The following is a 56559-nucleotide window of genomic DNA, read 5'->3' as shown; positions in this document are numbered from 1 at the left end:
CCAGGATGGCCTGGCGCAACACCTTGGGCGACACGGGCTTGTGGAGCACCGCGATGCCCGTGCGCGCCACTTCGCGCAGTTGGTCGGGCTTGGTCTCGCCGGTCACCATCAGCCGCGCGGTGTGCGGGCCGATGCCGCGCGGATGGCGCTCCAGCGCGGCCAGCACTTCCAGGCCGTTCTCGTCGCCGCGAAGCAGCAGGTCGCTCACCACCACATCCGGCGCCTGCCCCCAGCCGTCCGCCAGCGCCAGGGCCTCGGCCTGGCTCTGCGCGGCCATCACCTTGGCACCCGCGCTCGACAGCGCGCTTTGCAGGCCGAGCAGGATGCTGCGTTCGTCGTCGATGACCAGCACGCGCACGCCGTCGAGCCGGGCTTCGGCGTCCGCTTCGGCCGCCCTGCCGTGCGGCACGGTGGCGGCATCGGCGGCCGGTGCCGCGCCACGCACCAGCAGGTGCACGCCGGTGCCGCGGCCCAGGCGCGAGTTCAGCTCGACCCGCGTGCTCAACAGGCTGGCCAGCCGCTGCACCGTGGCCAGCCCCAGGCCCATGCCGCGCGCGCCGTGGCTGTGCTGCCGGCCGCGCGTCTCGACCTGGAAGAACTCCTCGAAGACGCGGGTCTGGTGCTGGGGCGCAATGCCGATGCCGGTGTCCAGCACGTCGATGCGCACCCCCCGGCCGCGGCGCCGCGCACCGATCAGCACCCCGCCCACGGTGGTGTGACGCAGGGAGTTCGACACCAGGTTGTTGAGGATACGCGCCAGCATCACGTAGTCGCAGCGCACCCACAGCGCCGTCTTGCGCACCACCAGCCGCAGGTCCTGCGCCTCGGCCACGGGGCGGAAGTTGCGGCTGATCTCGTCGAACAGCGTGTCCAGCGGAAAGTCGCTCCATTGCGGCCGCAGCACGCCGGCATCGAGTTGCGACAGGTTGAGCAGCTCGGAGAACAGACGGTCCAGCGCGTCGACGCATTCGCGGATGTGGCCGATGCGCAGCAGCCGCACGGGGTCGGTCTCGCCGTTGGCCAGGCCGTCGGAGAACAAGGTGAGCGCATGCAGCGGCTGGCGCAGGTCGTGGCTGGCGGCGGCCAGCAGCCGGGTCTTGGCCTGGCTCGCGACTTCCAGCTGCCGGTTCTTGCGGGCGAGTTCGACGGTGGCGTCGGCGATCCGGCTTTCCAGCAGGCGCCGGCTTTCGGCCAGCGCCCCGGCCGCCTGGTTGAAGCCGCTCTGCAGGCGTCGCACCTCGGCGGTGCCTTCGACCGCCACGCTGGCTTCCTCGCCGGCGCCCAGCCGGTCGACGGCCTCGCCCAGCGCGCCGATGGGCGCACTGATGCGCCGCGCCGCCCACCAGCCCGTCAGACCCACGCCGACCAGGCTGGCGAGCAGCACCAGCGCCACGTTGAAGCGGGCCGCGCGGCGCGCGCGCTCGACCGCGTCGAGGCTGATCTCGACCATCACCTGGCCGGTGCGCTGGCCGTCCTCTCCCACGATCGGGGTGAGCACCTGCAGGCCCTCGCTGCGGCGGCGGTCGGCGGTTTCCGCATTGGCCAGGATCTCGCCTTCCTCCGAGCGGATCTGCACCTGCTGCACATGCGGCTGGTAGGTGCCCGACTGGGCGGTGCGCATCAGGCCGCGCCGGTCCATGCGTTGCAGTTGCGTCTGTGCCACGGTGGCCACCTGCAAGGCCACGGTCTGCGCATTGGCGCGGATCAGTTCGGTCACGTCGTCCAGATGCTGGCGCGTGAGCACCGCGATGGCCCCCAGCGTGGCCACGCTGGCCGGCAGCAGGGCCAGCAGCACCAGTTGCTGGGCCAGGGACAGGTGCAGCAGCCGTGCGGACAGCCGCTCGCGCACCGTCCCCCCGGCCGTCGCAGGCAAAGGGGGACGTGAGGCGTTCAAAGGTGGCACGGCAGCCATGAGAATGTGAAATACGTCACAAATCAAGGCAAGCTTGATTTCTAATTGTGTACTTGGCACCGTCCGTTTGGCCAGTCGGCCTTCGGCCGGACCTGTCGATGGAGATATGTCCACCTGCTCGATGACTGATGCCGGCATCCTGTCCCCTTGGGCCCAGCGCCTGCGCGACGGCGTGCGCCGTCGGTTGGGGCAGGCGCTGATCGGTCTCGGGATGGCGGTGGGGCTGCCAGGCGCGGCCTGGGCCCAGGCCGGCCTGGCGCAGCCGATGCGATTCGGCATTCTGCCGCTGGGAGGTGCCTTCGAATCGCGCAACGACTGGGAGCCGGTGCTGGCCGACCTCAGCCGGATGCTGGGCCGGCCGGTGAGCGTGCTGTCGGTGACTTCGTACGAGGCGCTCGAGCAGGCGATCCAGCGCAACGAGGTCGACATGGCCTTCCTGTCGGGCCGCATGGCGCTCGACGCCGTCACCCAGCGCCGCATGCGGGTGGTGGCCCAGGTCACGCGGCACGACGGCCTGCCGGGCTACCGCGCGCTGCTGCTGACGCGCAAGACCGGGCCGCTGCGCACGCTCGACGCCCTGCTGGCCGAACCCGGGCGCTGGCGGTTGGCGCGGGGCGAGAGCCGTTCGGTGTCGGGGTTCATCGTGCCGCAGCTGCAACTGTTCCTGCCGCACCACATCGCGATGGAAACCCGCTTTGCCAGCGAACTGGTGGGCACGCACCAGGCCACCGCGCTGGCGGTGGCCAATGGCGAGGCCGACGTGGCCACCAACAACACTGCGGATTTCGAGCGTTTCAGGCTGCAATTTCCGGTCGAGGCCGCGCAATTGCAGGTGATCTGGCAATCGGACCTGATCCCGCATGCCCAGATCGTGGTGCGGCGCGATTACCCGGAGGCGCTTCAGCGCCAGGTCCAGAGCTTCCTGGTCGGCTATGCGCGCGCAAAGGGTCCGCGTGGTGACGTCGAACGAGGCAAATTGCGCGCGCTGCACGACCTGGCCGGCTTCCTCGCGGCCGACAACGATTCGCTGTTGCCCGCGGCGCGCCTGGCCTATCAATTGGCGCGGCAGAACGCGATGGCCGCCCAGTGGGTCAACGAGGCGGCCCGGCAGGCCCGGCTGCAACGCATCGAGAGCAGCTATGCGGAGCAGCTGGCGGTGCTGCGCGAACTGGGCCCCTGACGCAGCGGCCGGCATGGCAGGCGTGCAGCAAATGAATTGAAAAGAATTCATTGTTCTGAATATCAAGAATTAGATCAACATTGTTTCTCAATTTTTTTGATCCTCGCGGGAAAAAATTCGCGACATTTGATTATTGATTGACAATCAATTGGCGCAATAGAAAAGACAATTCGCCCGTCGCAGCCTGGCAGTGCTGCGTTTCAGGGTGTCCATGTCGTTTTTCCAATTTCGCTGTTTGCTGCATCCACGGCCTTCGCTCGCCGTCGCCGCCCCCCTGACCGCGGGTGCGTTGGCCTGGGCCGTGGGCGCCTGCGCGTTGGCGCAGAGCCAGCCCTCGGCGCCCCAGCCCTTCATCGAGGAACTGCGCCAGCAGGAGCGCGAACGCGCGCTGCGGGCCCAGCAGGAGCGCGCGGTCGATGCCCGCCTGCCGACCGAGGCGCCACCCGCGCCCGGGCGCCTGCCAGATGCCGAGACACCGTGCTTCCGGATCGAACGCCTGGTGCTGGGCGGCGAGCGCGCCGCCGACTTCCAGTGGCTGCTGGCGGCCGCCGCGGGCGCGCAGGGCGACGATGCACCGATCGGCCGGTGCCTCGGCACCCGGGGCGTCGACACGGTGCTGGCCCGCCTTCAGCAGGCCCTGGTCGAGCGCGGCTGGGTCACCACCCGCGTGCTGGCGCCGCCGCAGGACCTGGCGGGCGGCACGCTGGCCGTCACGCTGGTGCCCGGGCGCATCGCCGCCATCCGCTTCGCCGAGGGCTCGGGCGATCGCACCGCGCTGCGCAACGCCATCCCCGCGCGGCCGGGCGACCTGCTGAACCTGCGCGACATCGAGCAGAGCCTGGAGAACCTCAAGCGCCTGCCCACCGCCGACACCGACATCCAGATCGAGCCTTCGCAGGGCGCCGGCGCGCAGCCGGGCGACAGCGACCTGGTGGGGAAGTACGCCCGCAGCTTTCCGCTGCGCGGCACCCTGAGCCTGGACGACAGCGGCACCCGCGCCACGGGCCGCACGCAGGCCGGCGCCACCGTGGCCTGGGACGGCCCGCTGGGCCTCAACGACCTGGCCTACGTCAGCCTGAGCCACGACCTGTTCAACCCCGGCGCGCGCGGCACCAGCGGCCAGACCCTGCACTACGCGATCCCCTATGGCGACTGGCTGCTGGGCGCCACGGCGAGCCGCAGCACCTATCGCCAGGGCGTGGCCGGCCTCAACCAGGACTACGTCTACGCCGGCGAGTCGCGCAACGCCGAACTGCGCCTGTCGCGGCTGCTGTATCGCGACCAGCGCCGCAAGACCACGCTGGCGCTGCGCGCCTTCCGCCGGGCCTCGTTCAACTTCATCGACGACACCGAGATCGAGGTGCAGCGCCGCGTGGTCGGCGGCTGGGAGCTGGGGCTCAACCACCGCGAGTTCCTCGGCGCGGCCACGCTCGACGCCAACCTGCAGTACCGCCGCGGCACCGGTGCATTCGGTGCCCGCCCCGCGCCCGAGGAATTCTTCGGTGAAGGCACTTCACGCTTCGGCCTGGTCGCGGCCGACGCGAGCCTGAACCTGCCGTTCCAGCTGGCCGACCAGAAGCTGCGCTATTCGGCGCTGTGGCGCGCGCAATGGAACCGCACCCCGCTCACGCCGCAGGACCGCTTCGCCGTCGGCGGGCGCTACACGGTGCGCGGCTTCGACGGCGAGACCAGCCTGATGGCCGAGCGCGGCTGGCTGATCCGCAACGACCTCGGCTGGGCACTGGGCCAGAGCGGCGCCGAGCTCTACGCCGGCATCGACCACGGCGAGGTCGGCGGAGGGTCGTCGCAGTTCCTGCTGGGCACGCGGCTCACGGGCGCGGTGCTCGGTTTGCGTGGCACGACGAACGCGCTGCAGGGCCTGAGCTACGACCTCTTCGTCGGCACGCCCTTGCGCAAGCCCGAGGGCTACCGCACCGCCCACGTGACGGCTGGCTTCAACCTCAACTACAGCTTCTGAAAGGACCGCCGCCCGACGAATCCATCACGCACCACCACCACCAAGCTGTCACACATCCGGTCTGCCTTCGAGGCTGCACCCATTCGATTCAAACGTTCAGGGATAAAAAACATGACTTCCAAGCTCCTCATTCCGTCGATCCTTTCCATAGCGCTGCTGCAGGCCTGCGGCGGCGGGGGAGGGGGTGACGGTGGCGCCGCGCCCGCGGCATCGACCTCCGGCTCGGCCGGCGGTTCCACGGGCACTCCGGCCAGCGCCGACAGCGGTTCGGTAAGCGCGAAGTTCGCGGCCGGCGCCAGTTCGCGCTACCAGCTGGTGGGCGTGGGCTCGCAGACCTTCGGCCGGCTCGACACCAGTGTCCAGGCCTCGAGCGGCGCGATGACCAAGCTCAGCGACGCCGTGCTCAGCGGCAACAGCGTGACCAAGGACATCAGCGGCGATGCCTCCTACGCGACGGGCCGGTGGGCGGCTGGCACCGTGACGCGCAGCAGCGGCAGCGAGACGCTCTCCGGCACCGACAACCGCGCCTACCACTACATCGCACTCAATTCGCCGGCCCAGTTCCCGACGACGGGCTCGCTGAGTTGCGATGCCGGTGCGTTCACCACGCCCACCTACAAGAGCGGTGGCAGCGGCACGTCGCCCAACACCGGCTCGGCCTCGGGTTCGGCCACCCTGAGCTTCGGCACAGGCGGTGCGACCGTGGGCGGCGCGGTGAACGTGGCGGCGTCCGGCAGCGCAGGCTCGGCCACCCTTGGCACCACGGTCTCGTCGACCTCGAGCGCATCGGTCACGGGCGCCTACCTGAGCGGCGGCTCCGGCGCCGCGGTCCAGATCGGCGACGCCGGAGGCGGCGCTTTCCTGGTGGCCGCCAGCTACGCGGCCACGCTGGCCAACGGTGCGCGTTACATCGGGGTCGCCAGGTTCCGTTGCGCCGCCTGATGGCGTGAGGCGGGAAGGGGCGCCTCGCCTTGCCGCCCGCCATGTCTCCGCGCGTACAGCGCGCGCTCAGGGAAAGAAAAAAGAATGAACAAGCATCTCCACCGTATCGTCTTCAACGCCGCGCGCGGCCTGCGCATGGTGGTGCAGGAAAGCGCGCGCAGCACGGGCAAGGGCGCCAGCGGCGCGACCTCCGCGGCGGTGAGCGTGGGGGCGCTGGCCGCGGCCCTGATGAGCGCGCCGCTGCATGCCCAGATCGTGGCCGACCCCGGCGCGCCCGGGCGCCAGCGCCCGACCTTGCTCGCGGCCCCCAACGGCGTGCCCCTGGTCAACATCCAGACGCCCAGCGCCGCGGGCGTCTCGCGCAACACCTATTCCCAGTTCGACGTCGACGCCAAGGGCGTGATCCTCAACAACAGCCGCACCAACGCCCAGACCCAATTGGGCGGCTGGGTGCAGGGCAACCCCTGGCTCGCGGGCGGGGGCGCGCGCGTGATCCTCAACGAGGTGAACAGCGCCAACCCGAGCCAGCTGCGCGGGTATGTGGAAGTCGCGGGCCAGCGCGCCGAAGTCATCATCGCCAACCCGGCGGGCATCCAGGTCAACGGCGGCGGCTTCATCAACGCGAGCCGCGCCACGCTGACCACCGGCACGCCGCAGTTCAACGCCAACGGCGGGCTCGACAGCTTCCTGGTGCGCGGCGGCACGGTGAACATCGAAGGCGCGGGCCTCGATGCCAGCAAGACCGACTACGCGGCCATCCTGGCGCGGGCGGTGCAGCTCAATGCGGGGGTCTGGGCCAACGAGCTGAAGGTCGTGGCCGGCGCGAACCAGGTCGCGGTGGACGGCAGTGCGCAGACAGCGACCCCCCCCACGGGCACCCCACCCGCCTTTGCGCTCGACGTGGCGGCGCTGGGCGGCATGTATGCGGGCAAGATCACATTGATCGGCACCGAGGCCGGGCTGGGCGTGCGCAATGCGGGCCACATCGGCGCGGGTGTCGGGGGGCTGGTGGTCACCGCGGCGGGGCGGCTGGAGAACATCGGCACGCTCGAAGGCGCGAAGGTCGAGCTCAAAAGCGCAGGCGACATCGACAACCGCGGCGGCACGATCCGCCAGGCGGGCACGCGCGAGCTTGCGATCACGGCGCCGGTGCTGAGCAACACGGCGGGCGGGTTCATTGGGGCGGAGCCGGTGGCGGTGCAGCCCGGAACAGGTGCGGATGGTGCGGGCGGCGCAAGCACACCGAGTGGCGCTGGTTCGGTCACACCCAGCACCGGCACCGCCACGACCCCGGGCACCGGCACCACGGCGGTCGCGGAGGCCGCGCCCGCGCAGCCCGCGGCCGCCACGGGCCCGGGCGCCATCAACGCCGCCGGGCGCCTGCTCAACGACGGCGGCCGCATCTATGCAGGCGGTGAGATCGGCCTGGACACGCCACGCATCGACAACAGCGGCGGCAGCCTGAGCGTGGGCACGCTGGCCGTGCGCGGCGAGCGCTTCAGCAACGCGGGCGGGACCTTGAACGTGGCGCGTGGCTTCAGCGCCGACGTGGGCAGCTTCGACAACAGCGGCGGCAAGCTGCAGGCTGGCAGCCTGCGCATCGCGAGCACGGGCGACCTGCGCAACACCGACGGCACGTTGACCAGCGAGGGCGATGCGAGCCTGGCCAGCTCGGCAACAGCGGCGACATGCAGCTGCGCACGGCACAGCAATTGGCCGCGCACGGCGACGTCGTGGCTGCGGGCCAAGCCAGCCTGCAAGGCGTGGGCGTCGATCTCGCCGACAGCCGCAGCCATGCGGGCGACATGCAGATCACGGCCACGCTCGGCGCGATCACCGTCAATACGCCCGGCAAGCTCACGCTCGAGGCAGACCAGCTCGTGCTGGCCACGCAGACCACAAAGGAAGACCAGAGCCACACCAGCGCAGGCCGCGACCTGGCGTGGCAGAAGACCCAGGGCAAGGGCAGCAGCGACGAGCAGACCCACTACGCGAAGCTCCACGCGGGTGAACTCGCCACGCCGGTGAACAGCGTGCAGGCCGGCCTGGGCGCCCGGGACAGCGTCGAGGCCCTGGCCCAACAGCCCGGCATGGGCTGGGTGAAACAGCTCAACGAAGACCCGAAGCTGCAGGGCAAGGTCGACTGGGTCAAGGTCGAAGAGGCGCACAAGCAGTGGGATTACAAGCAGCAGGGCCTCACGCCTGAAGGGGCGGCGATCGTGACGCTGGTGGCGGCGTACTTCGCGGTGGGGCCGGCAGGGGCTGCAGGCAATACGGCAGGCAACGCGGCAGCGATCGGCCTGGGTGAGGGTGTGCCGTTGGCCGGCGGCGGTGCGTTCCTCACGGGAACGGGTGCGACCGTCTCCACAGTCGTCAGCAGTGCGGTGACCGCAGGTCTGTCGGCACTGGCCGGTCAGGTCGCCGTTGCCACGATCAACAACCGCGGCGACCTGGCCGCCACGCTGCATGAGTTGGGCAGCAGCGCCAACGTGAAGAACCTGCTGACGGCCATCGCCACCGGCGGCGTGCTCGGGGGCTTGAACCTGAACCCGACTGGAGGTCCGACAGTTGGTAGCGGCACTCAAGGCTTCTTGAACCAACTCGGGCAGAACGTACAGGCGGGTGTTGCGAAGGCGCTGATCGGCACAGCTATCAACGGCGGCAGTTTGGAAGACAACCTCAAGGACGGCCTGAAGGCGGCGCTCATCGACACCTTCGCGGCGCAAGGGGCTAATGCAATTGGTGATTGGAAAAATGCGGGAGTGCTCGACGGGTTCACAAACAAGATTGCACATGCCATTGCGGGTTGCTTGGTTGGTGCGGCCAAGGCCGACAGCACAGGTGGCTGCAGCGCGGGTGCACTGGGTGCGGCGATGGGCGAAGTTGCGGCAGAGGCGTATGGCTGGCACGAAGATACCGTTCAACTCGCCGCCTTCTTGGGGGGCTTGGCAGTTGCCACCATTGGGGGCGACGCGGCACAGATAGATCTGGCCGGTCAAGCCGCTGGCAATGCTGCCGCGAACAACCATGGAGCGCATGCTGGCTGGGGCTATGAGTATCCTGATATAGATCATCCATTCGCGCCAACGGAAGAATTTAAGACTCGTTTTTTTGGAACCGACGAAGAGCGAAAAGTCTGGTTTCGAACGCAAGAGATAGCCGCAAGCACTGCTCAAAGTCGCGAATGGTTGAAATTTGACGACCCGAAAGTTCAACTGCCTCGCAGTGGGGGGGCGATGTATCAGATATTTGACCTGGGTGAAGGAAGCGCGGGCTCAGTAAGAATAGCGTACTCACCAAAATTCCCAAATATTTTTTATGTGTCCCTGGATCATTACAAGGCAACCACTGCGCAGCGCTTAAGATGGACACGCTTCGAGGCATCAATGAAAAAGTAAAGGGGTTCTACCGTGAGAGGTTACTACGAAATTTCCAGGTCAACAACGGCGTGCGTTCATTTTGTTTTTGAAGAGGGTCTGGATGATTTATTTATGACGGAGATCACCGGCCAGCTGCGCCAGATGAGAGTTTCGACCATATATCTCGACGGCAGAGGGCTCGAAAAAGGAATCTCGCAAATGTGCCGCGCGGTTGGGTCGGCAATTGGGGCCGAGCATGCTGATGGCTGTATGGAGGATAGCTATGTTTCGTTGTTTGATGACATGATTACGCTCTCTAATGAGTTGGCTGGGCTGGTTATCGTCATCGACTGGGCATCCGATCTATTTGATGCCGATCGATCTACGGTTCTTGGCTTCATTGAGGCTTTTTTGGCGCAAATAAATCATTGGATCGAGAAGGGGAAACCTTGCCATCTCTGTTTTCAATTATCTCCAAACGAGGATGTTAGAAAATACTTTCTAGATAATTTCAGTTAGATGGAAAAAATTCGACCAAAGGAATGCTGCACTTTTTTATGCCCCGAGAAGATCGGGTTGCAGTTTTTCTGTATATTGGGGGGTGGGGTTTCGCTATCGTGGGTGGACAAGCGAAATATCTCAACCTTCTTCCCGCCGTCTTGGTCTGAGGCGCGTATCACCTATGAGGTGACGGAGGCGTTCAAGGCCGGCCAGAAAAAGGGGCTGACTGGGGCGAGATTCCAAGAAACGAGCCCGTCAGGAATCAGAATCCAGTTCAGTTGGGACGTGAAGAATCAATGTACGATCTTTTGTCCGGTGGGGCAATGAAAAATGAGCTTTTCAAAATATGTTTTACGATGCATTCGAGGAATAGAAATTAATGGGGGGGAGAATTGATTTCAATCTACATGTCTTGACATTAAAGGCTCAACCTGTCGAGCGATATGAACTGATGTGCGAAGCGATATTCCAAGACATTCAAGGCCCCGCAGGCGTCGCCTGCGTGATGGACTGGGTCCGTAAAGTCGAGTCTGGCGAACTCGATCTGGCCGATGTCGACGGCAATGCCTGGGTCATCAACATCACGCGCGACAAGGTTTGGTTCGAGGGCCTCTACAGCCAAGGCAAAGGCGGCGAAGTCACCCTGTCGCAGTTCAAGTTGGCCGTGCAGACCTACCTTCGGTTCTTGAGCGATCCGGAGCGCAAGCCCATCGAGGTCGAGTTCCCGGAGCACTGAGAGCGTTCTCGGCCGCTGCAGGTAGGTTGCTTATGGGCGAACAGTCTTCCGCGCTGCGTGGCGTGCAGGTCGATGCCAAGAAAGACGCCACCGTCAAAGGCGTCAAGGTCAGCTTCCTGCCGCCTTGAGCGTTGCGGTGCAGAAGGCAACTTCACGCGGGGCACGCGTACCGCGACGCCAGCGGGGCGCCCGCCATGGAGCCGCTCGACAGTGCCGCGCTCACCGCCTTGTCGATGCCAGACCGTTCGCATCGGTTGTTCGCGCGAGTCAAGCCCTGATGATGGCTGGGTACTCGCCGAGCAGGTGCGCAGATCCTCCGCACCAGAACCTCCGTCTCAACCCGTCGCAGCCTCTTCTTCAATCACCACCGTCTCCCCACCCGTCTTCCCCGACACCACGATCGCCTCGAACAGCTTGATGTTCTCCAGCAGCTCGCTGTGCGTGAACGGGTAGGCGCTGCCCCGCGTGACCGCGTCCGACCAGGCTTCGAAGTTCAGCAGCACCGCGTCGTTGGCCGGATGGCTGTGGTGGATGCGCGGCATGCCGGTGCCGATGCAGTGGGTGAAAAGCGTGGGCAGGCCCTGGTCGACGTTGCCTTCCGACACCAGCTCGACCCAGCCCTTGTCGCCGAACACCGCGATGCGCCCGTGGAAGGGCGTGACCGACAGGAAGCTCACGGTGCCGCGCACGCCCGAGCGGAAGGCGATGGTGGCGGTGATGTAGTCCTGCGCGGGGGCCGGGAAGACCATCGAGTCGGTGGTGCAGCGCACGCTTTGCGCGGGGCCGGCCAGCGCGATGAAGATGTCGGTGATGTGGATGCCGACGGCCGTCATCATGCCGGCGGGCGCGTGCTTCTGGTCGAGCCGCCAGTTCGATGCGTCGAGCTTGCGGAACAGGTCGTGGCTCACGTTGGCTTCCACGTGCAGCAGCCTGCCCAGTTCGCCCGCGCGCACCATGCGCATCAGCTCGGCCACGGCGGGCTCGAAGCGGCGTTCGTGGCCCATGCCCAGCACGCGGCCCTTGCGCCGGGCGGCGTCGAGCATGCGGCGTGCGCCGTCGCTGCTCATGGCCAGAGGCTTCTCGCAGAAGACCTGCTTGTCGGCCTCGAGCACGGCCAGCACCTGCTCTTCGTGCAGCGAATGCGGCGTGGCGAGGATCACGCCCTCGATGTCGGCGCGGGCCAGCACCGCGGCGAGGTCGGGCGCGAGTTCGACCTTGGCTTCCTTCAGGAACGCATCGGCGTCGGCCGGACGGAAGGGGTCCACCGCGGCGACCACGGTGAACTTCGGGCTGGCGGACAGCGAACGGATGATCTGTTTGCCCCACCAGCCCAGACCTGCAACGGCTACTTTCATGATGACGATGTCTCCTTGTGTGTGATGTGATGACGGATTGGCTCGGGCGGCGAAGCGCTCAGGGCCGCGTGCTGCTCGGCCGCCGCCCTTCCCAGGCGTCGTGCAGCAGGGCCATGAGCGCGTCGCGCGCCAGCGGGCGCGGGTTCCAGTAGGGGTTGGCCACGGCCAGGTCGGCGACGCGCGCCAGGCCTTCCTTCGGCATGCCGATCTCGCGCAGCGAGGTGGGCGCGCCCAGGGCCCCGGCCAGGTCGAACAGGCCGCCGGCCGCGTCGCCGTCACTGCGGCCGATGGCGCGGGCGATGCGCTGCATGGCCTCGGGCGCGGCGGCCGCGTTGTAGGCCAGCGCGTGCGGCAGCACCACCGTGTGGGTTTCGGCATGCGGCAGGTTGAAGCTGCCGCCCAGGGTGTGACACAGCTTGTGGTGCAGCGCCATGCCGACATGGCCCAGCACCGTGCCGCAGAGCCAGGCGCCGTAGAGGCAGTCGCTGCGCGCGTCGATGGCGGAGGGGGCTGCGACGATGCCGCGCAGGCCCTGGGCGATGGCGCGGATGCCTTCCTCGGCCATCAGCGACATCACGGGGTTGCCGTCGCGTGCGTACAGGCCTTCGGCCGCGTGCGCGATGGCGTTCATGCCGCTGACCACCGACAGGCCGACGGGCAGGCCGGTCGACAGTTCCGGGTCGTAGAGCACGGTGCGCGGCAGCACGCGCGGGTCGCGACCGGTCTTCTTCAGGCCGGCTTCGGTGATGCCGTAGATCGGCGTCATCTCCGAGCCCGCATAGGTGGTCGGGATCGCGATGATGGGCATCGGCGACTCGAGCGCGATGGCCTTGCCCAGGCCCACGGTGGAGCCGCCGCCGATCGCCACCGCGCAGTCGGCGCCGACCGCGCCGGCGTGCGCGCGGGCCTCGCGCGCGGCCTCGATGGGCACGTGCATCACGGCGCCGCTGAACACGCCCGCGCTCAGCGGCCCGAGCAGGGCCGACACGCGTTCGGCCGTCTCGACCTGTTGCGGCGTGCACAGCACCAGCGCGCGCCGGGCGCCCAGCGCCTCGACCTCCTGCGGCAGGTGCGCGAGCGCGCCCGGCGCGAAGCGCACGCGCGCGGACTGGGCGGTGAAGACGAAATCGTGGCGGGGCGGGTGCAGGGTGCTCATGGTGCGGTCCATTCGGGGTCTCTTGTCTTGCCCCCTCTCCCGCGCGCGGGAGAGGGCTGGGGTGAGGGTTCTTCCGGCCCTCAACCCTGCATGCGCCGCACGCCCGCGATCCAGTGCGCGAAGGCCGCCATCTGGTCGCCCACGAACTGGCGCGTGGTCGCGTCGGTGCACACGCCCTCGGGCGAGAACTTGGCGCCGGCGCCGCCGATGAAGACCTCGGGCTTGGCCAGCACCTGGGCGTTCATGAACAGCATCACGCGGCGCAGGTCGTACTGCACGCGCGCACCGCCCAGCGGGCCGGGCGAGGCCGAGAGGATCGCCACCGGCTTGAAGGCGAAGGGCTGGTCCTCGCCGCGGCTGAGCCAGTCGAGCGTGTTCTTGAGCACGCCGGGCGTGGAGAAGTTGTACTCGGGCGTGGCGATGACCACGGCGTCGGCTTTGCGGATGCGCTCGCGCAGCGCGGCCACGGCCGCGGGCCAGCCCTGGGCCATCACATCGCCGTCGAAGAAGGGGATGTCGCGGATCTCGGCGATCTCCAGCGTCATGCCGGCAGGCATGACCTCGCCGGCCAGCCGGAGCGCGGCACGGTTGATGGACGCATGGCGCAGGCTGCCGCACAGGCCGACGATGTCTAGGGGGGTGGTCATGGGTTCTTCGGGCTCGATGGAAAGAAAGACCGCGCGGCACGCCGGCCGTACGGTCGGGAAATGGAAAGGCGGCGCTCAGTGCGCCGCGTAGTCGACCTGGTGGCGCGCGATCCGCAGGTCGCCGATCTCCTCGCGCACCCGCAGGTGCGCCGGGTGCGTGGCATAGGAGGCCAGCGATTCCTGGCTGTCGAACTCGCTGTACAGCACGACGTCGCAGGCGTAGTCGGCATGGCTCAGGTCGACGCCGACCTCCAGGTGCAGCAGCCCCGGGATCTGGCCGCGCAGGGCCTCGAACTTGCCGCGCACCAGGTGGATGGCGCGGGCCTTCTCCTCGGCGGAGTCGCCGCGCAGGTCCCACATGACGATGTGCTTGAAGGTCATGGGTCAGGCTCAGGCCGCGGGCGGGAAGCCGGCCGTCTGCGGCCACAGGTTGACGAAGGGCAGCACCGAAGCGCTCTGGTAGACGCCGGCCCGGGTGAAGGGCTCGTCGGCCTGCCAGCGCTCGGCCGCGGCGCGGTCGGGGAAGTCGATGGCCAGCAGGCTGCCGATCATGGTCTGGCCGTTGTCGCTGGTCAGCGGGCCGGCGAAGGCGATGCGGTCGGCCACCGCGGCGAGGTAGGCCTTGTGCTCGGGCCGCACGCGCAGGCGCAGTTCGCCGGCGTCGGCACGGTCCAGCAGATGGAAAACGAAAATCACGGGAGTGCTCCGTTGGAATGGATGGGTGGAGGAGGGCGCACGGCCCCGCCGCGGCGGGCCGTGCGCCGGGAGATCACTTCCTGGCGATGGCCTCTTCCCACTTGGGGCAGCTGCGCGACTCGACCGGCGATTCGGAGGCCGACAGGTTGTCCTTGGCGATCACGGTGGCGGGGAAGACCACGTCCTTCTCGACCGGCAGCTTGCGCAGTTCGCGCACCGCGGTCATGGTCGACACGCAGCCCTGCAGGAAGCCGTTGTAGTCGCCCGAGGCCAGCATCTTGCCGGCCTTGATCGCGTCGACGGCCTCCTTGGTGCCGTTGATGCCCACCACCAGCGCCTTGCGGCCGGCGCCGTCGAGCGCCTCGATGGCGCCCGAGGCCATGGCGTCGTTGGCGGCGAACACGCCGTCGATCTTGGGGTGCGACTGCATCAGGTTCTCCATCACCTGCAGGGCCTGCAGGCGCTGGTAGTTGCCCGGCTGCGACGCCACCACCTTCACGCCCGGCGCGGCCTTGACCGCGTCGTTGAAGCCGCGCACCCGGTCGATGCTGGTGAGCGAACCCTTGACGCCCTCGAGCACCACGATGTTGCCCGTGCCGCCCATGGCCTTGATCAGGTACTTCGTGGTCTCCAGGCCCAGCTGGTAGTCGCTGGCGCCGACGAAGGCGACGAAGTTGCCGACCTCGCTGCGGTCGGTCACGTTGACCACCGGGATCTTGGCCGCATTGATCTTGCCGACGGCCGGGCCCATGGCCTTGTAGTCGACCGGCGTGAACACGATCGCGTCGGGCTTCTTCACGATCACGTCCTCGATCTGGCTCATCTGCTCGGGGATGCTGTCGGGCTTGGTCGGCACGTAGTGGGTGACCTTCACGTTGAGCTGCTTGGCGGCCGAGTCGGCACCCAGGCGCACCGCCTGGAAGAAGGGGTTGGTCTGGTTCTTGGTGAACACCGCGATGCGTTCGCCGCTCTGGGCCTGCGCCAGCGAGGCGCCGCCGAGAACCAGGGCCAGCAGGGCGAGCCGGTGGCTTGTCTTCATCTTCATTTTCTGTCTCCTTTGCGAGTGAGGTTGTCGAGAAATACCGCCAGTACGACGATCACGCCCGTGACCACGGGTTGCCAGTTCGAGCTGATGGCCAACAGGTTCATGCCGTTGAGCACCAGGGTCAGGATCAGCGCGCCGACCAGCGTGCCGAAGACCGAGCCCACGCCGCCGAACAGCGAGGTGCCGCCGATCAGCACCGCCGCGATGGCCGGCAGCGTGAGCGCTTCGCCGATGTCGCCTTCGGCCGAGTTGAGCCGCGCGAGGAAGATCAGGCTGGCCAGCCCGGCCATCGCGCCGCTCACCGCATAGACCAGCACCAGGCGGCTCTTCACCGGCACGCCCGACAGGCGCGCGGCCTCGGGGTTGGCGCCCACGGCGTAGATCTCCTGGCCCCAGCGGGTGCGCTGCGCGAACACCACGCCGATGAACAGGAAGGCCACCATCAGGTAGACCGGGATCGGGATGCCCAGCCAGTGGCCGCTGCCGATGGCGCGGAAGGCCGGCGGGAAGCCGTGGATGGTCTCGCCCTTCATGAACCAGTAGGTCACGCCGTGCAGGATCCAGAGCATCCCGTAGGTCGCGATGAAGGGCGGCAGCCGCAGCAGCGTGATCAGCAGGCCGTTGGCGATGCCGATCAGCAGGCCGCAGCCCAGGCCGGCGAACACCGCCAGCGTGATCGAGCCCGTGGCCTTCATCAGCGTGGCCGCGAGGCAGGCGCTCATCGCCACGTTCGCGCCCACCGAGAGGTCCAGGCCCGCGGTGAGGATCACCAGCGTCACGCCCGAGGCCAGCAGGAAAAGCAGCGCCGCCTGCCGCAGCACGTTGACCAGGTTGGTGGTGGTGAGGAAGGCGTCGCTGGCGAAGCTCAGCATCAGGCACAGCAGGCCCAGTGCGAGCAGCCGGAAGGCCACGCTGCGCACCGGGTCGGGCAGCGCCTGCCACAGGCCCTGCAGGCCCGATGCGTTCTGCTGCGCCGACGCCGCGGCGGGGGAGGAGAGGGTGGGGGTCTTCATCACAGTGCTCACGATTGCTTCCCGCGGAACGCGTCGATCATCAACGCGAGGATGACGAGCAGGCCGATGGCCGACACCTGCACCGCCGAGGTCACGCCCATCAGGTTGAGCCCGTTGCGCAGCACGCCGACCGCCAGCACGCCGATCAAGGTGCCGAGCAGCCAGCCCTTGCCCTTCTCGAAGGAGGTGCCGCCGACCGCGACCGCGGCGATGGCGTCGAACTCCATGCCCAGCGCCGCCGTCGGGTGGCCCGAGCTGATGCGTGCGGTGAGCAGCAGCGCCGCCAGGCCGGCCATCAGGCCGCCGATCACGTACACCGCCACCAGGTAGAGGCGGGTGCGCACACCGGCCAGGGTCAGCGCCTCGCGGTTGCCGCCCAGCGCGAAGACGTTGGTGCCGAAGCGCGTGTGGTACAGCACGACATGGAACAGCGCATAGGCGATGCCGGCGATCCAGATCGGCGCGGGCACGCCGAGGAAGGCGCCGCTGTAGAACATCTGCACCGAGGCCGGAATGCCGACCACGCTCTGGCCGTCGGTCACCACCAGCGCCAGGCCCTGGGCCGCGCCCAGCGTGCCCAGCGTCGCGACGAAGGGCGGGATGCCCAGGCGCGACACCAGCGTGCCGTTGACCAGGCCGAAGGCCAGGCCCACGCCCAGCGCGGCCAGCAGCGCGAGGCTCACGCCGCCGGTGTTCACCGCCACCGTGGCCAGCACCACGTTGGCCAGCGTGAGCACCGCGCCCATCGAGAGGTCCAGGCCCTCGGTCATGATGATCAGCGTCATCGGCAGCGCGAGCAGCAGCAGGATGGTGGACTGCACCGCCACGTTGACCAGGTTGGCGCCGTCGAGGAAGTTCTCGGTCGAGAACGCGAACACCGCGCATAGCACGATCAGCATCATCAGCGCGCCACTGGCGCTGCCGGCGTGCTTGAGCCGCGCGATCAGCTTGCCGACGCCCTCCACGGGCTCGGCGCGTACGGTCATTTCATGCATGGTGCATCCCCAGGGTCAGAATGGCTTCTTCGCTCATGGCGTCGCGGGCGAGTTCGCCGGCCACGCGCCCTTCGCGCATCACGTAGGTGCGGTCGCAGACGTTGACGATCTCGGACAGCTCCGAGGAAATCATCAGCACCGCCGCACCCTTCTTCACCAGGCCGTCGATCAGGCTGAAGATCTCGGCCTTGGCCCCCACGTCGATGCCGCGGGTGGGCTCGTCGAAGATGAACAGCTTCGCCTCGGCACTGAGCCACTTGCCGATCACCACCTTCTGCTGGTTGCCGCCCGAGAGCACGCCCACGCGCCGGTCCGGGCCGGGCGTGGCGATGCGCAGCCGCGCGATCAGTTCGCGCGCCTGCGCCGCCGCCTTCGAGGGCGAGAACAGGCCGCGCGGGAACAGCCGCGGCAGGCTGGCGAGCACCAGGTTTTCGCCCACCGAGCGGATCAGCGCCAGGCCCTGCGCCTTGCGGCTCTCGGGGATCAGCGCGGCGCCGAGCCGACGTGCCTGCGTGGGGCCGCCGGTCTGGGGCCGGCCGAAGATCTCGATGCGGCCGGCCGCGATCGGGTCGGCGCCGAAGATGGCGCGCGCGACCTCGGTGCGGCCTGAGCCGACCAGCCCGGCCAGGCCGACGATCTCGCCGGCGCGCACCTCGAGGCTCACGTCCTGGATGCCCGAGCGCGCGCTCACGCCCTGCAGCCGCAGCGCCATCTCGCCGGGCGCGGTGCAGTAGGTGCGGCTGTACGACATGTCGACCTTGCGGCCGACCATCAGGCTCACCAGTTCGTCGGGCGCGGTCTGGCCGGGCATGCGGAAGCCGACCTTCCTGCCGTCGCGCAGCACGGTGATGCGGTCGCCCATCGAGAACACCTCGGCCATGCGGTGGCTGATGTAGACCATCGCCACGCCCTGGCGCTTGAGCGTCTCGATCATCGCGAACAGCTTTTCGGTCTCGTTGTCGGAGAGCGCGGCCGTGGGCTCGTCGAGCACCACGATGCGCGCCTGCTGCGACAGCGCCTTGGCGATCTCGACCATCTGCTGCTGCGCCACGCCCAGCGTCGCGACCACGGTGTCGGGTGCCAGCGTCATGCCGAGCTGGTCCATGATGGCCTGCGCCTCGCGCCGCATGCGCGCATGGTCGACCAGGCCGGGCAGCCGGCCCCGGGGCTCGCGGCCGAGGAAGATGTTCTGCGCCACGCTGAGGTAGGGCACCAGCGTGAACTCCTGGAAGATCACCGCGATGCCCAGGCGCTGCGCGTCGGCCGGGCCGCCGATCACCACCGGCTTTCCATGGTGGAAGAATTCGCCTGCGTCGGCGGTGTGGGCGCCGCACAGCACCTTCATCAGCGTCGATTTGCCGGCGCCGTTCTCGCCCAGCAGCATGTGGACTTCGCCCTCGTGCAGTTCGAAGGACACGTCGTCCAGCGCCTGCACGCCGGTGAAGCGCTTGCTGATGCCGCGCAGTTCCAGGATGGGGACGCGCGGCGTGGCGGGCGCCGCGGGGTCGTGGGGTGGGTTCATGCAGTCTCCGTTCTTGTGTGAGGTGTGGCGTGCGCCGGCTGCCAGCCCACGCCGGCTGCCAGGCGCTGTCCCGAGGCGCGCAGCGCGGGCAGCCAGCTGTCGGGGTCCAGCGGCCGGCCCGCGTCGTCGACCAGCACGCCGTGCCGCTTGCGCCAGCGGCCCGCGACCATCACCGAGTCGATGTTCGCGAGGCTGGTCTGCATCAGCACGGTGCTGACCGGGTCGTGCACCGGCTGCATGTTGGGCAGCCGCGCATCGATGAGGAGCAGGTCGGCCTGCTTGCCGGGCGCGAGCGAACCGATGCGGTCCTGCTGGCCCAGCATGCGCGCGCCTTCGACCGTGATCCAGCGCAGGGCCTCGTGGGTCTGCAGCGTGGTGGTGGGCGGGATCACCGGGCCGTCGCCGACCGCAGCGGCGCGGAAGGCCGCGTTGTCGAGCGCGCGCTGGTGCACCAGCGCGATGCGCGCGGCCGTGAACATCTCGCCCGACAGGCCCGATTCGAGGTCGACGCCGATCGAGGGTGACACGCCGCGTGCGCGCAGCCGGCCGACGATCGGGTGGCCGTGGCCCTGCGTCATCTCGTTCTCGGGCGTGAGCGAGAAGCTCATGCCCAGCGCGACGAAGCGGTCGAGCTGCGCGTCGCTCAGGCCGTTGCCGTGCACGATGTTGATGTGCGGGCCCAGCAGGCCTGCGCGCTCGAGCACGCTCCAGCCCTCGGGTGCGCGCGCCGCGCCGCCGCCCTGGTGCATGGAGGCCGTCAGGCCCAGTTCGCGGGCCAGCGCGAAGTCGGCCCGCGCGACCTCGAGCGTCGAATAGTGCGGGCCCAGCACCGCCATGCCCAGGCTCAGCAGGCCGCCGGGCGCGAAGCGCGCATCGGCCTGCAGCCGCGTGATCTCGGCGCGCGGATGCGCGACCTCCCAGAAGGGCGGCTCGCCGGGGCGCGGGTCGGGCTTGGGGCTGCCGTGGAAGAAGGCGGCGCGGATGCCGCTCTGCGCCAGCGCATCGACGGCCGCATCGGTGTGGGCGGGCGTCGGGTTGTTGTGGCACCAGTCGACCAGCGTGGTGGTGCCGGCATTCAGCTGGTTGAGCGCGCCGGCATAGGTGCCGATGCGGATGTCCTCGGGCGTGAACAGCGTGCCCAGGCCCGCGTGCATCCAGCGGAAATACTCCATCAGCGTCCAGTTGCTGGCCATGCCGCGCAGCGCGGTCTGCCAGGTGTGCATGTGGGCATTGACCAGGCCGGGAAAGACGATGAAGCCGCGGGCGTCGATCACGGTGTCGGCCGGCGCGGCCGGCGCTGCGTTGTGCAGCGCCGTGACCGAGGCGATGCGGCCGTCGGCGATCTCGATGCAGGCGTCGTCGATCACGCCCAGCGTGTCGTCCATCGACACGAGCGTGGCGCCTTCGATGCGCGTGCGCGCTGGCGTCGGCGTGGACATCAGGCCGACACCTTGCGGGGGGTGGCCGTGGCGCGCGCGGCCGTGGGCGCCGCCACCGGGTTCAGCACGAAGCGGAAGTCCAGCGTGTAGAAGGGCACGGCGCTCGTGCCGCCGTCGGGCGTGGCGCCGGGCGGGTGCTCGATCCAGTCGGCGATCAGCGACGAGCGCACGCCGAACACCGCGTCGGAGTCGAGGTAGCGGTCGCCGTTGCGAAACACGTGCGTGATGAGCCGCTCGAAGCCCGGCGCGCTGATCATGAAGTGCAGGTGCGCGGGCCGCCACGGGTGGCGGCCCAGCGCCTCCAGCATCTTGCCGACCGGGCCGTCGTGCGGGATCGGGTAGGCCTCGGCGCGGATGGTCTTGAAGTGGAAGTCGCCGTGCGCGTCGGCGTTGAGCGTGGCGCGCGCGCGGTGCTCGTGCTCGCCGTTCTCGCGCGCGTACTGCACGTCGTAGTTGCCGGCCGCGTCGGCCTGCCACACCTGCAGTTCGGCATGGGGCACGGGCTGGCCGTCGGTGCCGACGATGCTGCCGCGCACGTAACAGGGCTCGCCCTCGGCGCCGTTGGCGACGTCGCCGCCCAGCGGCACCTGCGGCGAGCCTTCGACGTGGAAGGGGCCGAACACGGTCGCCTCGGTGCAGCCCTGCGGCTTCTTGTTGTTGAGCGCGGTCACCAGCATCGACAGGCCCAGCGTGTCCGACAGCAGGATGAATTCCTGCCGCACCTCGGTCGTGATGTGGCCCACGTCGGTGAGGAACTGGATGCCCTTGAACCACTCCTCCTCGGTCAGCTCGACCTCGCGGGCGAAGGCGTGCAGGTGCTGCACCAGGCTGGTCATGAGGGCCTGGACGCGGGCGTCCTTGGCCTGCGCGTGCATCGCGATCACGGCACGCGTGATGTTGTCTTCGTTGAGATTTCGCACCGGGGGTCTCCTGGGTCTGGGGCTGCGGGAACTATAGAAATCGAAGAGGGGCGGACCAAGGGGCTTTGGCGAAAACCTCATTTCCATTGGCTGGAAAAGGAAGGGTTTTCCCTGGCTCGCAGGCGGCGCGTCGCGCGGGGCGCACAGCCCTTTGCCGCCATGGGCAATGGCGTCCTCGCACGATCGCGATGGCGGCGCTAACATGCGGCCTCTTCGAGAGGCGTGGCCGCGAGAACGCGACCGCCACGCGATGAAATGACTGTTGCAGCCAGCGGAAGCGAAGCCGCCGAGCTGCCCAAAAATCTGGAGACGAAGTGGACCGTTGGACGGCGATGGAACTACTGGTGCAGACCGCCGAACTGGGCAGCATGTCGCGTGCCGCCGAGGCGCTGGGCCTGTCGAATGCGGCGGCGAGCCGGCACCTGGCGGCGCTGGAGGAGCGCCTGGGCGCGCGGCTGATCCAGCGCAGCACGCGGCGGCTCACGCTGACCGAGGTAGGGGAGAACTTCTACCGCAGTTGCAAGAGCGTGCTGGCCGACCTGAACGACGCGGAGTCGGCCGCCAGCGCCACCACGCTGAACCCCACCGGCACCCTGCGCATCACGGCCTCGCTGTCCTTCTCGGTGCACCACATCTCGCCGCTGCTGCGCGAGTACACCCACCGCTACCCCAACGTCACGGTGCACGTGGAGGCGGCCAACCGCTACTACGACCTGATCGACAACAACATCGACGTGGCGATCCGCACCCGCGAGTACGAGAACGACTCGAACATCACCATCCGCCGGCTGGCGGCCACGCGCCGCATCCTGGCCGCGTCGCCGGGCTACCTCAACGCCCACGGCATGCCGCAGAGCGTGGAGGAACTCGCACAGCGGCCGGTGCTGCTCTACACCTACAGCAACAACCCCAACGACTTCACCTTCCGCCGCGGCGAGGAGACGCGCAGCGTGAAGATCAAGGGCCTGCTGGAGTCGAACGACGGCCAGGTGCTGCGCACCGCCGCGCTCGACGGCATGGGGATCGTGGTGCAGCCCAAGTACATCCTCTACGACGACCTGGTGGCGGGCCGGCTGGTGTCGGTGCTCGACGACTGGGACCTGCCGCAGCTGAGCATCAACTTCGCCTTCCAGAGCCGGCGCCACATGTCGGCCAAGGTGCGCACCTTCATCGACTTCCTGGTCGAGCACTTCGAGCGCATGGACTACGACCGCAAGTGGACCAGCTTCGACCAGCCGATGGAAGTGCGCTTGCCGGAGGCTAGACGGTAGGCACGCCCGCGCCGCGCGCCGCGGCGCGGATCACGGCCGCGTAGTCGAGTTCGGCATCGCCCTGCGCGGCCGCCGCGTGCAGCATCTGGCCCACGCCGGCGGTGAGCGCCAGCGGCACATGGAACTGGGCGCCGGCCTCGAGGATCAGGCCCACGTCCTTCTGCATCTGGTCGACGGTGAAGGTGGGCGTGTAGTCGCGCTCGCGCAGCTGCACCGCCTTGGCCTTGACGATGGGCGAGCCCACCGCGCTGGCACCGATCACGTCCCACATCTGGCGCCAGTCGAGCCCGCCTTTCTGGCCCAGGGCCAGGGCCTCGGCCAGCATGCCGCTGGTGGCCGCGATCATCAGGTTGACGATCAGCTTCATGAGCCGCGCCTGGTCCTCGCCGCCGACATAGAACTGCGTGGGGCCGAAGGCCTGCAGCAGCGGCTGGACGCGCGCATAGGCCTCGGCCGGCCCCGAAGCCATCACCGTGAGCTGCGCCAGCTCGGCCATCTTGTTGTTGCCCGAGACCGTGGCCCGCACATGCGCGATGCCCCGGGCGGCGCAGGCCGCGGCGGCGGTGGCGCTGGCCTGCAGCGAGACGGTGCTGGTGTCGACGTAGACCGTGCCCGGCGCCGCATGCTGCGCGACCTCGGCCGCGACCGCGAGCAGGGCGGCGTCGTGCGGCAGCGAGGAGATCACGACCTCCGCGCCGGCCACCGCGGCCGGCAGCGAATCCGCGAGCGTCAGGCCCGCGGCTCGTGCGCCGGCCTGGGCCGCATCGCTGCGGTCGTAGACCGCCACGGCATGGCCCGCGGCCGCGAGGTGGCGGGCCATGGGCAGGCCCATCTTGCCGGCGCCGATCAGGGCGATGTTCATCTTGACTCCTTTTGTTCTGCGTGGATCTGGCGTGCGTCCGCGCACGGGACGACGGGCAAATGGTACGCAGCAAGGGGTGTCAGGCGCTCATGGCCAGGGCATCAAAAATGGAGAAGTGTTTTCCGTTTTTTGCGGGGTGAGGCCAAGGGCCTGCTTCCGCCAGGCAGGCAACCCGAGGCGGACGCCCGCTCGGTGCAATGCGCCTTCCGTCGATGGAGACGGGAATACCATCGCGGCATGAGCGCCTTCTCTCCCCTTGTCCGCTATTTCGAGGAAGTCGCCGACCAGAAGTCGATCCGCCGGGCGGCGGAGCGGCTGCACATCGCGCCCAGCGCCGTCACGCGGCAAATCGCCAAGTTCGAGGCCCTGCTCGGCATGCCGCTGTTCGAGCGGCTGCCGCGCGGCGTGCGGCTGACGGCCGCCGGCGAAGTGATGCTGGCCAACGTTCGACGCATGCAACGCGACTTCGACGGTGCACTCACCCAGGTGGACTCGTTGAAGGTCATGCGGCGCGGCAAGGTTCGCATGGGCATCCTGCAGTACATGAGCAACCGGCTGGTTCCCGACCTGATCGCCGACGTCGCACGCGAGCACCCCGGCCTCAGCTTCACGGTGCGGCTGGCCAATTCGCCTGACATGGTGGACAGCATCGCCAACGGCGAACTCGACATCGGGATGTGCTGGGCGCCACCGGCGACGGCCCCCGTGCGGCGCGTGCGCAGCGTGCCCGTGACGCTGGGCATCGTCGTGCCGGCGGGGCACGACTGGGCAAGGCGGCGCAGCATCACGTTGCCCGAGTGCATGAGCCAGCCGCTGATCGTGCCTACGCCGGAAATGGAACAGCGCCGCATGCTCGAGAGCCTGCTGCGCGGCGCCGTGATGCGGCTGCAGCCGCTGGTCGAGACCAACTCCATGGCCACCATGATCCGGCTCGTGCAATCCGGTGCCGGCGTCGCGGTGATGACGCGTGCGACCGTGCTCGACGAGATCGGTGCGGGCACGCTGGTGCACATCCCGTTCAGCGACCGGAGCCTGAGCCGGATGAATCTCGAACTGCTGGTGCGCGCGGACCGCAGCCTGTCGCCGTCGGTCGCGCTGCTCCTGCAGTTGCTGGAATCGCGCTTCGATGCCTACACCGGCCAGACCTGATGGCGCCGGCCGCCGCGCTGCGTTGACTTCAAGGCAACGGTCGGATCGAAACACGGTTCTTGTGAAGACCTGCGCAAGCGCTTAGATTCGCGGCTGGCAGGGCTCTCCTGCGTCGACCCCACCGGAACGCCCATGCGCCACTGCCCGACCGTCAGGATCCACCGTCGCGCATTTGCGGTCGGTGGCCTCGCCTCGGTGCTGGCGCTGCCCGCGTTCGCGCAGGCGGTGCCCCTCAGGGTGCGCTACCAGTGCGACTGGCGCTTCGAAGCCGGCACCATCCCCTACGTGGTCGCGCTGAAGAAGGGCTACTTCGCGCAGGAGGGACTGGATGTGGTCCTCAACGTCGGTGCCGCCGCCACCGTCACGCGCCTGGCCACCGGCAATGTCGACATGGGCACGGGCGACATGAGCTCGCTGGCCGAATTCGCGGCCAACAACGCCCAGGTGCCTGCCAAGGCCGTGATGCTGATGTACGAAAGCACGCCGGCCGCGGTGTTCTCGCTTCGCAAGACAGGCATCCGTTCGCCGGCCGACCTGCGTGGCCGCCAGCTGGCGGCGCCCGTCAACGACGGCGCACGCCGGATCTTCCCGCTGTTCGCCGCCGCCAATGGACTGGATCCGGCAACGGATGTGCGCTGGACGTCGGTCGAGCCGGCCATCCGCGAGACCATGCTCGCGCGTGGCCAGGTCGAGGTCATCACCGGCTACATGGCTTCGGGGTGGGTGTCGCTGCAGAAGCTGGGGGTGGCACCCGACCAGATCGACGTGATGAAGTATGCGGACCACGGCGTCTCGCTGCCCGGCAACGCCGTGCTCGCCGGCAGCGCCTTCCTCCGCGAGCAGCCGCAGGCGGTGGCGGCATTCCTGCGGGCGGTGGCCCGAGCCGTGAAGGACGCCGCCGCCGACCGGCCGGGCGCCGTGGCCCTGCTCAAGGCCTTCGAGCCCTTGACCGACGTGAAGACCGAGACGATGCGGCTCGACGTGGCCCTGGATGGCGAGATCGCCACGCCGACCGTGCGCCGCGACGGCCTGGGTGGCATCGACGTGGCGCGCTATCAGGCCGGCATCGATGCGCTGGCGCTGGCGCTCGCCTTCAAGCGTGTGCCCGAGGCCGCGAGCCTGGTGGACACCCGCTTCCTGCCGACCCGGGCCCAGCGCATGGTGTTCGCATGAACGCCCCCGGTGTCGGGCACGCCGCGCGCGGGATGTCCGCGCATCGCCTGCCCCTGGTGGACATGCACGGGCTGCGCTTCGGGGACCGCGCGCAGCGCCTGCGGGTGGCCGAGGCCATCGCCGCCGCCAGCGGGACCTACGGCTTCTTCTACCTGTCGAACCATGGCATCGCCCGCGAGGCGATGGCGTCCGGCTTTGCCGCCGCGCGGGAATTCTTCGCGCTGCCGCTGGCGCAGCGCATGGCCTGCCGGCCGCGCGAGCCGAGGCAGAACCGCGGCTATCAGCCGATGTTCGACACCGTGCGCCCCGGCGGCAAGCCCGACCGGAAGGAATCCTTCGACATGGGCTTCCCGCTGCCGGCGGACGACGTCGACCAGCTGGCGAAGCTGCCTTTTCATTCGCCCAACAGCTGGCCGGAACTCGCGGGCTTTCGCGACCGTGTCGAAGCGCTGTACTTCGCCATGCTGAACTGCGGGCACCAGGTGCTGCGGGGCATGGCCCTGTCGCTCGGGGCCGACGAGAACTTCTTCGTCGGGCGCTGCGTGAAGCCGACGACCAACCTGCGCCTGGTCCACTATCCGCCGCAGGCCGCCGACCTCGAAGAAGGCATCGGCGCCAGCGCACACACCGACCGCGGCCTGATCACCCTGCTGCTCAACGACGACAGGGGCGGGCTGCACGTGGCCTTCGATGGCGGCGAGTGGATCGACGCGCCACCGCGCGACGACGCCATCATCGTCAACGTCGGCGACCTGCTCACGCGCTGGACGAACGGGCGCTTTCGTTCCGCCATGCACCGCGTGGTGAACGCCGGCGGCCAGGCGCGCTACGCCATCCCGCAGTTCCACCATCCGGCGTTCCACACGGTGGTGGACCCGGCCGAACTGCCGCGCGCCGACCCGGAGGCGCCGCTGGCATTCGAAGCGGTGCAGGCCGGGACGTTCGTGGCCAGCGGTTTCAGTCGCGATCGAACGTCCTGGAACACCTCCCGGATGCCCGACGCCCGATGAGTCCACCCGAAAAAAAGGAACGCACAGTGAACAGATTTTTTTCCCGCCTGCTGGTCATCGCCAGCTTCACGGCCCTGTCGGCAGGCCAGGCCTTCCAGGCGCAGGCACAGGTCCATCCGTACCCGTCCTCGTTCCGCGTCCAGCGCATCGCCAGCGAAGGGGCCGTGCTGCACGTGCGCGTCGGCGGCGCGGGGCCGGCCGTGGTGCTGATCCACGGCTTCGGCGACACCGGCGACATGTGGTCGCCGCTGGCCCGCGCTCTGGTCGCCACGCACACCGTGGTCGTGCCCGACCTGCGCGGCATGGGGCTGTCGTCGAAACCGGAGGGCGGCTACGACAAGCGCACGCAGGCGGCCGACATCCGGGCGGTGCTGGACACGCTCGGCATCGATCGCGCAGACATCGTGGGGCATGACATCGGCACCATGGTCGCCTACGCATACGCCGCGCGCTACCCGGCGCAGACCACCTGCCTGGTGGTGATGGATGCGCCGGTGCCGGGCGTGCCGCCGTGGGAGCAGATCGTGCGTTCACCGCAGCTGTGGCATTTCTCGTTCGGCGGCCCCGATGCGCTGCGGCTGGTCAAGGGCCGGGAGCGCATCTACCTGGACCGCTTCTGGAACGAGTTCGCCGGCACGCCGTCGAAGATCGACGAGGGCACGCGCAGGCACTACGCCAAGCTGTATGCGCAACCCGGCGCCATGCGTGCGGCCTTCGCCCAGTTCCTGGCGATCCCGCAGGACGCGGAAGACAACCTGAAGTCGATCGCGACCAAGCTCACGATGCCGGTTCTCGCCATCGGCGGCGCCAAGTCCTTCGGTGCCAACGAGGCCGTGGTCATGCGCAACGCCGCGCAGAACGTGACCGAACTGGTGGTGCCCGATGCCGGGCACTGGCTGATGGAGGAGCAGCCCGTGGCAACCGTGCAGGCCATCCAGGACTTCCTCGCGAAATGACCGCCATCGATGGCCGCGGAGCCCTTCTGAAGATCCATCGCCTGTGCCTTTGCGCGGCCCTCCTGCTGTCCACCGCCGGCGCTTTCGCCGCCGAGCCGGTGTGGGACGGCAACAAGGTCGCCATGGTCAGCGAGAAGCTGGCGCCGGGTGTCGTCGCGTACTACCCGCACGACGCCCGGGCCCTCAACGCCCGGGGTGGCGCGGCCGCGACCAGCAGCGGGCTGATCGTCGGCACGCGCGGTGCGCTGCTGGTCGACACCATGCTCAACAAGCGCCTGAACGCCCAGGTGCTGGCCCTCGCGCGCAAGAGCACCCCGCTGCCGCTGCTGTATGCGGTCAACACCAGCGCGCATGGCGACCACTCCTACGGGAACATGTACCTTCCCGCCGCCACGCGCGTCATCCAGAGCGCGAACACCCGCGACTACGTCGACGCGCACCTCGCCGACGACAAGGCGTTCATGATCAAGAACTTCGGCGCGGGACGTGGCATCGAGCAGATCAGCGCCCGCACCGGCGACCTGCTGGTGCCGCCGGGCGGGAGGTTGGGCATCGACCTGGGGGGCAAGAGGGTCGAGATCATCGACTTCGGATTCGCGCAGACGGGTGGCGACCTGTTCGTGTGGGAGCCGCAGTCCAAGACGATGTGGACCGGCAATCCCGTCATCGCGAGCAAGCCGGCGCTGCCGTGGCTGCTGGACGGCCACCTGGTCGAAACACTGGCCACCCTGCGCAAGGTCTACGAATTCCTGCCGGCCGACGCGAAGGTCGTGCCCGGCCACGGCATTCCGATCGGTCGTGAAGCGCTTCTGTGGCACATCGACTACCTGGCCGAAGTGCAGAAGCAGGTGCAATCGGCCATCGACCGGAAGCTCACGCTGGAACAGACGGTCGCGCAGGTGCAGATGCCCGAGTACCGCGGCTATGTGCTGTTCGACTGGGTTCACCCGTCGCTGAACGTGCCGGCCGCCTACCGGGATCTGTCGAAGAACTGACAGGGCCTCCGACCGATCCGCGCTTGCCACCACCCTCCACTGAAAGGCACCCATGAGCTTCATCACCACCGGCGACGGCACCCAGATCTTCTACAAGGACTGGGGCACGGGCCAGCCCATCGTGTTCTCGCACGGCTGGCCGCTGAGCGCGGACGACTGGGACGGCCAGATGCTGTACTTCCTGGCCCGGGGCTACCGCGTCGTCGCGCACGACCGCCGCGGCCACGGCCGCTCTAGCCAGGGTGCGACCGGCCACGACATGGACCACTATGCCGACGACCTCGCGGCCCTCACGGCGCACCTGGACCTGGAGCAGGCGATTCACGTTGGGCACTCCACCGGCGGCGGCGAAGTGGCGCGCTACATCGCCCGCCACGGCAGCCGGCGCGTGGCCAAGGCGGTGCTGATCAGCGCGGTGCCGCCGCACATGGCGCGCACGGCCGCCAACCCGAACGGCGTGCCCATGGAGGTGCTGGATGGCATCCGCGCCGCCGTGGCGGCCAACCGCCCGCAGTTCTTCCGCGACTTCACGCTGCCCTTCTATGGCTTCAACCGCCCGGGCGCGGTGGTCTCCGAAGGCATCCGCGCGCACTGGTGGCAGCAGGGCATCATGGGTTCGATCCAGGCGCAGCACGAAGGCATCAAGGCCTTCTCGGAAACCGACTTCACCGAGGACCTGAAGAAGATCGACGTGCCCACGCTGGTGATGCACGGGGACGACGACCAGGTCGTGCCGATCGCCCTCTCGAGCGAATTGACGGCCGGGCTCGTCAAGGACGCCACGCTCAAGGTCTATCCCGGCTACCCGCACGGCATGTGCGCCACGAACGCGGACGTGATCAATGCCGACCTGCTGGCCTTCTTCCAGCGCTGACGAGGGCCGCAGGACGTTCGCGGACGGCAAGCTCACGCCGTCTCGCACGCCGGCACCGCGTAGCCCAGCGGCGCCAGCGCGGCCTGGATGCGTGCCATCTGTGCGTCGCTGACCAGCCGGCCCAGCACCTTCTGGAAGCGTGGCTCCAGGGTGCCGGAAACGATGTACTGCCAGCGGTAGGCTTTCAGCAGCGTGGCGTGGACCTGCGCTGCGCGTGCGCCGTCCCGGGCCATGCCGCTCGCGGCCAGGAAGTACGCCGCATCGGCCTGGGCCTGGGCCTGCAGGATGCCGTCGACGCCGCCGACCAGGGCGATGAGGTCGTCCACGGCCGCGTCCCGCTGCGCGTCGGACGCCAGCCTGGCGTCCTCGCGCTCCCATTCCAGCTCGTCGATGATCGCGTGCTGGGACTCCTCCCGCCAATGGAAGAGAAACACATCCTTGAACAGGGGCGACAGGTCGCGGGCCGCGTCGATGCTCGCGCGGTAGTGCGCCTGCGAGAACAGCTCGATGTGGCAGGTCAGCGCGAGCACGGCCCAGGTGCACTTGCCCAGCACGAACGCCGCCACGTCGTTGGGCGACACGTCGAAGCGGTAGCCCGCCGGCATGTCGGCGCCCGCGAGCACCTCGATGCGGCGAAAGAGTTCCTGGTGCTTGAGCTCCTCGTCGGTGAAGCGCACGATGGCTTCGAGCGCGGTCTGGTCGCCGAACCAGTGGTCGCGGCTCACTTCCAGCATCTTCGCGCCGATGAAGCGCTCGACCAGGCCGAACATGTTGGCGTAGGTGCGGCCCTGCACCTGGCTGAGGAAGCGGTGCTCGGCCGGGCTCAGGAAGCTCAGTTCGTCGGCCAGCGACAGGCCGTCGGGCAGGAAAGTGTGCGCCAGGTCGAAGCCGCGGCCACGGATCACGTCGCGGTCGATGTCCCAGCGGATGCGTTTGGAGGCCTCGATGGTCTTGGCGTAGCGGGAGACTTCGAGGGGGGCAGGGTGGTTGTGCATGGCAATTCCTTTCGGTTGGGCACGTTCGGATCGACGGAGTCCAAGGATTCACCGGTGCCGGCGGCGGCGCATGGGGCGCCCGTCCCACGCCGTCGGCCAGACGCGATCGGCCGTGCCCCGGGCCTGGGACCGATGGCCCAGAAGCGAGACAATCGGGCATGCCCGGTGTACAGAGTCCACCCCCGCTGCCGCGCCAGAGCCTGCGCTTCTGCACCGCGGCCGACGGCACCCGCATCGCGATCGCTTCGATCGGCGCCGGCGCGCCATTGGTGCGTTGCGCGCACTGGCTGAGCCATGTCGAGCACGACCTGCACAGTCCCGTCTGGCGACCGTGGCTGGCCGAACTCTCGCGCGACCACCAGTACATCCGCTACGACCAGCGCGGCTGCGGCCTGTCCGACAGCAGCGTGAGCGACTTCTCGCTCGATGCCTGGGTCGGCGACCTGGAGGCCGTGGTCGACGGCCTGGGCCTGCGTCGCTTCCCGCTGATCGGCATGTCGCAGGGCGGCGCGGTGGCGATCGCCTTCACGGTGCGCCATCCCGACAGGGTGTCGCAGCTGGTGCTGCCCGGCGCCTACGCGCGCGGCGCGCTGCAACGCGCCACCGACCACGCCGAGCGCCTGGAAGCCGAGACCCTGGTCAACCTGATCCGGCTGGGATGGGGCCGCGACAACGCGGCCTTCCGCCAGGTGTTCACCAACCAGTTCATCCCGGGCGGCACCCCGACGCAGCACCAGTGGTGGAACGAACTGGAGCGCCTGACCGCGAGCCCCGAGAACGCCGCGCGCACGCTCGAGGCCTTCCACCGCATCGACGTGACCGCGCTGGCGCGCCAGCTGCGGGTGCCCACGCTGGTGCTGCACGCGCGCGGCGATGCGCGCGTGCCCTTCGACGAGGGGCTGCGGCTGGCCGCGCTCATCCCGGGGGCGCGCTTCGTGCCCCTGGACAGCGACAACCACGTGCTGCTCGACACGGAACCGGCCTGGCCCGTCTTCCTGGCCGAACTGCGTGCCTTCCTGGGCAGCGACGCGCCCGGTACCGGCCACGGCATCGGCGATGCCGCGCTGACACCGGCCGAGCGCGAGGTGTTGCGCCTCGTGGCCATGGGCCAGGACAACCAGGCCATTGCCCGGCAGCTGCACAAGAGCGAGAAGACCGTGCGCAACCAGCTGTCGAGCATCCTCGACAAGCTGGGCCTGCACACGCGTGCCGAAGCGATCGTCCATGTTCGCGACCGCGCGCCGTGAGCCAACGCAGGCACCCGGCATGAGGTCCTCACTTTCACCACCCGGAGCCCGCCATGCCCTATCTTCAGATCGACACCCCCGCGCAGTACCCGACGGCGCTCAAGCAGCGCCTGGCCGAGAAGATGTGCCGCACCTACGCCGAGATGATGTCCGTGGACATCCGGCGCATCAGCGTCGCGATCCGCGAGCTCGGCGAAGGAGGGCTCTGGCGCATCCCCGACGCGGCCGGCGCACCGGTGCCGGTGTCGTTGATGATGCTGGACATCCGCCAGGGCCGGCCGCCCGAGTTGCGCATGGCGCTGGCCAAGGCGCTCTGCGCCCACTGCATCGAGTTGCTCGGCATTCCGGAGGATCGACTCAACGTCGAGTTCACCCAGCACACGGGCGATGAGATGTACCACCCGACGCTGGGCGGCTACAGCCCCGACTGGACGCCCGGCGAAGCCGGATAGGGCCGAGATCGGCTTGCGGCGGGGCCGAGGGCCGGCAACACTGTCGGGCTATTTTTTCCAGGCAATCACAGGGGGACCATGTCATGCGCTTTTCAGCCCACGCCGCAGCACGCCTGGGCCTGCTCGTCGCGCTTTGCGCGGCCCGGCAGGCCCTGGCCGCGGCACCGAGTTTCGACTGCAGCCGGGCCGAGGGGGCGGTGCAGCAAGCCGTCTGCCAGGACGACATGCTGGCCGCGCTCGACCGCGAGAACGCGCGGCTCTACACACTGGCGCGCAAGGCCTCCGGCCAGAACACGCAGCAGAGGAAGACCCTGGCGGCGACGCAGCGCGGCTGGATCAAGGGCCGCGACGACTGCTGGAAGTCGACGGACGCCAAGGCCTGCACGCGCGACGCCTATGTGGTGCGCATCGCGGAACTGCGCGCGGCGCTGCCGCCGGCGACGCGGCGCAACGACCGCGGCAGCCTCTCCATCGGCCCGCTGGCGGTGCGCTGCCCGGGCGATGCGCCGGCGCTGAACGCCACCTTCGTGAACGTCGAGCCCGCGCTGGTCGACCTCGCGGGGCCGGACCGCCACCACGTGCTGGGCATCGCGATGTCGGGATCGGGCGCGAGGTACACCGGCCGCTTTGACCAGGGCGAGGCGCTTTTCTGGCAGAAGGGGCCGGAGGCCATCGTGCAGCTGCCCGGCGGCCCGGAGCAGAACTGCCGCGTCGGGCCGCTGCCGTGAAACGGCGGGGCCTTTCCGGGAGCGGGCCCGCCACGGGGAGCGCTCGGTTCCGCGGCCCGCGCCACGACCGACGCCGCGCGTGGACGGTCGAGTTCCAGCGCTTCGTTCATGGCCGGCCCGCGGCGCGCGCGTGGGCCGCTTCCGGCGTGGGGTCCGATGCCGCCGGCCGCCCGTACGGGTAGTCGGTGTAGCCCGCCGCCGCCCCGCCGAAGAACCGGCTCGCGTCCGGCACGTTCAGCGGCATGCCGAGGCGCAGGCGTTCGGGCAGGTCCGGGTTGGCGATGAAGGGGCGGCCGAAACCGATCAGGTCGGCCCAGCCCTTGCGCAGGGCGGCCTCGGCGCGCTCGGCGGTGTACTGGCCGGCATAGATCAAGGTCCCGCCGTAGATCAGGCGCAGGGCTTCCTTGAACGCCGCCGACATCTCGGGCGCGTCCTCCCAATCGGCTTCGGCGATGTGGAGGTAGGCCACGCCGATCTCGTCGAGCACCTTGGCCGCCGCCAGGTAGGTGGATTCGGGCGTGTCGTCCACCGCGCCCTGCAGGGTGGTCAGTGGCGCCAGCCGCACGCCCAGGCGCTCGCGCCCCACCACCGACGCAACGGCCGCAGTGACTTCGCGCAGGAAGCGCAGCCGCCCGGCCAGTGAGCCGCCGTAGCCGTCGGTGCGGGTGTTGGCCCGGGAGTCGATGAACTGGTTGATGAGGTAGCCGTTGGCCGCGTGCAGTTCGACGCCGTCGAAGCCGGCTTCCAGCGCGTTGCGCGCGGCCGCGGCGAAGTCCTGCACCACCTGCGCGATCCCGGCTTCGGACAGGGCGCGCGGCGCCGAGTGCTGCACCATGCCGCCGACACCGGCCTGCGGGCCTTTCCCCTCGGGGTCGATGAAGACCTTGACACCTTCGGCACTCAGCGGCGACGAAGACACCGGCGCCGCGCCGCCGGGTTGCAGCGAGACATGCGAGATCCGGCCCACATGCCACAGCTGCGCGAAGATGCGGCCGCCCGCCGCATGCACGGCGTCGGTGACGGCGCGCCAGCCGGCCACCTGTTCGGCGCTGTGGATGCCGGGCGTCCAGGCATAGCCCTGACCTTGCGGGCTGATCTGCGTGCCCTCGCTGACGATCAGTCCGGCCGAGGCGCGCTGGGCGTAGTACGCCGCCATCAGCGCCGTGGGCACGTTGCCGGCACCGGCGCGCGAGCGGGTCATGGGCGGCATGACGATGCGATGGGGCAATTCGAGCTTGCCGATGCGGTGAGGCGTGAACAGCATGTCTCAGTGCTCCCCTGCGTTCGTCGGCAGCAAGGCCTCGAGGTCGACGGCTTCGGCCATCGCGCGATGGCCTTCGTCGCCGGGATGCAGCCGGTCGCCCGAATCGAAGCGCGAAGCCAGGCGCGCGGGGTGGGCGGGATCGCGCAGCACCGCATCGAAGTCGATCACGGCATCGAACACGCCGCTGGTGCGGATCCAGTCGTTGACCTGCCGGCGCAGGCGGTCCTTGTCGGGCTGGTAGTAGTTGTCCAGTGGCGTGCCGGGCAGGGCGCCTTCGAAGGGCGTGAGCGTTGCCCCGATCACGCGCACCCCGCGGCCGTGGGCCTGCGCGACCAATTGGCGATAGCCGGCCGTGAGCGCCTCGAGCGTGGGCCGGGGGCTGGCCGGTGCGAAGGCCGTGCCCGGCCAGCCGATGTCGTTGATGCCCAGCATCACGACGACGCTCTGCACGCCGGGCTGTGCCAGCACGTCGCGCTCCAGCCGCGCCAAGGCATTGACGCCCATGCCGTCGGACAGCAGGCGGGCGCCGGAGATGCCGGCATTGACGACCGCCACGCCGTGCGGCGCCAGGCGCGCGGCCAGGAAGTCCGGCCACCGGTGGTCCTGGTCGAGGCCGGCGGCGGCGCCATCGGTGATCGAGTCGCCGATCACCGCGACCGCGCGTGCCGCCTGCGCGGCTTCGACCTGGATGCCCGCCAGCAGCGTGCGTGCCGTCGTGCTCCGTGCATCGGGTTCGTCGGTCCGCAGCGAGGGGAGGGTGGTCTGGTCACCGGCGACGATCCAGCCGGTCTGGCGGCCGTCCCAATGGAAGGTGCTGAGCGGCACGTCCTCCGGCAGGTACAGGCTCACGGCGAGCTGTTCCAGGTCGGCGACGGGCAGCGCGACGGGGTCGCTGAGCAAGGCGGCGCCCGGCGCGATGGTCGCCGCCTCCTGCCCGCCGAAGCTCACGGTGCGCAGGCTGTCCGCGGCGATCGCGCTGCCCGTCGACGGCCTGGCGAGCGTGGCCCTGCCCACGCGCAGGGGCTGGCGCCCGTAGGCGTTGGACAGCACGATGCGCACCTGCGGCCCGCCCAGGCTCACACGCGCCACCTGGCGCACGGTCTGGTCGCGCAAGGCGGCCGGCAGGTTGAGCGGGAACAGGAAATCCGGTCCCCAGACCGGCTGCGGCGGGGCGCTCCAGGTGGCGACCCAGGCCGTAGGGGGGAGCCCCGCGGGGCTGGCCATCGAGGCGCCGGCAGACAGGGCGAGGGCCAGCACCGCGGCGGCCGAGGGTTTGGAAAGCGTCTTCATATGGATGACTTCAGTAGCAGTTCGTCCATCAATGATGAATTCAAAGACATAATCGAACCAGCCTGTTTTGCGGAAACACATCTGTGAGCTGAACTCATCGAGGAACTGTCATGGCGCGACTGGAAGTCAACCGATCCGGTGAGCTGGAAGTGTTCGTGCGGGTCATCGAACTCGGTGGTTTCTCCGCCGCGGCCCGTGCCTGCGGGATGACGCCTTCGGCCATCAGCAAGCTGATCTCGCGCATGGAGCAGCGGCTCGGCACCCGGCTGGTGAACCGCTCCACGCGGCAGCTTCAGCTCACGCCCGAGGGCTGCGTCTTCTACGAACGCGGCGTGCGCCTGCTGGCCGATCTGGACGAAGCGGAGCGCTGCGCCAGCGCCCACGCGGCGCCGCGCGGGCGGCTGCGGGTGAACGCGAACGTCCCCTTCGGCCATCGTTTCCTGCTGCCGCTGGCGCCGGAATTCCTGCAACGCCATCCGGAGGTGACGCTGGACATCGTGCTGACCGACGAGGTGATCGACATCCTCGAGCAGCGCACCGACGTGGCGGTGCGCGCGGGCCCGCTCAAGAGCTCGAACCTGATGGCACGCAAGCTGGGCGAGACGCGCATGGTGATCGTCGCCACGCCCGGCTATCTGGCGCGCCACGGCACTCCGGCCACGCCGGAGGCGCTGCTCTCGCACAACCGCCTGGGGACCAGCTACGCGCGTGCGCAATCCGGCTGGCCGCTGCGACACGGCGGCGAAGACATCGTGGTGCCCGTCACCGGCAACGCCCAGGCCAGCGATGGCGAGGCGCTGCACCGGCTGGTCCTGGCCGGCCTGGGCCTGGCGCGGCTGGCGGCCTTTCAGGTCCGTGAGGACATCGCGGCGGGCCGGCTGCTGCCGGTGCTCGAGGACGCCAACCCGGGCGACATCGAGGAAGTCCACGCCGTGTTCGTCGGACAGGGCGGCTACCTGCCGCTGCGCGTGCGTGCCTTCCTGGATTTCCTGGCCGAGCGCGTCGATATCGGGGTGCGCTGACGCGGTGTCGGCCTGCGCTTCAGTTCCGGGTCCTGAAGCTGAACGTCCGGTCGAAGGCCTGCCCGTTCGCGGAGCCCTTGAAGTTGACGGTGTAGACCGAGGCCGATTGGAGCGGGTCGCGCGGCACCATGAAGAATTCGTGGCCCTGGATCGCACCCACGTCGGTGCGCACCGGCACCGTCGTGCCGCTCGAGGTCTTCATGCCGAAGCTGTCGACCTTGAGCAGCGCGCCGGCATCGGCACGCAGGTAGATCGGCGGGCCGACCAGGGCGGCGGTGTCGGTGATGGCGGGAAAGGGGTTCGGGGCTTCGGTGGCGGGCGCAAAGGCGTATTCGGCGTCCTGCGTGGCCGCGCAGGGATAGTGGGCGACGTTGCCGGCGCCCAGCAGCTGCGTGCCTTCCTGCGCGCCGAGCAGCGCGCCGAAGCGGTACTGCAGGGTCGTGAGCGCGAAGCCGTTCTGCGTCGAATCGAAGCGCCGCGTGCCATCGGCCAGGCCGACGCTGCGCGCGCCGCTCATCGCGGCCGACAGGTGCGCGACCGTGTTCAGCAGACCCTGCATCGCCATCAGCCCGAAGGCGGCATCGCCGGGCGCTTGGCCGGCGTCGCTCGCCAGGAAGGTGCGGGCCTTGGCCGACAGGATCTCGCTCACGTTCTCGCCATAGCCCGCCGCGGAGGCCCGGTCCTGCGGGCGGGCGCCGGTGAAGAAGGCGTTGGAGGGTGTCTCGGTGTGCCCGACGGTCAGCGTGTTGGCGCTCGAGTCCTCGAGCAGGTAGTTCACATGGGCCAGCGAGGCGGCGTCGAGCTTGGCGTTCTGGTTCAGCGCACCGAAGCCGCAACCCGTTCGGACTTTCTGCAGCTGGTTGAAGGCGGCCAGTTCGCCTGAGCCCGAGGGATAGGTCGGGGCCGCGGCCGTGGCCTGCAGCGTGCCGCCAAGTGGGGGCGGCAGGTCGTCCTGCGCCTGGGCTGCCGGCGGCGAGTTGCTGGCGCCGACGACGTCGCCACCACCACCACCGCCGCCGCCACACGCGGCCAGCATGGCGGCCGTGGCGCAAATCAAGCTTGTCGAAAGAACCTTCATGTCGTATTCCTGTGAGGGCCTGTGCTCAGGCCCTGGCGCGTCCTCCAGATTCCGAATGGTTTCCGACCGCACGGCAACATAGCGCGGCGGGGCCGGCATCCGTGTCAGCCGACAGCGACGCCGGCGCTTCCTGGCGTCTCACAGGGCCGGCCTTCGATCGCCGACGCGTGGCCGAGGTCTACCACGATCCGGCGGGCGGGTGGATCGGAAAGGCGGTCTATGCCGAAGGGTGGGGGGCGGGCCCGGCCGCTGGACAGCGTCCGTCGCCGTGATCACCATGGCGCCTTGGCGCGCCGGTCGCCATGCGAGGAGCGACGATGAAGATTGCAATCGCCAGCGTGACGCGCAGTTGTCTGCTGGCCGCCGTGTCGGTCCTGGCCTGGAGCGGCCCGCCGCCTGCCCACGCGCAGCCGCGCGGCGGCGAGCCGGTGGCCTTCGAGGTGGCCGAGCTTTCGGGCAACGCGCGCACCTTGCAGGGCGTGCTGTTCAAGGCCGCCGGTATCGCCTCGAAGGGGGCGGTGGTGCTGGTGCACGGTTCCTCGGGCTGGTCCGATCACCGCGAAGGCCACTACGGCCGCGCCCTGAGCGCGCAGGGCTACACCGTGCTGGCGATCGACACCTTCGGCCCCCGGGGCATCGCCAGCACGGGCGAGAACCAGGGCCAGCTCACGGCGCTGCAGCAGACACGCGACGCCTTCGCCGCGCGCCGCTTCCTGGTCGAGCGGTCGCACGCGCCGGCGCGCATCGCGGTGATGGGCTTCTCGCGCGGCGGCCTGGTGGCGCTCTATGCGGCCGATCGCACCTACCTGCCCGAGCAGGCCGAGCGCTTCGCCGTCGCCATCCCTTTCTATCCGGCCTGCAGCGGCCGCCCGCGCGAGCCCCGGCCGGCCAGCGTGGTCTTCATGGTGCTCGGCGAGAAGGACGACTACACCGGTGTGGCGCCCTGCGAGAAGCTGGCCAGGGAGTATGCGAACGCCGGCGGGAAGATCGACGTCAAGGTCTATGCGGGCGCGAGCCACGGCTTCGACGGCGACCCGGCCCACACGCGCCTGTTCCGCCTCGCCACCGTGGAGACCTACATCGACTGCGAGGTGTTCGCCGAGCCCGATGGCCGCTTCGCCTACGGCGGCAAGCACTTCACCGAGGCCAGCTACCTGGCGCTGTTGGGCGAGATGAACAAGGGTTGCATGAAGAAGGGCGCCTCGTTCTGGACGAACGTCGCGCGCAAGGAGGAGGCCACGCGCGACGTGCTGGCCTTCCTCGATGCGCAGTTCACGCGCAACTGACGCCGGTCATTTCCTCTTCTTCTTCCCGCCGGCAGCCGGCCTGGCCTTGGCCTTGCCCGCGTCGCCCGCCTTCTCTTGCTCGAAGAGCTCGAAGAATTCCGAGGCCATGCGCCGCAGCGCGCGCCCGATGTTGGCGTAGTCGTACTCGTTGAGGTTGGCCAGCGAGACCCGCCCCGACGCGTGCGTGCCGCCGAAGCCGCGCCCGGGCAGCAGCACGATGCTGGTCTCCTGCGCGATGCGGAACAGCGCCTCGTTGGGCTGGAGCCGCGTCAGGATCCATTCGCCGAAACGCGCGCCGTGCATCTGCGTCGCGATGTCCTGCAGGTCGAGCAGGTGGTAGTAGCTGACCGAGTTCGGGTCCTGCGGCAGCGGCAGGCCCAGTTCGCGGTACAGCGCCTCCTTGCGGCGCAGCACGATGCGCTTCATCGCCTTCTTGTACGACTGCGGTTCGTCCATCAGGCAGAACAGCGAGAACATCACCATCTGCGCCTGCACCGGTGTCGACAGGCCCGCCGTGTGGTTGAGCGCCACGGTGCGGCTGTCGGCCACCAGCCGGTCGATGAACTTCAGCTTGCGCGGCTCGGTGGTGATGCTGCCGTAGCGCTCGTCGAGTTCCTTGCGCGTGGCCTCGGGCAGCGCGGCGATCTGGCGGTCGATGATGTTGTCCTCGTGGGTCGCCACCACGCCCATGCGCCAGCCGGTCGCGCCGAAGTACTTCGAGTACGAATAGACCAGGATGGTGTTGCGCGGGCAGATCGCGAACAGCGACTTGAAGTCGTCGGCGAAGGTGCCGTACACGTCGTCGGTGAGGATGATCAGGTCGGGCCGCTTCTTCACGATCTCGGCGATGCCCTCGAGCACCTCGTCGCTGAGCTTCACCGAGGGCGGGTTGCTCGGGTTGCACAGGAAGAAGGCCTTGACCTTCGGGTCGAGCAGCTTCTGCAGTTCCTTCTTCGTGAACTGCCAGTGGTTCTCTGGCGTGGCCTCGATCGACAGCTCCACCAGCTGGTAGTCGTTGAGGCGCGGGATCTCGATGTAGGGCGTGAAGATCGGCATGCCCAGCGCGATGGTGTCGCCGGCCTGCAGCAGGTGGTTCTCGCGCAGGCTGTTGAACAGGTAGGTCATGGCGGCGGTGCCACCCTCGACCGCGTACATGTCGAAATGGCCGACGAAGGGATGGGTGCCGATCATTTCCTGGTGGATGTACTGGCCCACGATGGTTTCGCTGAGCCGCAGCATGCGGTCGGGCACCGGGTAGTTGCAGCCCAGGATGGCCTCGCACATCTCGTAGATGAAGTCGCCCGCCGACAGGCCCAGCTGGTCGCGCACATAGGACACGGCGGCCTCGATGAAGCGCACGCCGGGCTGGCCCTCGTGCGCCTTGGTGAAGATCTCGAAGCGCGCCTCGATGCCTTCGCGCTGCGGGAAGCCGCCCACGCCGTCCATGTAAACGAAGGAGCGCTCGCTCTCCGTCATCGCGAACAGCCCGAACTGGAAGAAACCGTGGCGCGGCGTGGTCGCGAGGAAGTTGGGGTTGCCGCGCCCCGCGTTCAGCATCAGCCGGTCGCTCTCGCGCGCCACCTGGATCAATGCGTCCTTGAGTTCGAAGGGGCTCAGGCCGCCGAGTTTTTGCACGTCGCCGAAATCCATGGAAATGCTCCTTGGTTGAAAGACCGTCAGAAGAGGAAAGCGTCGCTCAGACCAGCGCCACGATCAGCGGGCCCAGCAGCGTGAGGAACACGTTCGCCAGCGCATAGGTGATGGCGAACGGCACGGTGGGGGTGGTGTTCTCCGCCTTGTCCAGCACCTCGCCGAAGGCCGGGTTGGCGCTGCGCGAGCCGCTGAGCGCGCCCGCGAAGATGGCGGTGTTGGTGTAGCGCAGCACGTAGCGGCCGAACAGCATGGTCAGCAGCATCGGCACGATGGTCACGACCACGCCCACGCCGAAGATGGTCAGGCCCAGCTGCCGCACGGTCTCCACCGCCTGCAGGCCCGACTGCAGGCCCACCACGACCACGAAGCCGGCCAGCCCCAGGTCCTTGAGCAATTGCACCGCGCCCGGCGGCAGCGCGCCGAAGCTCTGCTTCTTCGCGCGGTACCAGCCGAACAGCAGGCCGGCCAGCAGCGCGCCGCCGCCCGAACCGAGCGTGAGCGGGATGCTGCCCAGCTTCACGCTCAGCAGGCCGATCAGCAGGCCCACCACCAGGCCGGCGCCGAGGTAGACGAAGTCGGTCTTGGCGCTCGGCACGATGGTGTCGCCGATGGTCGCGGCCACGCGCTTGACGTCCTGTTCGGCGCCGTAGATCGACACCATGTCGCCCACCTGCACCACCGTGTCGGGCCGCATGGCCAGCACCGTGCCCATGCGGCTCAACTGCACCACGAAGATGCCGTGGCGCACGCCGCCGGCCGTGGCTTCGCGGATCTGGGCCACGGTCTTCTTGTCGAAGGCCTTGTTGGTCAGCACGATCTCGCGCTTTAGCATGGTGAGCTCCATGCCCTCGACCGCATAGACCTCGCGCCCGAGCAGCGGCGCGCTGGCCACCACCGCGTCGCGCCGGCCCACGGCCAGCACCGTGTCGCCGCGGTGCAGCACCAGCGCGGGGCTGGGCTCGATGAGCTTGCCCGCGCGCTTCACGCGCTCGATGGTGATGGTGGTGGCCGGGTCGGCGTTCTCGATGTCGGCGATGCTGCGTTGGGGCTCGTCCACCAACTCGTAGATCCGGCCCACCAGCGAGGGCGCGGCGTCTTCCTGGTCGGGGCCGAGCACCTTCACGCCGGCCTGCATCGCGGTCTCGGCCGCGATGGCGTCGTCGCGGATGCTGCGGCCCATGAGCTTGGGCAGGATGTTCACGCAGACCAGGATCGCGCCGAAGGAGCCGAACACATAGGTCACGGCGTAGCCCACCGCCACGTTGCCCTGCAGCCGCGCGGTCTCGTCGGCCGCCAGCCCCAGCTTGGCGATGGCGTCGCCCGCGGTGCCGATGATGGCCGACTGCGTGAGCCCGCCCGCCGCCACGCCGGCCGCCAGCCCCTTGTCGAGGCCGAAGACCTTGGCCATCACGACCACCGTGGCCAGGCCGGTCAGCGCCATCACCGCAGCCAGCACGATCTCCTTGATCGACTGCCGGCCCAGCGAGCTGAAGAACTGCGGGCCGCTCTCGAAGCCCACCGCGTAGATGAACAGCGCGAACAGCACGGCCTTGACGCCGCTGTCGATCTGCACGCCCACCTGGCTCACCAGCACCGCCACCAGCAGCGAGCCGGCCACGCCGCCGAGCTGGAACTTGCCGAACTTGATCTTGCCGATCGCGTAGCCCACCGCGAGCGACAGGAAGAGCGCCATCTCGGGTGATTTCTTGAAGAGCTCGTGCAGCCATTCCATGGGTCGGTTCCTTGGGATTGAAGAGGACGGATCAGGGATGAGGGGCCGGCAGCATGCCCGCGAGCGCCACGATCAGCGGGCCCATCAGCGGCAGCACCACGTTGGAGATGGCGTAGGTGATGGTGTAGCCCAGCAGCGGCGTGGTGTTGCCGGCCGCGTTCTGCACCGCGCTGAGCGCGGGCGTGCTGCATTGCTGGCCGGCGATGGCGCCCAGCAGCACGGGCGCCTCGAGCTTCAGCAGCTTGTGGCCGATGAACAGCGAGACGCAGGCCGGCACGATGGCCACCGCCACGCCCACCAGCGGCAGCGCGATGCCGAACTTGCGCACCAGCGCCACTGCCTGCGGTCCCGAGGCCAGGCCCACGCAGGCGATGAAGGTGGCCAGGCCCAGGTCCTTCATCAGCGCCAGTGCATCGGGCGGGATGCTCAACCGGTGCGGGTGGCGCGCCTGGTACCAGCCGAAGGCCAGGCCGGTGAGCAGCGCGCCGCCGCCGGTGCCCAGCGAGAAGGGCACGCCGCCCAGCGTGAGGCCGAAGCCGCCGATGAACACGCCCAGCAGGATGCCCATCGACGCGTAGCTGATGTTGCTGTGCGAGGAGGCCAGCACGCGCTCGCCGGTGCGCGCGACCGCGTCGTTCACCTCGGCGACCGGCCCGTAGAGCTTGACGATGTCGCCGCGCTGCAGCGCCATCGCGGGCAGCAGCGGCATGGTGCGGCCGTCGCGCAGCAGGCCGATGAGCTGCACCTGGGGCGGCATCGCCGCGTGCAGTGCGTGCAGCGTCTGGCCCGCGGGGACGCGCCGCGTGAGCACGACCTCGGTGGTCTCGACCACGGCGTCGAAGGCCGCGGTGTCGGCGAATTCGCGGCCCAGCAATTCGGCCACGTTCACCAGCACCTCGCGCCGACCGATGGCGAGCACCCGGTCGCCGCTGCGCAGGCGCAGCGTGGGCTCGACCGGCAGCGGCTGGCCGCGGCGCATCACGCGCTCGATCACGGCGCGGCCCTCGAACAGCGCACTCAGCGTGCCCACCGTGCGGCCACGCCCCTGCGACACCTCGTACACGCGCCCGATCATCTCGGGCGTGGCGCTGGCGGCGGCCGCATCCTCGGCGCCGCCGCCCAGCGTCTTCCAGAGCCGGTCGGCCTCGGCGCGCAGGTCCACCCGCAGCAGCAGCGGAAAGACCTGGCTGGTCGCCACCACGATGGCGATCAGCCCGAACACGTAGGTGATGGAGTAGGCCGTGACCACGTTGGCCTGCAGCTGGCGGATGGCGTCGGCGGGCAGCGCCAGCTTGGAGAGCGCGTCGGTGGCCGTGCCCACCACGGCCGATTCGGTGGCCGCGCCGGCCATCAGCCCGGCGGCCGTGCCGCGGTCCAGCTGCAGCCACCAGGCCGCGCCCAGCACCAGCGCGAGCACCACCACCACCTCGACCAGGCACAGCAGCCCCAGCCGCAGTCCCTTGGCATCGAGGTTGGCGAAGAACTACGGGCCGCCCGCATAGCCGAGCGCGAAGATGAACAGCATGAAGAAGGTGTTCTTCACGCTGTCGGCGAGGTGGATGTCGAACTGGCCCACGGCCAGCGCCGCGATCAGCGTGCCGCAGATGCCGCCCAGCTGGATCGGTCCGAAGCGGATCTGGCCGACCGCATGGCCCAGGGCCAGCACCAGGAACAGGGCGATCTCAGGCTGCCTCTGGAGCAGCGCGATGCCTTCCGCAACCAAGCCCGACGCATTCAAAGATGAACCCCTCGCAAGCACTAGGACCTGCTCGGGCGGCAGGGGAGCCTACCCCGGCCGATGCACGCATGGCCGGTGTTGAAGTTGTTGGCGAGGGACGATAAACCAGAATGTGAATCAAATGCAAGAAGCTTGGGGCGGCCCGCGTCACGGCGGCGGGTAGGGCGTTCCGAGGTCCCAGCGCGACTGCCAGTGCGCGAGGTAGGGCCGCGCGACCTCGGGCATCTCGCGCAGCACCACCACGTTCTCGGAGTTGGCGGTTTCGGCGGAGGGGGCGAAGTTGAAGGAACCGGTCTGGACCGTGTGGCCGTCGACGATGATCACCTTGTCGTGGTGCAGGTGGAAGCGGTCGTTGGTGCGCAGCGCGATGGCGTGGCGGGTCACGGTGTCCATCGCCGCCCGGCTGGCCTTGCCGCGGTTGCGCTTCGCGTCGACCACGATGCGCACCTCCACGCCGCGCTGCTTCGCGTCGACCAGCGCCTGCACGATGTCGGGCGCCTGGAAGGCGTAGGCCAGCATCTGGATGCTCTGCGTCGCGCTGCCGAGGGTCTTCAGCACCAGCGCCCGCGCCGAGCCTTCGGGCGAGAAGCCGACCTCGACGCCGGGCTCGGCCAGGGCCAGGGCCGGGAGGTGGAGCAGCGCCGCCAGCGCCAGGGAGCGGAAGGGTGTCATGCGTGCGGATCTTGCGCCATGCGGCCGCGCGGGGCGCCGCTCGGCGTCTGGATGATAATAAGAACAATTCTTATTGTTCTGGTGGATTCGGCTCTTCAAGCTCTGCGATCGTCGGTCGCGCAGCCGGGCAAGCCGCCATGGGGTGTGCCTTGCTGGAGCGCTATTACCGCGAGCTGCTGAACTTTCTGCATCGTCAGGTGAACGACCGCGACACGGCGGCCGACCTGGCGCAGGAGAGCTACGCCCGCGTGCTCGCCGTTCAGCATGCCGGACGCAGCATCCTCGACGTGCGGGCCTTGCTCTACCGCACCGCGCGCAACCTGCTGGTCGACCGGCACCGGCGCGCCGAGGTGCGTCGCCACGACAGCCTGGACGCGATCCCCGAGGAAGAGCAGCCCGCCGCCCCGCCGCACCTGCAGCCCGAGGGCGCGCTGGCCTCGCAGCAGGTGCTGCGCGCCTATGTCGAGGCCATCGAGGGCCTGCCCCCGCGCTGCCGCGAGGCCTTCGTGCTACACGTCTTCGACGAGCTCACCCATGCCCAGGTGGCCCGGCGCATGGGCATCTCGGTCAGCATGGTCGAGAAGCACGTGGTGCGCGGCATGCTGGCCTGCAAGCAGTGCGAACGCCAGCTCGAAGGCCGGGACGATCCGGCCCCGGAGCGGACGCCGACCTGATGGACCGTCCGATGCGACGACGCAAGCTGAGGATTCGGCACCCCTCGTGCGTCTACAGTCTCGAGCGCTGATGTTTTTTCAATCCCCATGATCACGACCGCTTCCGATCGCCATGCCGCTGCCCCCGGGGCGGAGGCGGAGGTGCGCGCGCTCGATCTGGCGGCCGCGACCTGGGCCACCCGCCGGCGCAACGGACTCGACGCCGAAGGCCGGGCGGCGCTGCAGGCCTGGCTGGCGGCCGACCCCCGGCATGCGGCCGCGCTCGAGGACATGGCGGCCACGGTGGGGCAGCTGCGGCAGCTGCCCGGCGACGCGGTGGCCGCGCTGCGCCGCGGCCTGCCGGAAGCGGCGCCGGAACCGCGGCGCGGCTGGCGCCTCGGTGCGCTGGCCGCGCCCGCGGCCGTCGCCGTGCTGGCGGTGGCCCTGGTCGGCGGCGGCTGGATGGGTTGGACGCGCTGGCAGGCGCTGCCGACCTTCGAGCAGGCCTTCGCCACCGAACGCGGCCAGCAGATCGTGGCCAGGCTGCCCGACGATCCGGCACGCGGCAGCTCGGTGCAGCTCGACACCGCCACCCGGCTCGAGGCGCGGCTGTTCCGCGACCGGCGCGAGGTCCGGCTGCAGGACGGCCAGGCGCTGTTCTCGGTCCATGCCGACAAGGAACGCCCCTTCCACGTGTGGGCCGGCAAGCTGCACATCGTGGTGGTCGGCACGCGCTTCTCCGTGCGCCACACGAGCTCGGGCCTGGATGCGGGCCGGACCGTGGTCGCGGTGGAGGAGGGCCATGTGCGCGTGAGCCGCGCGCCGGGCCAGGCCCCGGGGCAGGACGACGCCGTAGCGCCGATCGAACTGGTGGCCGGCCAGATGCTGGTGGGCGAAGACGACGGCCGCCTCGGGACCGTGACCCAGGTCGCGCCCGCGGCCGTCGCCGCGTGGCGCAGCGGGCGCATCAGCTTCGACCACACGCCGCTGGCCCAGGCCCTGGCCGAGTTCGAGCGCTACCGCAGCACCGGCCTGGTGATCCGCGACCCGGCCGTCGCCAAGCTGCCGGTCGGCGGCAGCTACAGCCTGCAGCAGTTCGGCCGCTTCGCCGAGTCGCTGCCGTTTGTGCTGCCCGTCAAGCTGGTGCCGCAGGGCGAGGTCAGCGAGATCGTGCTGCGCAAGCCCTGAAATCTTTTTCGGGATTTTTTCGTTCTCGACCTGAGGTTTGCTTCGGACCGGTGCGTCTACAGCGGGAGGACCAGGCGAGCGCTCCATGGAGGCCGCCTGACAACGACCACCGACCGAGGAGTTCCCGATCCATGCGCGCCGCGCGTTTCAACCTTTCCCCGCTGACCCTGGCGGCTGCCATCACCGCGACCTTCGTCGCCGGTTTCGCCCCTTCCGCGCATGCCCAGAGCGGCGCGGCCACCTCGAGCGCGATGGCGTTCTCGATCCCCGCACAGCCGCTCGGCCAGGCCCTCAACGAGCTGGCCCGGTTGGCCAACCTGCAGCTGAGTTTCCCGGCCGCGCTGGTGGCCGGCAAGACAGCGCGGGCGGTATCGGGCCGATGGACCCCACAGCAGGCGCTGGACCGGATGCTGGCCGGCAGCGGCCTCGAGGCGATGGTGGATGGCGCCTCGGTGCTGGTCCGGCCGGCGGCCTCGGGCCGCGGGGGCGCGCCGACGCTGCCGGTGGTCGAGGTCAGCGAATCCGCCACCCGCTCGCCGGGGCCCTATGCGGGCGGTCAGGTGGCACGCGGCGGTCGCATCGGCCTGCTGGGCGACCGGGACATGCTCGACACGCCCTTCAGCGCCACGCAGTACACCGCGCAATTGATCGAAGACCAGCAGGCACAGAACCTCGGCGACGTGCTGGTCAACGACCCCTCGGTGCGCAACACCTATTCGCGCGGCGCCGGCCGGGACGAGTTCAACATCCGCGGCTTCACGCTGTTCAACTACGACGTGTCCTTCAACGGGCTCTACGGCATCTCGCCGCGCAACGCCAGTTCCCTCATCGGCATCGAGCGCGTCGAAGTGCTGCGGGGCCCGAACGCACTGCTCAACGGCATGGCGCCCGCCGGTTCGGTCGGCGGCTCCATCAACCTGGTGCCCAAGCGCGCCGGCATCGAGCCGCTCAACCGCGTGACGCTGTCGTACATGGACGACGGCCAGTTCGGCACGCAGTTCGACATCGCACGCCGCCTCGGCGAGGACAAGCGATGGGGCGTGCGCGCCAACATCCTCAAGCGCTCGGGCGACACGCCGGTCGACCATTCCAAGGAAGACCTCGAAGCCTTCACGCTGGGCGTGGACTATCAGGGCGATCGCGTGCGCCTGGAGGCCGACCTGAGCTACCAGAACCGCCTCACGCATGCGCGCAGCGGCCTGCTGTTCCCGCCGGAGGCAGGCACGGCCATCGGCCCGGCACCCGACGCCAGGACCAACTTCCTGCCGGCCTGGACCTACTGGAAGTCGAAGGAGCTCTCGGCCATGGTGCGTGCCGAAGTGGACCTGGCACCGAACCTCACGGCCTACGGCGCCGTCGGCGCCATGCGCTACGACTTCCGCAGCCTGCAGACCAGTTGGCTGATGCAGGACAGCCTCGGCGCGATCGCCGGACGGCCCGCGCGGCTCAACGAAGAGGTCGACACCCAGACCGCGGAGGTCGGCCTGCGCGGCAAGTTCGCCACCGGCTCGCTGCGCCATGAAGCGGTGCTCAGCGTCAGCACGCTGAACTCGGAGCAGGGCACGCGCCGGCAGAACGGGGCCTTCCTCTTCTCCAATCTCTACCAACCGGCCGACATCGCGCAGCCGAACATCACGGTCGATGCGTACATCCCCAAGGTGGCCGAGACGAAGTTGCGCAGCCTCGCCGTGGCCGACACGATCTTCTCGAGCGATCGCCGCATCCAGCTGACCCTCGGCGCACGCCACCAGCAGGTCGAGACCTCGGGCTTCGATCCCGTGAGCGGCAAGCGGAACGCGCACTACGACAAGTCCGCCGTCACGCCGGTGGCGGCGCTGGTGGTGAAGGCCACCGATGCCTTCTCGCTCTACGGCAACTACATCGAGGGCCTGAGCCAGGGCCCGACCGCGCCGTCGGGCGCCTCCAACGCCGGCGAGGTGTTCCCGCCGACCAAGGCCAAGCAGATCGAGCTTGGCGCCAAGTACGACTTCGGCCGCTTCGCCACCACGCTGAGCGTGTTTCAGATCGAACGCGCCAGCAGCTTCCTCGATCCGGCGACGCTGCGCTTCAGCGCCGACGGGCAACAGCGCAACCGGGGTGTCGAGCTCATCACCCAGGGCGAGTCCGCCACCGGCGTGCGCCTGCTGGCCGGCTTCGCCTACACCGACGGCGTGCTGACGCGCACCGAAGGCGGCGAGAACAACGGCCGCACCGCGCCCGCGACGCCGAAGTTCCAGCTCAACCTCGCCGGTGAATGGGACGCCCCCTTCCTGCCCGGCCTGAGCTTCACCGCCCGCGCGCTGCGCACCAGCGCGCAGTACGTGGACGTCGGCAACACGCAGCAGATCCCGGGCTGGACGCGCTTCGACCTCGGCGCCCGCTATCGCTTCGTGACCGGCAACGTGCCGATCACGGTGCGCGCCACCCTCGAGAACGTGGGGGACAGGAACTACTGGCAGTCCGCGGCGCGCGAGGGCCTGACGATCGGCGCGCCCCGCACGCTGCTGGTGTCGGTGTCGGCGGATTTCTGAACCGTCGGTGCTGAGCCCTGCGCGCTGGAGCGTTTTCTCGCGCTGCGTGGCCGCCGCGGTCGGCGGCTATGCGCTCGCCACCAGCCTGTCCACGGCCATCGTGGCACTCGTCGCCTCCGGCTTCGGGGCCATGGCGCGTGTCGATGCCGTGCTGGTCGCGATGCAGTTGAGCTTCGTGGTCTATGCCGGCGCCGTGATGTGGGCCTTTGCGGCCCGCAGCGCGCGTGGGGCATGGCTTGGACTCGCGCTGCCGAGCTTGCTGAGTGCGTTGGTCGCATGGGCGCTGCTGTGATGCGTGGCTCCATGGGCGCGAGGGCGGAGCGACGATGAAGGAACAATTCCGCCAGTCCATGGCCTGGCTGCACACCTGGCTGGGCCTGCTGTTCGGCTGGGTGCTGTACTTCATCTTCGTCACCGGCACCCTCGGCTACCTTGACACCGAGATCGATCGCTGGATGCGGCCCGAGCTGCCGGTCGCCCGGCATGCGTCGTCGCAGGCCCCGGCGATCCTGCAGGCGCAGCGCTATCTGCAGGACCATGCGGCCCAAGCGCGGCGCTGGAACATCACCTTGCCGATCGATCGCAACGAGCCCTATCTGCGCGTGTCCTGGCAGGCGGCGCACGGTGCCTCCGGCACGGCCTACCTCGACCCCGATACCGGCCAGCGCATCGCGACGCGCGACACGGCTGGCGGCCAGACGCTCTACCAGATGCATTGGCGGCTGCACTACCTGCCGGCGCTGGCCAGCGAGTGGATCGTGGGCCTCGCCACGCTGGCGATGCTGGTCGCGCTGGTCACCGGCATCGTGGTGCACAAGAAGATCTTCGCGGACTTCTTCACCTTCCGGCCCGGCAAGGGGCAACGTTCGTGGCTCGACGCGCACAACGTGGCGAGCGTCCTGACCTTGCCCTTCCAGCTGATGATCACCTACTCGGGCCTGGTCTTCCTGATGTTCTCGTTCATGCCGTGGGTCGTGACGCCGTGGTACGGGCCGGGCGAAGCCAGGCAGGAAGCCTTCCTGAACGAGGTGTTCCCGCCGCTGGCCCCCAGCCGCAGCGCCGGCCAGCCTGCGCCGCTCGTGCCGCTGGAGCGGGTGCTGCACGACGCGCAGGCGCGATGGGGCGGCAAGCCGGTCGCCACGCTGGGCTTCGAGAACCCCAACGATGCCCATGCCCGCATCCACGTCGTCGGCGACTTTGCGGCCGGCCCGCTGCGCGCCACCGACATCCTGGTGTACGACGGCGTGAGCGGTGAACGGCTGATGGAGCGCGAGGCCTGGCAATCCGGTCCCAAGGCTTTCCGCGACCTGATGCTGGGCCTGCACGAAGGCATCTTCGCGGCGCCGGTGCTGCGCGCGCTCTATGTGCTGTCGGGCCTGCTGGGCGCGGTGATGATCGCGACAGGGCTGGTGCTGTGGTCCGTCAAGCGCCGGCAGCGCATCGAACGGCATCGCGGGGCCGCGCACTTCGGCTTGCGCCTGGTGGAGCGGCTCAACGTCGCCGTGGTCATCGGACTGCCGGTGGCCATCGGCGCCTATTTCTGGGCCAACCGGCTGCTGCCCGTCGACATGGCCCACCGCGCCGAATGGGAGGTGCACACGCTGTTCGGCGTCTGGCTGCTGATGTTCCTGTGGGCCGCGCTGCGCCCGCCGCGGTGCGCGTGGAGGAAGCAGGCACTTCTCGCCGCCTTTGTCTTCGTCCTGCTGCCTGTGCTCAATGCCCTGACCACCTCGCGCGGCCTTCTGCCGTCACTGGCCGATCACGACGTGGTGATGGCCGGCTTCGACCTGGCCGCGCTGGCCGCCGGCATCGCGTTTGCCTGCGTCGCCTGGACCCTGCGACGACGACAGGCGAGGGCCGCGACGTGTTGATGGCGTGGCTGGTGCCGGCCCTGCTGCTGCCCGGTCTTGGCGCACTGGCGCTGGCCATGGACCGGCACCATGAGCAGCTGCCGCGCCGATGGCGTGGCGGCCTCGCACGGCCGATGCTGCGTGGGCTCGGCATCGCCGCGATCGCTTCTTCGCTGGCCTGCGCCCTGGCCGACAGCGGCGCCGCGCGGGGCGTGCTGCTGTGGCTGGGCTGGCTGACCCCGTCGGCGCTGATGGTCATCGGCGTGCTGGCCCGGCCTGCGCGCAGGCGGAAACCGTAGCCTTCAAGGCCGCGTTTTTTCAGCGGCCCGCCGCCCGCCATTCCTCCACCAGCACCGCGATCAGTTCCGCCACCGGCAGTTCGCGGATCATCGACACCCCTTGCCCCGCCCACTGCGCGGCGAAGTCGCTGTTGCCCTTGGCGGCGGCCGCGGCCGTCAGCGACTTCGCGGCGTCGTAGGCGATTGGGTAGTCGGGCAGCGTGGCCAGGGCCTGCGCGTCGCCGTCCAGGTAGAGGCGGTTGGGAATGCCGCGCGCGGCGCGGCCCGAGATCGTGGCGGTCACGGCCGTGCGAGGCGCCGACTTCAGGGCCGCGCGGTAGCTCGCGTTGGCCGCCGACTCCGGGCACAGCAGGAAGGCCGTGCCCAGCTGCACGGCCGAGGCGCCGAGCTGCAGCGCGGCGGCGATGCCCTGGCCGTCCATGATGCCGCCGGTCGCGATCACGGGCAGCCTTGAACTGTGCGCAATCGCGCGCACCAGTGCGAAGGTGCCGATCTGCGGGTCGCCCTGTTCGGGATCGAACACGCCGCGATGGCCGCCGGCCTCGTAGCCCTGCGCGACGATCCAGTCGATGCCCGCGGCCTCGATCTGCGCGGCTTCCTCCAGCGAGGTGGCGCAGGCGGCCAGCACGATGCCCGCGTCGTGCAGCGCCTCGATCCATGCCTGCGGCGGCAGGCCGAAATGGAAGCTCACGACGGCGGGGCGCTCGGTCAGCAGCATGTCCAGCATCTCGTGGTCGACCGTGAAGCTCTTGTAGATCTCCTTCAGGCCGGCCGGCGGCGTGGCGCCGAACTCCTCGAAGCGCGGGCGCAGCAGCGCGAGCCAGGCCGCTTCGCGCGCCGGGTCGGCGACGGCGGGCCGGTGGCAGAAGAAGTTGACGTTGAAGGGCTTGTCGGTGAGCGCGCGCGTGGCGGTGATCAGGGCCCGGGCCTGCGCGGGCGTGCTGGCGCCCAGGGCCAGCGAGCCCAGGGCGCCGGCGTTCGAGGCGGCGGCCGCCATCTCGGGCGTCGAGGCCACGGCCATGGGCGCCTGCACGATGGGGAGCGGTACGTGGAGTCGCGCGAGCGCGTTCGAGGCTGGCATGTGGAGGGTCCTTGAATGAGATGAAGCGGGGTTGTATGATCTCTATAAGAGAACAAGTTGATTTTATACATCTCTTTCAAGGAACGATGTGGAACACGCGACGTTGGAGATCTTTTGTGCGGTGGCCGAGGAACTGAGCGTGACCCGGGCCGCCCAGCGCCTGGGCCGGGTCCAGTCCAACGTGACGACGCGGGTGCAGCAGCTCGAGGAAGAACTGGGCGTGGCGCTGTTCCTGCGCGACAACAAGCGCATGGCGCTGTCGCCCCAGGGCGAGCGCTTCCTGCACTACGCCAAGGCCATGCTGGCGCTGGCCGAGGAGGCGCGCCAGGTGCTGCATCCCGCGGAGCCCACGGGCGTGCTGCGCATCGGTTCGATGGAGAGCACGGCGGCGAGCCGCCTGCCCGAGCCGCTGGCGTCCTACCACCGCCAGTTCCCGCAGGTGCGTCTGCGCCTGTCCACCGGCCCCTCGCGCCAGCTGGTCGCGGCGGTGCACGGGCGCAGCCTGGACTGCGCCTTCGTCGCGCTGCCCCCGGTGGCCGAGGGCGATGCGGCGATCGACCTGGCGGCGCTGGGCCTGGCGTCGGTGCCGGTGTTCCAGGAGGAGCTGGTGCTGCTGCTGCCCCCGGGGCATGCGCCCGTGCAGCAGGTCGACGAAGTGGCGATCCGCTCGGTGGCGGCGTTCCCGAACGGCTGCACCTACCGGCTGATCACCGAACGCATCCTGGCCCGGGGGCCGGCGGTGGCGCCGCTCGATGTGCAGGAGATGGGCTCCTACCACGGCATGCTGGCCTGCGTGGCTTCGGGCGAGTGCGTGAGCCTGATGCCGCGCAGCGTGATCGAACTGATGGGCAAGCCCAAGGGCATGCGCGAGCTGCCGATCACCTTGATCGACACGGTGCTGGTCTGGCGCCAGGGCTACGAGACGCCGGCCTTCGAGGCGCTGCGCGGGCGGGTCGGCGCCACCTCCAGATAGGTGCCGGGCCATGACGACCGCATCGACAAGCATCACCGCACGCCCGGCGCTCGGCCCCGCGCTGGCCGCCTCGCTGGTCCTCGCGATCGGCATGGGCTTCGGCCGTTTCGCCTTCACCGGCCTGTATCCGGCGATGGTGAGCGACGGTCTGCTCACCGTGCACGGCGGCACGCTGGCGGCCTCGGCCAACTATGCGGGCTACTTGCTGGGGGCGCTGCTCATCAGCCAGGCGAAGCCCGCACAGGCGCGCAACCTGTGCGTCTGGGCGACGGTGGGCAGCCTCCTGTGCATGGCGCTGCTCGGCCTGCTGCATTCGGCCGCGGCGATCATCGCGGTGCGCGGGCTGGCGGGCGTCTGCAGCGCGGTGTCGATGGTCGCGGCTTCGCTGTGGCTGCTGCAGCACATGGGGCACGGGCACGGCGCGCCGATCCTCTATGCGGGCGTCGGCGTGGGCATCGTGCTCTCGGCGGAGCTGATCGCGCTCGGCCACCGCGCGGGCCTCGCGAGCCCGGCGCTGTGGATGGTGCTCGCGGCCGCGAGCCTGGTGCTGGCCCTGGCCGCATCGCCGGCCCTGGGCCTGCCGCCCGACCCGGCGCAGGCCGCCGATGCGCGGCCCGACGAGCGCGCGGCCGGCGCCGGCACGCCGCGTGCGCAGGCGATGCGGCTGATTGCCATCTATGGCCTGGCCGGCTTCGGCTACATCGTGACCGCGACCTACCTGCCGCTGTTCATCAAGGGCGCACTGGGGCCGGTGGACCCGATCCAGGTCTGGGCCGTGTTCGGCTTCGGCGCCGTGCCCTCCTGCTTCTTCTGGCACTGGATGCGGCTGCGCCTGGGCACGCGCCGCAGCCTGGGGCTGAACATGGCGGTCCAGGGCATCGGCGTGGTGCTGCCGGTGTTCAGCCACAGCGCCGCGGCCTATTTGCTGAGCGCCTTCCTGGTCGGCGGCACCTTCGTCGGCACCGTGACCATCGCGATGCCGGCCGCGCGCCGCGTGGCCCATGCGGTGCGCTTCAACATGATGGCCGTGATGACCGCGGTCTACGGCGTGGGCCAGATCGTCGGCCCGCTGGTGGCCAATGCGATCCTCGCGTCGACCCAGTCCTTCACCGGCTCGCTGCTGGTGGCGGGCGGGGCGCTGGGCGTGGCGGCCGCGCTGAGCGCGGGGCTTTGAGCGCAGGGGTGGCGGCGTGCTCTTAACATGAGGCCCTTCAAGATCTCTTCCGAGGAGACTGCCGTGTCCACCGCACCCCCGCTCGACCTGAGCCGCTTCGCCCGCCATCGCCTGCTCGAGGGCCCCACACCGATCCAGCACCTGCCGCGCATCAGCCGGCAGCTCGGCGGGGTGGAGCTCTTCGTCAAGCGCGACGACCTGACGGGCCTGGGCGGCGGCGGCAACAAGCTGCGCAAGCTCGAGTTCCTGATCGCCGAGGCGCAGGCCGCGGGCGCCGACACCCTCCTGACCGTCGGGGCGCGGCAGTCGAACCATGCGCGCCTCACCGCCGCGGCGGCCGCGAAGGCGGGCCTGGTGTGCGAGCTGGTGCTGACGCGCTCGGTGCCGCGCGACGACGAGGATTTCCTGCACAACGGCAACGTGCTGCTCGACGGCCTGCTGGGCGCGACGGTGCACGATGTGGCCGACCCGGCCGCGGCCATGCCCTTCCTCCAGCACCGCTCGGCCTCGCTGCGTGCCGCGGGCCGCACGGTCTATGTGGCGCCCTTCGGCGGTTCCTCGGCGGTCGGCTGCCTGGGCTATGCGAATGCCGCGGCGGAGATCCTGTCGCAGGCCGAAGCCATGGCCACGCGCTTCGACCGCATCGTGCTGCCCAACGGCAGCGGCGGCACGCAGGCCGGCCTGGTGGCCGGGCTACTCGCGATGGGCCGGGACCCGCGGGTGGTGCAGGCGTACACGGTGCTGTCGCCGGCCGAGAAGGCCCATGGCCTGACCTGGGGCCTGGCGCAGCAGACGCTCGAGTGCCTGCAGCCCGGCCGCAAGGTGCCGGCCGACGCCATCGTGCTCGTCGACGGCCAGATCGGCCAGGGCTACGGCCTGCCCACCGACGGCATGCGCGAAGCCGTGCGCACCATGGCCTCGCTCGAAGGCCTGCTGCTGGACCCGGTCTACGGCGGCAAGGCCTTCGCCGGCCTGCTGCAGGACGTGCGGGCCGGCAAGTTCGCCAAGGGCGCCAAGCTGCTGTTCCTCATGACCGGCGGCCTGCCGGGCCTGTTCGCCTACCGGCGCGCGTTCTGAAGCAACGACCCGGAGGCCGCGCATGGACCGTATCGACGCGATGAAGGTCTTCGTCGCGGCGCTGGACGCGGGCAGCCTGTCGGCCGCGGGCCGGCGTCTGGGTCGTTCGCCCGCGGCGGTCAGCCGCGCCATCGCCTTCCTCGAGCACCATGTGGGCACCGAGCTGCTGCACCGCACGACGCGCGCGCTCAAGCTCAGCGAGGCGGGCGAGCGCTATGCCTTCGCCTGCCGCCGGATCCTGGGCGAGCTCGAGGAGGCCGACCTGAACGCGGCCGGCGAGCGCGCCGCGCCGCGCGGCACGCTGACGCTGAGCGCGCCGCCCATCAGCGGCGAGCAGATCCTGCAGCCCATCGTCGATGCCTACCTCGATGCCTTCCCCGGCGTGTCGGTGAACCTGGTGCTGCTCGACCGGCCGGTCAATTTGGTGGAGGAGGGCATCGACGTCGCGCTGCGCGTGGGCGAGCTGCCCGATTCCTCGCTGGTGGCGCTGCGGGTCGGCGGCGACGTCAAGCGGGTGGTGGTCGCGGCGCCGCGCTACCTGGCCGCGCACCCGCGCATCGACGAACCCGCCGACCTGCTCAAGCACCGCATCGTGACCACCACGCACTTCGGCCACGACAGCTGGATCTTCCCGCCGCTGGCCGGCAGCGCTGTGCCGCGCACGGTGCATTTCAAGCCGCGGCTGGTGGTCAACAGCGTGCGGGCCGCGCTCGCGTCGGCGGTCGCGGGCCATGGCGTGACGCGGCTCTACGCCTACCACGTGGCCGAGCGCGTGCGCGACGGCTCGCTGCAGATCCTGCTGCGCGAGGCCGAAGCCGCGGCCATGCCGGTGCACCTGATCGTGCCGCAGGGCCGGCTCTCGGTGCCGAAGGTGCGGGCCTTCGTCGACT

Annotated in this window: 52 protein-coding genes and 1 pseudogene (2 of these 53 only partly in view); 30 read left to right on the top strand and 23 right to left on the bottom strand. The window is 69.6% G+C overall.

Going from position 1 to position 56559, the window contains the following annotated elements; translation table 11 throughout:
* Positions 1-1873, bottom strand: partial view of a hybrid sensor histidine kinase/response regulator gene (locus A9977_RS27180; protein WP_259652161.1) — the 5' portion only. Its footprint begins 38 nt before the window's first position; only the first 1873 of its 1911 coding nucleotides appear in the window; its start codon is at positions 1871-1873; its stop codon lies beyond the left edge, outside the window.
* 250 nt (positions 1874-2123) lie between these two features.
* Here A9977_RS27180 and phnD point away from each other — a divergent pair, with 250 nt between their 5' ends.
* The 8 genes from phnD (at position 2124) to A9977_RS27140 (ending at position 10608) form a co-directional block, all read left to right on the top strand.
* Complete coding sequence (gene phnD, locus A9977_RS27175; RefSeq protein WP_183027958.1) at positions 2124-3092, top strand: phosphate/phosphite/phosphonate ABC transporter substrate-binding protein; 969 nt, start codon at positions 2124-2126, stop codon at positions 3090-3092.
* Positions 3093-3366: 274 nt separating this feature from the next.
* Positions 3367-5070, top strand: coding sequence for a ShlB/FhaC/HecB family hemolysin secretion/activation protein (locus A9977_RS27170; protein WP_405054709.1), 1704 nt, complete (start codon positions 3367-3369; stop codon positions 5068-5070).
* A gap of 111 nt (positions 5071-5181) precedes the next feature.
* Positions 5182-6012 (top strand): hypothetical protein, encoded by an 831-nt coding sequence (locus A9977_RS27165; protein ID WP_183027897.1) that lies wholly within the window; start codon positions 5182-5184, stop codon positions 6010-6012.
* Positions 6013-6096: 84 nt separating this feature from the next.
* Positions 6097-8040, top strand: a complete 1944-nt coding sequence (locus tag A9977_RS27160) for a filamentous hemagglutinin N-terminal domain-containing protein (protein WP_259652160.1) — start codon at positions 6097-6099, stop codon at positions 8038-8040.
* A 62-nt stretch (positions 8041-8102) separates the two neighbouring features.
* Positions 8103-9410 carry a DUF637 domain-containing protein gene (locus A9977_RS27155; RefSeq protein WP_259652177.1) on the top strand — a complete coding sequence of 436 codons (1308 nt, stop codon included), beginning with the start codon at positions 8103-8105 and terminating at the stop codon, positions 9408-9410.
* Between the two features lie 12 nt (positions 9411-9422).
* Entirely contained in the window at positions 9423-9890 is a 468-nt protein-coding gene (locus A9977_RS27150) for a hypothetical protein (protein ID WP_220812101.1), read from the top strand.
* The gene (locus A9977_RS34780; protein ID WP_183027894.1) at positions 9891-10199 is read left to right on the top strand and encodes an EndoU domain-containing protein; all 309 of its coding nucleotides are present in this window, start codon (positions 9891-9893) and stop codon (positions 10197-10199) included.
* Between the two features lie 124 nt (positions 10200-10323).
* On the top strand, positions 10324-10608 hold the full coding sequence (locus tag A9977_RS27140; RefSeq protein WP_183027893.1) for a hypothetical protein: 285 nt from the start codon (positions 10324-10326) through the stop codon (positions 10606-10608).
* A gap of 335 nt (positions 10609-10943) precedes the next feature.
* On the opposite strand, the gene A9977_RS27135 is transcribed toward A9977_RS27140, so the two are convergent.
* The 11 genes from A9977_RS27135 to A9977_RS27085 all read right to left on the bottom strand — a co-directional run bounded on the left by A9977_RS27135 (position 10944) and on the right by A9977_RS27085 (position 21396).
* On the bottom strand, positions 10944-11963 hold the full coding sequence (locus A9977_RS27135) for a Gfo/Idh/MocA family protein (RefSeq protein WP_183027892.1): 1020 nt from the start codon (positions 11961-11963) through the stop codon (positions 10944-10946).
* Between the two features lie 58 nt (positions 11964-12021).
* The gene (locus A9977_RS27130; protein WP_183027891.1) at positions 12022-13119 is read right to left on the bottom strand and encodes a maleylacetate reductase; all 1098 of its coding nucleotides are present in this window, start codon (positions 13117-13119) and stop codon (positions 12022-12024) included.
* Between the two features lie 80 nt (positions 13120-13199).
* Entirely contained in the window at positions 13200-13766 is a 567-nt protein-coding gene (locus A9977_RS27125; RefSeq protein ID WP_183027890.1) for an NADPH-dependent FMN reductase, read from the bottom strand.
* Positions 13767-13841: 75 nt separating this feature from the next.
* Positions 13842-14147, bottom strand: coding sequence for a Dabb family protein (locus tag A9977_RS27120; protein WP_183027889.1), 306 nt, complete (start codon positions 14145-14147; stop codon positions 13842-13844).
* A gap of 9 nt (positions 14148-14156) precedes the next feature.
* On the bottom strand, positions 14157-14462 hold the full coding sequence (locus A9977_RS27115; RefSeq protein ID WP_183027888.1) for a YciI family protein: 306 nt from the start codon (positions 14460-14462) through the stop codon (positions 14157-14159).
* Between the two features lie 73 nt (positions 14463-14535).
* Positions 14536-15507, bottom strand: a complete 972-nt coding sequence (locus tag A9977_RS27110; protein ID WP_183027887.1) for a sugar ABC transporter substrate-binding protein — start codon at positions 15505-15507, stop codon at positions 14536-14538.
* Entirely contained in the window at positions 15504-16520 is a 1017-nt protein-coding gene (locus tag A9977_RS27105) for an ABC transporter permease (RefSeq protein ID WP_183027886.1), read from the bottom strand. Before A9977_RS27105 ends, A9977_RS27110 begins: the two co-directional genes overlap by 4 nt.
* Before the next feature lie 8 nt (positions 16521-16528).
* A complete protein-coding gene (locus tag A9977_RS27100; protein WP_220812100.1) occupies positions 16529-17506 on the bottom strand; it encodes an ABC transporter permease in 978 nt (325 codons plus the stop codon).
* Position 17507: 1 nt separating this feature from the next.
* Positions 17508-19037: a sugar ABC transporter ATP-binding protein gene (locus tag A9977_RS27095; protein ID WP_183027885.1), complete on the bottom strand. Its 1530-nt coding sequence runs from the start codon at positions 19035-19037 to the stop codon at positions 17508-17510.
* Positions 19034-20476 (bottom strand): amidohydrolase family protein, encoded by a 1443-nt coding sequence (locus A9977_RS27090; protein WP_183027884.1) that lies wholly within the window; start codon positions 20474-20476, stop codon positions 19034-19036. The genes A9977_RS27095 and A9977_RS27090 overlap by 4 nt, the downstream gene beginning before the upstream one ends.
* Positions 20476-21396 (bottom strand): intradiol ring-cleavage dioxygenase, encoded by a 921-nt coding sequence (locus A9977_RS27085; RefSeq protein WP_183027883.1) that lies wholly within the window; start codon positions 21394-21396, stop codon positions 20476-20478. The genes A9977_RS27090 and A9977_RS27085 overlap by 1 nt, the downstream gene beginning before the upstream one ends.
* A 314-nt stretch (positions 21397-21710) precedes the next feature.
* Between A9977_RS27085 and A9977_RS27080 the strand changes: the two genes are divergently transcribed.
* A complete protein-coding gene (locus A9977_RS27080; protein ID WP_183027882.1) occupies positions 21711-22667 on the top strand; it encodes a LysR family transcriptional regulator in 957 nt (318 codons plus the stop codon).
* Here the strand turns inward: A9977_RS27080 and A9977_RS27075 are convergent.
* Complete coding sequence (locus A9977_RS27075) at positions 22657-23529, bottom strand: NAD(P)-dependent oxidoreductase (protein WP_183027881.1); 873 nt, start codon at positions 23527-23529, stop codon at positions 22657-22659. The two genes, A9977_RS27080 and A9977_RS27075, sit on opposite strands and share 11 nt — an antisense overlap.
* A 237-nt stretch (positions 23530-23766) precedes the next feature.
* Between A9977_RS27075 and A9977_RS27070 the strand changes: the two genes are divergently transcribed.
* The 6 genes from A9977_RS27070 to A9977_RS27045 all read left to right on the top strand — a co-directional run bounded on the left by A9977_RS27070 (position 23767) and on the right by A9977_RS27045 (position 29686).
* A complete protein-coding gene (locus A9977_RS27070; protein WP_183027880.1) occupies positions 23767-24678 on the top strand; it encodes a LysR family transcriptional regulator in 912 nt (303 codons plus the stop codon).
* Between the two features lie 132 nt (positions 24679-24810).
* Positions 24811-25851: an ABC transporter substrate-binding protein gene (locus tag A9977_RS27065; RefSeq protein ID WP_183027879.1), complete on the top strand. Its 1041-nt coding sequence runs from the start codon at positions 24811-24813 to the stop codon at positions 25849-25851.
* Positions 25848-26861: an isopenicillin N synthase family oxygenase gene (locus tag A9977_RS27060; RefSeq protein WP_183027878.1), complete on the top strand. Its 1014-nt coding sequence runs from the start codon at positions 25848-25850 to the stop codon at positions 26859-26861. Before A9977_RS27065 ends, A9977_RS27060 begins: the two co-directional genes overlap by 4 nt.
* Before the next feature lie 50 nt (positions 26862-26911).
* Positions 26912-27817: an alpha/beta fold hydrolase gene (locus A9977_RS27055; protein ID WP_405054708.1), complete on the top strand. Its 906-nt coding sequence runs from the start codon at positions 26912-26914 to the stop codon at positions 27815-27817.
* Complete coding sequence (locus A9977_RS27050; protein ID WP_183027876.1) at positions 27814-28812, top strand: MBL fold metallo-hydrolase; 999 nt, start codon at positions 27814-27816, stop codon at positions 28810-28812. Before A9977_RS27055 ends, A9977_RS27050 begins: the two co-directional genes overlap by 4 nt.
* A gap of 52 nt (positions 28813-28864) precedes the next feature.
* Positions 28865-29686, top strand: a complete 822-nt coding sequence (locus A9977_RS27045) for an alpha/beta fold hydrolase (protein ID WP_183027875.1) — start codon at positions 28865-28867, stop codon at positions 29684-29686.
* 32 nt (positions 29687-29718) lie between these two features.
* Here the strand turns inward: A9977_RS27045 and A9977_RS27040 are convergent, their stop codons facing one another.
* Positions 29719-30681 carry a hypothetical protein gene (locus A9977_RS27040; RefSeq protein ID WP_183027874.1) on the bottom strand — a complete coding sequence of 321 codons (963 nt, stop codon included), beginning with the start codon at positions 30679-30681 and terminating at the stop codon, positions 29719-29721.
* Positions 30682-30839: 158 nt separating this feature from the next.
* On the opposite strand from A9977_RS27040, the gene A9977_RS27035 reads away from it, so the two are divergent.
* The 3 genes from A9977_RS27035 to A9977_RS27025 all read left to right on the top strand — a co-directional run bounded on the left by A9977_RS27035 (position 30840) and on the right by A9977_RS27025 (position 33108).
* Complete coding sequence (locus A9977_RS27035; RefSeq protein WP_183027873.1) at positions 30840-31928, top strand: alpha/beta fold hydrolase; 1089 nt, start codon at positions 30840-30842, stop codon at positions 31926-31928.
* Positions 31929-31981: 53 nt separating this feature from the next.
* Positions 31982-32380, top strand: a complete 399-nt coding sequence (locus tag A9977_RS27030; protein WP_183027872.1) for a tautomerase — start codon at positions 31982-31984, stop codon at positions 32378-32380.
* A gap of 83 nt (positions 32381-32463) precedes the next feature.
* Positions 32464-33108: an MliC family protein gene (locus A9977_RS27025; RefSeq protein ID WP_183027871.1), complete on the top strand. Its 645-nt coding sequence runs from the start codon at positions 32464-32466 to the stop codon at positions 33106-33108.
* 106 nt (positions 33109-33214) lie between these two features.
* On the opposite strand, the gene A9977_RS27020 is transcribed toward A9977_RS27025, so the two are convergent.
* Positions 33215-34372 carry an alkene reductase gene (locus A9977_RS27020; protein ID WP_183027870.1) on the bottom strand — a complete coding sequence of 386 codons (1158 nt, stop codon included), beginning with the start codon at positions 34370-34372 and terminating at the stop codon, positions 33215-33217.
* A 3-nt stretch (positions 34373-34375) separates the two neighbouring features.
* The gene (locus A9977_RS27015) at positions 34376-35662 is read right to left on the bottom strand and encodes an SGNH/GDSL hydrolase family protein (protein ID WP_183027869.1); all 1287 of its coding nucleotides are present in this window, start codon (positions 35660-35662) and stop codon (positions 34376-34378) included.
* 110 nt (positions 35663-35772) lie between these two features.
* Here A9977_RS27015 and A9977_RS27010 point away from each other — a divergent pair, with 110 nt between their 5' ends.
* Entirely contained in the window at positions 35773-36684 is a 912-nt protein-coding gene (locus tag A9977_RS27010; protein WP_183027868.1) for a LysR family transcriptional regulator, read from the top strand.
* A 19-nt stretch (positions 36685-36703) separates the two neighbouring features.
* On the opposite strand, the gene A9977_RS27005 is transcribed toward A9977_RS27010, so the two are convergent.
* Positions 36704-37762, bottom strand: a complete 1059-nt coding sequence (locus tag A9977_RS27005; RefSeq protein WP_183027867.1) for a hypothetical protein — start codon at positions 37760-37762, stop codon at positions 36704-36706.
* 317 nt (positions 37763-38079) lie between these two features.
* On the opposite strand from A9977_RS27005, the gene A9977_RS27000 reads away from it, so the two are divergent.
* Positions 38080-39048, top strand: a complete 969-nt coding sequence (locus A9977_RS27000; protein WP_183027866.1) for a dienelactone hydrolase family protein — start codon at positions 38080-38082, stop codon at positions 39046-39048.
* 6 nt (positions 39049-39054) lie between these two features.
* On the opposite strand, the gene A9977_RS26995 is transcribed toward A9977_RS27000, so the two are convergent.
* The 5 genes and pseudogenes from A9977_RS26995 to A9977_RS26980 all read right to left on the bottom strand — a co-directional run bounded on the left by A9977_RS26995 (position 39055) and on the right by A9977_RS26980 (position 44843).
* Positions 39055-40698 (bottom strand): bifunctional aspartate transaminase/aspartate 4-decarboxylase, encoded by a 1644-nt coding sequence (locus tag A9977_RS26995; RefSeq protein WP_183027865.1) that lies wholly within the window; start codon positions 40696-40698, stop codon positions 39055-39057.
* A 46-nt stretch (positions 40699-40744) separates the two neighbouring features.
* Positions 40745-42433, bottom strand: coding sequence for an aspartate-alanine antiporter (aspT, locus tag A9977_RS26990; RefSeq protein WP_183027864.1), 1689 nt, complete (start codon positions 42431-42433; stop codon positions 40745-40747).
* Between the two features lie 31 nt (positions 42434-42464).
* The gene (locus A9977_RS34690; RefSeq protein ID WP_310936203.1) at positions 42465-43001 is read right to left on the bottom strand and encodes a hypothetical protein; all 537 of its coding nucleotides are present in this window, start codon (positions 42999-43001) and stop codon (positions 42465-42467) included.
* A 633-nt stretch (positions 43002-43634) separates the two neighbouring features.
* Positions 43635-44099 (bottom strand): annotated as a pseudogene (locus tag A9977_RS34685) (aspartate-alanine antiporter); the annotation flags it as partial.
* A 219-nt stretch (positions 44100-44318) separates the two neighbouring features.
* Positions 44319-44843, bottom strand: a complete 525-nt coding sequence (locus tag A9977_RS26980; RefSeq protein WP_183027863.1) for a phospholipase D family protein — start codon at positions 44841-44843, stop codon at positions 44319-44321.
* A 149-nt stretch (positions 44844-44992) separates the two neighbouring features.
* Between A9977_RS26980 and A9977_RS26975 the strand changes: the two genes are divergently transcribed.
* The 6 genes from A9977_RS26975 to A9977_RS26950 all read left to right on the top strand — a co-directional run bounded on the left by A9977_RS26975 (position 44993) and on the right by A9977_RS26950 (position 51364).
* On the top strand, positions 44993-45517 hold the full coding sequence (locus tag A9977_RS26975; protein ID WP_183027956.1) for a sigma-70 family RNA polymerase sigma factor: 525 nt from the start codon (positions 44993-44995) through the stop codon (positions 45515-45517).
* 87 nt (positions 45518-45604) lie between these two features.
* A complete protein-coding gene (locus A9977_RS26970) occupies positions 45605-46684 on the top strand; it encodes a FecR domain-containing protein (RefSeq protein ID WP_183027862.1) in 1080 nt (359 codons plus the stop codon).
* Positions 46685-46815: 131 nt separating this feature from the next.
* Positions 46816-49215 (top strand): TonB-dependent receptor, encoded by a 2400-nt coding sequence (locus tag A9977_RS26965; protein WP_183027861.1) that lies wholly within the window; start codon positions 46816-46818, stop codon positions 49213-49215.
* A 7-nt stretch (positions 49216-49222) separates the two neighbouring features.
* Positions 49223-49507, top strand: a complete 285-nt coding sequence (locus tag A9977_RS26960) for a DUF3649 domain-containing protein (protein WP_310936200.1) — start codon at positions 49223-49225, stop codon at positions 49505-49507.
* 34 nt (positions 49508-49541) lie between these two features.
* Complete coding sequence (locus tag A9977_RS26955; protein WP_183027860.1) at positions 49542-51086, top strand: PepSY domain-containing protein; 1545 nt, start codon at positions 49542-49544, stop codon at positions 51084-51086.
* Complete coding sequence (locus A9977_RS26950) at positions 51086-51364, top strand: DUF3325 domain-containing protein (RefSeq protein WP_259652174.1); 279 nt, start codon at positions 51086-51088, stop codon at positions 51362-51364. The genes A9977_RS26955 and A9977_RS26950 overlap by 1 nt, the downstream gene beginning before the upstream one ends.
* A 19-nt stretch (positions 51365-51383) precedes the next feature.
* Here the strand turns inward: A9977_RS26950 and A9977_RS26945 are convergent, their stop codons facing one another.
* Positions 51384-52445: a nitronate monooxygenase family protein gene (locus A9977_RS26945; RefSeq protein ID WP_183027858.1), complete on the bottom strand. Its 1062-nt coding sequence runs from the start codon at positions 52443-52445 to the stop codon at positions 51384-51386.
* A gap of 88 nt (positions 52446-52533) precedes the next feature.
* Between A9977_RS26945 and A9977_RS26940 the strand changes: the two genes are divergently transcribed.
* From A9977_RS26940 to A9977_RS26925, 4 genes are all read left to right on the top strand, one after another.
* Positions 52534-53418 (top strand): LysR family transcriptional regulator, encoded by an 885-nt coding sequence (locus A9977_RS26940; protein ID WP_183027857.1) that lies wholly within the window; start codon positions 52534-52536, stop codon positions 53416-53418.
* A 10-nt stretch (positions 53419-53428) separates the two neighbouring features.
* Positions 53429-54592, top strand: coding sequence for a YbfB/YjiJ family MFS transporter (locus A9977_RS26935; protein ID WP_183027856.1), 1164 nt, complete (start codon positions 53429-53431; stop codon positions 54590-54592).
* A gap of 63 nt (positions 54593-54655) precedes the next feature.
* Positions 54656-55669, top strand: coding sequence for a D-cysteine desulfhydrase family protein (locus tag A9977_RS26930; RefSeq protein WP_310936199.1), 1014 nt, complete (start codon positions 54656-54658; stop codon positions 55667-55669).
* Positions 55670-55691: 22 nt separating this feature from the next.
* Positions 55692-56559, top strand: partial view of a LysR family transcriptional regulator gene (locus A9977_RS26925; RefSeq protein WP_183027854.1) — the 5' portion only. Its footprint extends 68 nt past the window's final position; 868 of the gene's 936 nt are visible here — the first part of the coding sequence; the start codon lies at positions 55692-55694; the stop codon falls past the right edge of the window.

The organism is Variovorax sp. UMC13, assembly GCF_014170375.1.
In the GTDB taxonomy this organism is placed as follows: Bacteria; Pseudomonadota; Gammaproteobacteria; order Burkholderiales; family Burkholderiaceae_C; genus Variovorax.
The sequence above is the reverse complement of the archived record's forward strand: the minus strand, read 5'-3'. Positions and strand labels throughout refer to the sequence as shown.

Excerpts from the sequence above, each read along its gene's own strand:
- A9977_RS27025 (WP_183027871.1), top strand. The coding sequence starts at position 32,464 with ATGCGCTTTTCAGCCCACGCCGCAGCACGCCTGGGCCTGCTCGTCGCG.
- A9977_RS27015 (WP_183027869.1), bottom strand. The coding sequence starts at position 35,662 with ATGAAGACGCTTTCCAAACCCTCGGCCGCCGCGGTGCTGGCCCTCGCC.
- A9977_RS34780 (WP_183027894.1), top strand. The coding sequence starts at position 9,891 with ATGGAAAAAATTCGACCAAAGGAATGCTGCACTTTTTTATGCCCCGAG.
- A9977_RS26965 (WP_183027861.1), top strand. The coding sequence starts at position 46,816 with ATGCGCGCCGCGCGTTTCAACCTTTCCCCGCTGACCCTGGCGGCTGCC.
- A9977_RS27005 (WP_183027867.1), bottom strand. The coding sequence starts at position 37,762 with ATGAAGGTTCTTTCGACAAGCTTGATTTGCGCCACGGCCGCCATGCTG.
- aspT (WP_183027864.1), bottom strand. The coding sequence starts at position 42,433 with ATGGAATGGCTGCACGAGCTCTTCAAGAAATCACCCGAGATGGCGCTC.
- A9977_RS27070 (WP_183027880.1), top strand. The coding sequence starts at position 23,767 with ATGAGCGCCTTCTCTCCCCTTGTCCGCTATTTCGAGGAAGTCGCCGAC.
- A9977_RS27100 (WP_220812100.1), bottom strand. The coding sequence starts at position 17,506 with ATGACCGTACGCGCCGAGCCCGTGGAGGGCGTCGGCAAGCTGATCGCG.
- A9977_RS27075 (WP_183027881.1), bottom strand. The coding sequence starts at position 23,529 with ATGAACATCGCCCTGATCGGCGCCGGCAAGATGGGCCTGCCCATGGCC.
- A9977_RS27160 (WP_259652160.1), top strand. The coding sequence starts at position 6,097 with ATGAACAAGCATCTCCACCGTATCGTCTTCAACGCCGCGCGCGGCCTG.
- A9977_RS27095 (WP_183027885.1), bottom strand. The coding sequence starts at position 19,037 with ATGAACCCACCCCACGACCCCGCGGCGCCCGCCACGCCGCGCGTCCCC.
- A9977_RS27065 (WP_183027879.1), top strand. The coding sequence starts at position 24,811 with ATGCGCCACTGCCCGACCGTCAGGATCCACCGTCGCGCATTTGCGGTC.
- A9977_RS27045 (WP_183027875.1), top strand. The coding sequence starts at position 28,865 with ATGAGCTTCATCACCACCGGCGACGGCACCCAGATCTTCTACAAGGAC.
- A9977_RS27155 (WP_259652177.1), top strand. The coding sequence starts at position 8,103 with ATGGGCTGGGTGAAACAGCTCAACGAAGACCCGAAGCTGCAGGGCAAG.
- A9977_RS27130 (WP_183027891.1), bottom strand. The coding sequence starts at position 13,119 with ATGAGCACCCTGCACCCGCCCCGCCACGATTTCGTCTTCACCGCCCAG.
- A9977_RS27090 (WP_183027884.1), bottom strand. The coding sequence starts at position 20,476 with ATGTCCACGCCGACGCCAGCGCGCACGCGCATCGAAGGCGCCACGCTC.
- A9977_RS27110 (WP_183027887.1), bottom strand. The coding sequence starts at position 15,507 with ATGAAGATGAAGACAAGCCACCGGCTCGCCCTGCTGGCCCTGGTTCTC.
- A9977_RS27135 (WP_183027892.1), bottom strand. The coding sequence starts at position 11,963 with ATGAAAGTAGCCGTTGCAGGTCTGGGCTGGTGGGGCAAACAGATCATC.
- A9977_RS27040 (WP_183027874.1), bottom strand. The coding sequence starts at position 30,681 with ATGCACAACCACCCTGCCCCCCTCGAAGTCTCCCGCTACGCCAAGACC.
- A9977_RS27125 (WP_183027890.1), bottom strand. The coding sequence starts at position 13,766 with ATGACCACCCCCCTAGACATCGTCGGCCTGTGCGGCAGCCTGCGCCAT.
- A9977_RS27020 (WP_183027870.1), bottom strand. The coding sequence starts at position 34,372 with ATGCTGTTCACGCCTCACCGCATCGGCAAGCTCGAATTGCCCCATCGC.
- A9977_RS27035 (WP_183027873.1), top strand. The coding sequence starts at position 30,840 with ATGCCCGGTGTACAGAGTCCACCCCCGCTGCCGCGCCAGAGCCTGCGC.
- A9977_RS26955 (WP_183027860.1), top strand. The coding sequence starts at position 49,542 with ATGAAGGAACAATTCCGCCAGTCCATGGCCTGGCTGCACACCTGGCTG.
- A9977_RS27140 (WP_183027893.1), top strand. The coding sequence starts at position 10,324 with ATGTGCGAAGCGATATTCCAAGACATTCAAGGCCCCGCAGGCGTCGCC.
- A9977_RS27120 (WP_183027889.1), bottom strand. The coding sequence starts at position 14,147 with ATGACCTTCAAGCACATCGTCATGTGGGACCTGCGCGGCGACTCCGCC.
- A9977_RS27105 (WP_183027886.1), bottom strand. The coding sequence starts at position 16,520 with ATGAAGACCCCCACCCTCTCCTCCCCCGCCGCGGCGTCGGCGCAGCAG.
- A9977_RS27165 (WP_183027897.1), top strand. The coding sequence starts at position 5,182 with ATGACTTCCAAGCTCCTCATTCCGTCGATCCTTTCCATAGCGCTGCTG.
- A9977_RS27010 (WP_183027868.1), top strand. The coding sequence starts at position 35,773 with ATGGCGCGACTGGAAGTCAACCGATCCGGTGAGCTGGAAGTGTTCGTG.
- A9977_RS26980 (WP_183027863.1), bottom strand. The coding sequence starts at position 44,843 with ATGACACCCTTCCGCTCCCTGGCGCTGGCGGCGCTGCTCCACCTCCCG.
- A9977_RS27030 (WP_183027872.1), top strand. The coding sequence starts at position 31,982 with ATGCCCTATCTTCAGATCGACACCCCCGCGCAGTACCCGACGGCGCTC.
- A9977_RS26970 (WP_183027862.1), top strand. The coding sequence starts at position 45,605 with ATGATCACGACCGCTTCCGATCGCCATGCCGCTGCCCCCGGGGCGGAG.
- A9977_RS27000 (WP_183027866.1), top strand. The coding sequence starts at position 38,080 with ATGAAGATTGCAATCGCCAGCGTGACGCGCAGTTGTCTGCTGGCCGCC.
- phnD (WP_183027958.1), top strand. The coding sequence starts at position 2,124 with ATGGCGGTGGGGCTGCCAGGCGCGGCCTGGGCCCAGGCCGGCCTGGCG.
- A9977_RS34690 (WP_310936203.1), bottom strand. The coding sequence starts at position 43,001 with ATGGGCATCCTGCTGGGCGTGTTCATCGGCGGCTTCGGCCTCACGCTG.
- A9977_RS26945 (WP_183027858.1), bottom strand. The coding sequence starts at position 52,445 with ATGCCAGCCTCGAACGCGCTCGCGCGACTCCACGTACCGCTCCCCATC.
- A9977_RS26935 (WP_183027856.1), top strand. The coding sequence starts at position 53,429 with ATGACGACCGCATCGACAAGCATCACCGCACGCCCGGCGCTCGGCCCC.
- A9977_RS26995 (WP_183027865.1), bottom strand. The coding sequence starts at position 40,698 with ATGGATTTCGGCGACGTGCAAAAACTCGGCGGCCTGAGCCCCTTCGAA.
- A9977_RS27060 (WP_183027878.1), top strand. The coding sequence starts at position 25,848 with ATGAACGCCCCCGGTGTCGGGCACGCCGCGCGCGGGATGTCCGCGCAT.
- A9977_RS27050 (WP_183027876.1), top strand. The coding sequence starts at position 27,814 with ATGACCGCCATCGATGGCCGCGGAGCCCTTCTGAAGATCCATCGCCTG.
- A9977_RS26950 (WP_259652174.1), top strand. The coding sequence starts at position 51,086 with ATGGCGTGGCTGGTGCCGGCCCTGCTGCTGCCCGGTCTTGGCGCACTG.